A 56,141-nucleotide genomic window follows, 5' to 3' on the forward strand; every position below is an offset into this window, starting at 1 on the left:
CTCGGCCTGACCCGCACACCCGCCATGGCGCGGGCCGGGCTGAAGATGGACACGCCCGGGTTGCTCGTCTCCGAGCCGCGCGACGTCGCCGCACAGGGCCTGGCCAATCTCGCCAACGGGCCGGTCGTGGTGGTGAAGCAGTTCGAGGACGTCGCCGAGAAGAACAGCGGCCACAACCGGGCAGAACTGCTGCTGGCCTCGCGGGCCGCCGCGAAGAAGCTCCTTCCCCCGCCGTCGCGGTGACGGCACGCACGAGCGCCATCATGCAGAGGTGAGCATGACGAACGACTCCGACCTTTTGGCACCCCGGCGCGGCGGTTGCGGCAAGGTGATGACAAGCGTCCGAATCCCGTCTGCCCACCGCCTACTGGGCGCTCGCCGGGCCGCTACCGGCCGGGCGACCGACGGCGCAGACTCCGTGCCGGACGTGGGTCCCGCTCGGGTGAAAGGTGCGGCACTGGGATGAGGATCGGCATCAACACCCCCGTGGTGACCCGGGTGCCCGGCGGATACGGCCAATGGGAGGAGACGGCGGGAATCGCCGAACTCGCCCGGATCGCCGCCGTCGCGGACGATCTCGGCTTCCACCACCTCACCTGCAGTGAGCACGTCGCGGTACCCACCGCGGTTGCCGAGATACGCGGGGGAACGTACTGGGATCCCCTGGCCACGTTGGGTTTCCTCGCCGCCCGCACCCAGCGGATCCGGCTGGCCACCCATGTCCTCGTCCTCGGCTACCACCATCCGCTCGCGATCGCCAAACGCTACGGCACGCTCGACACCGTCAGCGGCGGGCGGGTGATCCTCGGGTTGGGCGTCGGGTCCCTGCGCGAGGAGTTCGACCTGCTCGACGTCCCGTTCGAGGACCGGGGCGCACGAGCCGACGATGCGCTGCGCGCGCTCCGGGCGGCGCTGTCGCGTCGGCTGCCCCGTTACGAGGGGCGCTACCACCGGTTCTCGGACATGGTGGTCGATCCACCTGCCGTGCAGGCCGAGGTGCCGCTGTGGATCGGCGGACGCTCGGCCCGGTCGTTGCGCCGCGCGTGCGAGCTGGGCGACGGTTGGGCCCCGTTCGGCTTGGCCTTCGACGAGATCCGGGCGATGCTCGCCCGCCGGGATCTGCCCGCCCGATTCGACGTCGTGCTGTCCGCCGAGCGGCTCGACCCGCTCGGCGATCCGTCGGGCACCCGCCGCAGCATCGACGCGGCTGTCCACGCCGGCGCGACCGTCGTCGCGGCGTCGGTGGCCGCCACCTCGGCCGAGCACTACTGCGATCAACTCGGCGCGCTCGCCGAACTCACCGATCCGCGCGATCGGAGCTGACGGAAGGCTGTCGGCACCGCCGGGAGAGCGACGTCTGCGCTGCGGTCGCGCGGCGCGCAGGCGGTACGTTCGGAGTACGGGCCCGGTCGTGCGCGACCCGCGGGCGACCTGACCGACGGATCGGACCGGGCACCTCGGTGCCAGATGGGAGTATGCGCATGAGCTCCACCGGTGAGTACGTCCCGAGTCCGAGCGAGTGGATCGGCAACCAGGTGGCGCAGTACGAGGCCAGCGACGGCGCGGAGGCAGGTGAGTTCGACGGCAGGCCGCTGGTCATCCTGACCACGGTCGGCCGGAAGACCGGTGCGCTGCGGAAGACGCCGGTGATGCGGGTGGAGCACGACGGGCGCTATGCGGTCGTGGCGTCGCAGGGCGGTGCGCCGAGGCACCCCGCCTGGTACTTCAACCTCGTGGCCGATCCGCGCGCGCAGCTGCGTGACAAGGATGTGGTGCTGTCCGTAGTGGCCCGCGAACTGGCTGGGCCGGAGCGAGCCGAGTGGTGGGAGCGCGCGGTGCGCGCCTACCCGACCTATCAGGAGTATCAGGACAACACCCGGCGGCTGATTCCGGTGTTGCTCCTCGAACCCGGCCGGTAGCGACGGTCTCCGCGCCCAATCGGGTGCTGCCGGAGAGCATTTGCCGATCCCGCTGACTGGAAAGGCGACGGGCGCGCGGGCCGGCCGGATCTTATTGTCCTCTGCCAGGTGCCGTGACCGAGATCACGACCGCCCGTTACGCCGGCTCCAGGGGTGATCCCTGGAGCGTGCGGCGGCGCACGTCGGATGCGCAGAGCCCCCAGGAGGACGACCGATGCCGGTTCCAGCAGCTCCCTCACCCACCGGAAACCATGACCGGCGAACGAGTTCGGCGTCGACGGCGATGATCGTGACGGCACTGGTTCTCGCCGAATCGGTCAGCGCCTTCGAGGCAGGCATGATCTTCATCGCGCTGCCGCGGCTCGGGGAGATCTTCGACGTCCCGGCCGCCACGACCGGCTGGGCGGTCACGGCCTACATGCTCGTGGCGGCGACGACAGCGCTGGTGGGTGGCCGCCTCGGCGACATGTACGGCCGCAAGAAGGTTCTCATCATCGTGATGCTGGTGTCGACCCTGGGTTCGGTGATCAGCGTCTTCGGCGATTCGATGGCCGCGATCATCCTCGGCCGGGGGGTGCAGGGCGCCGCGGGCGCGATCCTGCCGCTGTGCTACGGGTTGGCGCGCGAGGCGTTGCCCGCCGAGAAGGTCTCGCTGGCAGTGGGATTCATCGGCGGCGCGGCGCTGCTGGCGGGCTCGGGAGGTTCCCTGATCGCCGGAGTGCTGCTCGACGTCGCCGACTGGCACATGATCTTCCTGTTCGCCGCGGTTCTCGCGGTGGTGGCCTCGGTGCTGGCCGCGCTCGCGCTGCCGGGCTCGACGCCCCTCGCGGAGCTGCCCCGCTTCGACTATGTGGGCGCCCTGCTGCTGACGCCGGGACTGACCGCGCTGCTCTACGGTCTCACCCAGGGGCCGGCATGGGGTTGGACCAGCGCGGGTGTGGTGGGACTGATCGTGGCGGGCACGGCCGTGCTCACGGCGTGGACGCTCTGGGAGCTGGGCAGGCGTGACCCGCTGGTCGACCTGCGCGTGTTGGCGAACCGGCGGATGGCGCTCAACATGATCGCGCTGTCGGTGCTCGCCCTCGGCCCGGTCGGCGCCATTCAGCTGGTCACCCCGATGATCATGCAGTCACCGACGTCGTTGCCGGTCGGGCTCGGGATCTCGGCGACGGCGACGGGCCTGGTGGCCGGCGTCGGCGCCATCGTCGGCTTCGCCGCCTCGCCGATCGCGGGAATGGTCGCCGGTCGGTGGGGCGGGCGGACCGCCTTCCTGCTCGGGGCCGTCCTGTTCGTCGTCGCGAACCTGATGATCCTCGTGGGCCACATGTCCCTGCCCGTGATGGTCGGGGTGTTCGCGCTCGGGGCGGTCGCCACGGCCTTCGCCTACACCGGCTACCCCAAGATCGTGATCGAGTCCGTCCCCGAGGACGTCACGAGTGTCACGACGGGTGTACTGAGCACGGCGCGCCAGGCCTTCTCGGCCGTGGGTGTGGCGCTCGTGTCGGTGATGCTCTCGCTGTCGACCGTGCCGGGAACCACGGCGCCCACCCTGGCGTCGTTCAACCTCGCGGTGGCCTGGTTCATCGGCTGCGCCGTGGTGGTGGCCGTCCTGTGCCTGTTCATCGGCCGGCCGCCGCGGCCGCGATCGAACGCGGTCCGCGCCACCGGCGCCGAGGACACCCCGGCCGCGGTCGGCTGACGGCCGGACGACACGACACACCCCGCGCGGCCGACTCGCGGCCGCGTCGACGAAAGGAACGCCGGTGCGCTGCCCTCGCTATGCCTTCACCAAGATTCTGGTCGACGACCTCGCAGCCCAATTCGCCTTCTACTCCTCGGTGTTCGGCCGGGTGGAGCGGACGCGCTACGAGTTCGACGACCGGGCCGACCCGCTCGCCGAGATCATCATGACCTCACCGGACGGCACCGAACAATCGCTGGTGCTGCTGCATTACAAGAACCGTCCCGCGCCGGCCCCGGGCTCGGCCGTGATCGGGTTCGAGGTTTCCGGCCTGGACGAGGTGGTGCGGCGAGCCGAACAGGCCGGCGCCACCGTGTCCGAACCACCCACCACGATGACCGACATCGGCATCAGGGTCGCCTTCGTCCACGACCCCGAAGGCCATCTGCTCGAGTTGTTCGAGCGCATCTGAGACGAAGTTTCACCCCGATCGCGAGGCGGTTCGCCGCCGCGATCGGCCGGCCGCCCCCGCGACGACGCGGCGGGAAGGAAGAAGGGAACATCATGACCGCAACACTCGGAACGCCCCACCGGCACCCACTCGTCCCGGTCGCTCCGCCCCGGATCGTGCCCGATCTGTACACGCCCGAGCAGACGGCGGCACTGTTCGGTGTGGTCGCCGACCACGGGCCGTGGCCGTTGATCCTGGCCCACCACTTCGCCAGCACCGAGGAATACCTTGCGGTCTCGGGTGGCGCGCAGCGCAAGGCCGACGCGAAGCTGTCCGATTTCGTCGCGCCGGTGTTCCGCGGGTACCTCGCCAAGGAGGGAGTCGCCTTCTACGACGAGATCCGCGACATCTACCTGAGCCGGACCTTGCTCGAGCATGCCAAGAGCGTGCACGGCGCGCGCTACGGCATGGCCCACCACATGCTGTTCAACGTGGCCGTGCCCTCGCACAGCTTCGACGCCGGGCATTTCGACAGCGGCAACTGGCGCGGGATGAGTTCGGTGGAGACCCCGATCTGGCTGCTGAGCGTGATGGCGAAATCGGGTCTGTTCGACCACTGGGAAGTCAAGACCGCCCAGGTGATCACCTATTTCTACGACTCCGACCTCGATGGTGGATTCACCTACTGGCCCGACGGTCCCGACCGCGCGCCGCAGCGACTGGCTGCGCCGTTCTGGAACACCGCGATCCTGTCCGACAATTCGAAGATGTACCACCGGCGCGAGGCGAACGGCCCGCGAGATCGCCGGGACATGCCCGAACTCGACATGCAGACGCGGCTGCACGGTGAGAACGGGCAGTGGGTGGTGCGCAACGGGGACAAGGAGATCGCCCGGTACACCGACGGCGAGGTCCGCACCCTGTTCCATTACACCGCGCTGGTCTTCGACGACCGGCGCGACGCGGACCGCTACCTCGACCACACCGACGACCTCACCCCGGCCAAGGTCTTCGACATCTTGGGCGACGATCTGGTCCGCCGTGGTAAGGAATTCGACTTCCCCACCGATCCGATGACCGATCGAGAATTCATCGCGCTGCTCACCGACACCTACGCGATGGCGCCCGCCGAGTATCCCGCCGAAGCACCGCTCGACATCCGTTGAGACCGGCGAATCCGGCACGGAACTCGCGGCACATCCGTTTTCGATCGACATGAGGAGCACACACATGGATAGCGATGAGGTACGCGTGCGGCCGGCCCGGGGCGCGCGGCTGGGAGTCTGGGCCGCGATCGCGGCGGCGATCTCCGCGGCGGCGGCCGGACCCGCCGCCGCGGATGTGTTCGTACCACTTCCCGACGGGCAGGAGACCGCACCGGGGGCGACGCTCACCCGGACCGGGGAACACGCGGTGGTGTCGCCGTCGATGGCGGCCAACGGCGCCGGGCGGGTGGTGTGGGTGTCGGGTACGGTCACCGCCGAGGTCACCGACACGCCCACCGTCGAGCGGCCGGGTCCTTACTCGACGCCGGAGAACTGGCCGGGCACCAACAATTCCTCCACCCACGGCGCGTCGCAGGTGAGTACCGGCTACATCGTCGGCTGCCAGGTGAGTATCGGCGACAGTGCCATCTCGGCGGGTCTGTCGGGCAACGTGAGCACCAACGGCGGCGGCGTCGGTGGCTCCGCCGGGATCCAGATCGGCCCCGGTCAGGTGAAATTCGTGCAGGTCGGGTTCAAAGACATTCTGCGGCCGGGCATCTACAGCCTGGGGTACCGGGATTTCGAGATCGAGATCCAGGGCTGCGGAGGCTACGCGCAAGCTCGGGCGTACACGGTGGTGGAGATCATCGGCGACCACTATTCGAAAACCACCCTGTACGGCGCGCCTTTCAGCATCGGCTGAACCGTGCCCGTACATCTCGCGCCCGACCACCACCACAGACGAAGAGGTTCCGTCATGCTCCATGCCAAGAACGTCTCCCGCGTCGCCGTCGTCGCGGCCGCCGCGTTGGGGTCGATCGCCGTCGCCGTCGCCGCCGCGGACACCGTCGTTCCGCTACCGGGAGGCGCTGTCACCGAAACGCTCGGCGACGGTACGGTCGTGACCGTGCGCCTGGTCGGCGAATCGGCGACGATCAGCCCGTCCATGGGCGCCACGCCGCTGCACCGCAACGCGTGGGTCTCCGCGAGTGCCCAGTTCGACTCCTCGGCACCCGCGCGGGCGAAGATCAGGCCCGGCTACGTCGTGGGATGCCAGGTGAACATCGCCGGGGGCGGTGCCAACGGCGGCGCGAACTACAGCTCGGACTGGGCGGGGAAGAACCCCTCGGCGGGTGGCAGCCTCGGCGGAAACCTGAGCCTGGGCCCGGGCCAGGCCAGGAAGTTCTACCTGCTCGATCTGGAGGCACCCGACGCCTTCGGCTCCGAATCGCATCGGCCGTTCTCCTCGCACACCGGTACCAGCGGCAGCGTCACCTGGCGTAACAGCACGATCGGCCTCGCCGGTTGCGCCGGCTACGCCCAGGCCAGGGCCTTCGCCGAGGTCGAGGTGGAGACCGACACCGCCAAGGAGATCGTCACCGTCTGGGGGCAGCCGTTCAGTCTGGGGTGAACTGGGGCGGGCCGGGACAGCGGGTGCGGTGATACCCACGTCCGTTCCGGCCCTGCCCTTGCGCAGCACACCGCGACGCGGCCATGCCGTACTCTCCTATTCCATGAATATGTGGAATAACGTGGTCGGCTTCTACGCCGGGGAGCGGTCGTGACGAACGACCTGGCCTCCGGCGTCCAGCTCCCGGTGCCCGACGAGCGGGAGCGGGCCAGGGTGCAGCGGCGCACGCTGACCGTCGTCGTGGTCAGCCAGGTGCTCGGCGGGGCGGGGCTGGCGGCCGGCATCACCGTCGGTGCGCTGCTGGCTCAGCAGATGCTCGGCTCGGGCAGTGCCGCCGGTGTGCCGACCGCGTTGTTCACCCTCGGGTCGGCACTGGCGGCGTTCTCGATCGGGCGGTTCACCCAGCGGTGGGGGCGACGGATCGGCTTGGGTCTCGGGTTCGGTGCGGGCGCGCTGGGCGCGGTCGGTGTGGTCGTCGCAGCGGTGATCGACAGCGCCCCACTGCTGTTCGTCGCGCTGTTCGTCTACGGTGCGGGCACCGCGACCAATCTGCAGGCGCGGTATGCGGGGACCGATCTCGCCTCCCCGGACGGACGCGGCAGAGCGGTGAGTGTCGCGCTGGTATCGACCACACTCGGCGCGGTGGCGGGCCCCAATCTGGTGGAACCGCTGGGGCGAACGGCCGAGCACTGGGGAATCCCGCCGCTGGCGGGCCCGTTCCTGCTGGCGGCCGTGGCGTACGCGGCGGCCGGTATCGCGCTGCTGACGTTGTTGCGCCCGGACCCGTATCTGCTGGCACGCGCGATCACCACGGCCGAGCGGATCGCTGCCGGCCCGGCCGAGGCCGGGTCGGCGGCCCCGAAGGCCGGGGTGGGCGCCGCTGTCGGTGCGACGGTGATGGTCGTGACTCAGATTCGCGATGGTCGCGATCATGACGATGACGCCGGTCCACATGCGGCTGCACCATCACGAGCTGGGTGCGGTCGGGTTGGTGATCGGGCTGCACGTCGGCGCGATGTATCTGCCGTCGCTGGTGACCGGCGTGCTGGTGGATCGCCTCGGCCGGACCCCGATGGCGGTCGCCGCCGGCGTGACGCTGCTCGCCGCCGGGGTCGTCGCCGCGCTCGCCCCGGGCGATTCGCTCGGTCTGTTGATCATCGCGCTGATGCTGCTGGGCCTGGGCTGGAATTTCGGGTTGATCGCGGGGACCGCGCTGGTGGTCGATGCGACGGTGCCGGCGAACCGGCCGCGTGTGCAGGGCACGATCGATGTGCTCATCGCGCTCGCGGGGGCGGGCGGAGGCGTGCTGTCGGGAGTCGTCATGACCGCGACGAGCTACGCGGTCCTGTCCCTGGCCGGGGGTGTGCTCGCGCTGATCCTGATCCCGGCACTGTGGTGGGCGCGGCGCCGGAGTGCCCGCCCCGCAGGGGTATTCGGAGGAACCGATGGGTGAGGACAAGGCGGCGGCGAAGGCCGCCCTGTACGAGGCGTTCGCGGTCGGCGGGAAGGCGCTGGCCAGTGCGAAGCGGCTGGAGCTGCTGGATCTGCTCGCCCAGGGTGAGCGCTCGGTGGAGGCGCTGGCCGCCGCGGCCGGGCTCAACCTGACCACCGCCTCCGCGCACCTGCAGACCCTCAAGCACGCCGGATTCGTCGCCACCCGCCGCGAGGGCGTGCGCATCCACTACCGTCTGGCCGGCGAGGACGTCGCGCGCTTGCTCGTCCTGCTGCGCCGGGTCACCGCGGCCCATCAGCCCGCGGTGCCGCCCGCGCGGGAGAGCTACCTGGGCGATGCCGGGGCCGAACTGAGCAGCGCGGAACTACTCGCCCGCGGCACCGAGGGGCAGGTGGTCGTCCTCGACGTGCGCCCCGAAGCCGAGTACTCGGCCGGCCACATCCCGGGCGCGATCAACATCCCCATCGACCAGCTGTCCGACCGCATCGCCGAGCTACCCGCCGACACCGAGATCGTCGTCTACTGCCGCGGCGAATACTGCGTGTTCGCCTACGACGCAGTGCGCCTGCTCACCGAACGCGGCCGGCGCGCGGTCCGCCTCCGCGACGGCATGCTCGAATGGCGGCTGGCGGATCTGCCGGTGTCCGCGGAACCACCCCGCTGACCGACGAGCTGCGAAGATCCGCGTCCGATGCGTGGCGAGACATCGCCGGAGCAACCGCGGGTATCACCCCGCTTCCATCGGGCGTAGGGCGTCCAGGACGAGGGTGAGCAAACGCTGGGTTCGCGCGGCGTCGTCCCGGACGGGCATCAGGGACCCGGCGATCAGGAGGACCACGTCACCGGCCTGAACGTCGCCGCGCAGGGACCCGTCGTCGGCACCCGCTTGCAGGATCGGGGTGATCGCGGCGGCCATGCGCGCGCGAATGCCTGCGACGTCGGGGGTGTGCGCGGCATCGAGCAGGCTGGTGTGCAGGGCATCGAGCATGCCGTGTTTGGCGGTCACGAGCTGGGCGAAGTGGTTCATCCATTCGCGGAGGGCCTGCCGCGGCGGCAGCTTGTCGACAAGTGCCCCGGCCTGGGCGAGCAGGTCCTCGACTTGGGCGTCGTAGGCGGCTGTTACGAGCTGCTCGCGGGTGGGGAAGTGGCGGTAGAGGGTGCCGATCCCCACCCCGGCCTGGCGGGCCACGGCCTCGAGGGAGAAGGAACCGGTGCCGTCGGCCAGGGCTGCGCGGGCCGCGTCGAGCAGTGCTCGGCGGTTGCGTTCGGCGTCGGCGCGACGGCGGCGCTGGGCCGGGGCGGGGCCGGTGGTGGAGACGGGCGTCTCCCGAGGAAGCGATGCGTCACCCATAGCGGAGGTCCCTCCGTTTGTGGCATTCTGGCCTTACCGGAGGTTCCTCCGGTTCGAGCTTTATTGTCGCACGAGAGCGAGCTCCCAAGATGACCGACTCCAGCCACCCTTCCGACACCGCTGCACGCCCCGGCGGCTCCTTCACGTTGGCCGGACGCGAGGTCGCGCGGGTCGGGTACGGCACCATGCAGTTGCCCCGCGCGACTGACCCGGACGCGGCATGCGCGGTGCTGCGCCGCGCCTACGAACTGGGCGTGAACCACTTCGACACCGCCCACTTCTACGGCGACGGCACCGCCAACCGGTACCTCGCCGCCACGCTGGCCGTCGATCCGGACGTGGTGGTCGTGACCAAGGTCGGTGCCCGCCCGGCCCGGCGCGGTCCGATGCCGCTGGTGCCCGCCCAGCGACCCGAGCAATTGCGCGCGCAGGTCCACGCCAACCTGCGCAGTCTCGCGGTCGAGCGTCTGGATGTGGTGAATATGCGCCGCATCCCGCCCGGGTCCTTCCCGTTGACCCCGAGCCAGCGGGTGTCATTCGACGACCAGATGGCCGAGATGATCGCCCTGCGCGAGGAGGGCCTGATCGGACACATCGGGGTGAGCACCGTCGACACGGCCGAACTGCGTGCCGCGCTGCCCGCGGGGATCGTGTGCGTGTCCAATCAATACAGCCTGACCTCCCGCAAGCAGGAACCGGTCCTGGACGTCGCCCGAGCGGAGGGCATCGCCTGGGTTCCGTACTTCCCGCTCGGTGGTGCCATGCCCGGCTTGGCGAAGGTCACCCACGAACCGGTCGTCCAGCGGATCGCGCAGGAGGCAGGCGCCACCCCGGCCCAGATCGGCCTGGCCTGGTTACTGCACCGCGCCCCGAATGTGCTGATCATTCCCGGCACCACGTCGATCGCCCACCTCGAGCAGAACGTCGCAGCGGGCTCGATCACTCTGGACGCGGACCAGATCGCCCGCCTGGACGCGGTCGAGCCTGCCACGGGTGTTCGCGGATTCCTCGGCCGCCTGCGCCGCCCCTGACCTCACGGCCCCGGCGAACACTGGTTGCCGAGCGGGACGGCGTCGTCCTCGGTTTCGTGACGGTGAAGGGCGACGCGCCCGTCGGTGAGCTGGGGATGCTGATCGTCGCGCCCGAGGCGACCGGCGCGGGGATCGGCAGCGTTCTGTTCCGGCGTGCGCTCGCGACCGCGCGCGACCTCGGATTCCGCATGCTGACCATCGAGTCGGACCCGACCGGTCACAACAAAGCGCTGTGGCCGGGCAACACCGACGACTATCTCGCACAGCTCGGGCGCTTCGACCTCGACGCCTACCGCCCCTGTCCGTCCCCGGCGAATGCCGATCTCGGAGAATGATCGAGATCGTGCGCGTCCGGCGGGCGCTGGGTGGCTGCGTCCCCGCCGGTGAGCCGCCGCGCGCCCGGCCCTTCGGCGGCGAGGCGATCTTCCGGATTCAGCACTCGGCAGGTGTTCAGCGACAGGCACCCGCAGCCGATGCAGCCGATGAGTTCCTCCTCGAGCCGTTCCAGCTCGCGGCGCCGGGCTTCGAGGCGGTCGTGCCAGCCGCGGGAGATCTTGCGCCAGTCGGTCTTGCTGGGCATGCGGTCGTGTGGGAGGTCGGCGAAGACTTCGGCGACTTCGGCGAGCGGGATGCCGAATCGCCGTGCGGCGACGATGATTCCGATGCGGCGCAGGACGTGGCGGGGATAGCGGCGTTGGTTGCCTGCGGTGCGGGTGGCGGCGATCAACCCTTGGTCTTCGTAGAACCTGACCGCGCTGGTGGCGATGCCGGCCCGGCGGGCGACCTCGCCCACGGTGAGCAGGTCCGTGGGTGTCTGCTTCATACTGCGCCTTTTCACACTAGGCCTTGACTTCAAGTGAACTTGAAATTTTAGCGTAGAGCGCATGACCTCTTCCACGCCGAAACCATCCCCGGAGACCACCGCATCCGTCGCTGAAATGCCCGTGTCGGAGCAGGATTCCGGGTGGCGGGGGCTGTTCTCCCGCCCGCACCGCACCGCCGTGATCGTGATGGCGGGCGGCGTCGGCCTCTATGCGATGAACCTCTATTTCACCGCCGCGCTCATGCCCACCGTCGTCGGCGAGCTGGGCGGGCAGCAGTATTACGCGTGGGCGGCCACCGCCTACCTGATCACCGCGGTCACCGCGACGATGATCGTGAGCCGGATGCTCGCCGTCCGGGGCAGCGGCGGCTCCTACGTCGTCGCCTACCTGCTCTTCGCCGGGGGCACGGTGGTCGGCGCGGGCAGTCCCACGATGGAGTTCTTCGTGGCCGGGCGCGCGATCCAGGGTCTCGGCGCGGGCCTGCTCACCGGACTCGGGTACGCGACGATCCGCAGGGTGCTTCCGCCGCAGCTGTGGACCCGCGCCACCGGCCTCGTCTCGGCGATGTTCGGGGTCGGCACCCTGCTCGGGCCCGCCCTCGGCGGGGTGTTCGCCGAGGGCGGTGCGTGGCGGGCCGCGTTCGCGACGCTCACCGGCATCGCGATCCTGCTGCTGCTCGTCACCGTGCGGGCGCTGCCGACGCGGCGCCCCGAAGAGGCCACCCGCACCCCGGTGCCGGTCGCATCGATCCTCGCGCTCGCCCTGACCGCCGCGCTGCTGAGCCTGCGATCGGCGCTGTCCGGTGTGTGGGTGCCGGTCACCGTCGCCGCGGGGCTGCTGCTGCTCATCGCGTTCTTCGTGATCGACTCCCGGGATCCCGACGGCGTGCTGCCCCGCCTCGCCTACACCCCCGGCAACCCGCTGAAATGGGTCTACGTCACCGTTGCCGCCCTGTGTGCGGGGGTGATGGTGGAGAACTTCATCCCGCTGTTCGCGCAGCAGCTCGCCGACGCCACCCCGATCGTCGCGGGACTCCTCGGCGCCGTGCTGTCGCTGGGCTGGACGCTGGCCCAGCTGTTCAGCGTCGCCGCCGCCGAGCGCACCGCGCGGATCCTGGTCCGCACCGGACCGGTGCTGCTGACCGCCGGACTGGCCGCCTACGGGCTGCTCCAGGCCGACGGTGCGCGCTGGCTGCACCTCACGGTGTGGGCGGTGCTGCTGTTCGTCGCCGGTGCCGGGATCGGCCTCGCCTTCCCGCACCTGTCCGTCGCGGCGATGCGCGCCGGTGAGGACGAGGCCGAGGGCGCGAAGGCCGCCGCGGCGGTCAGCACCACCCAGCTGATCGCGTTCACCCTCACCAGCGCGCTGGCCGGGAATCTGCTTGCGCTGGGCGGTGATTCCCCGCTCGCGTCGGCGCGGTGGTTGATCCTCGGCATCGCGGTCCTCACCGCGATCGGGGTGGCGACGGCGCTCGTCGCCACCCGGACCGCGACGACACGCCCGAACAGCCGGCACGCGGCCGGATAGGAACCGGGTGCCCGCGCCGATCAGACCGCCGGTGCTCGCCCGTCGATTCTCGGGAAGGGCTGCTCGGCTTCCAGCAGATAGGCCAGCTCGAGCAGAGTGCGTTCGTCACCGTAGGCGGCGGACAGGTGGATCGCGACGGGCAGCCCGTCGGGGGAGAGGCCCGCGGGGATCGCGATGGCGGGCGAACCGGCGACGTTGTTCACCGGAGTGAACGAGACGAAGTTGGCCATTCGTGCGAGCAGTTCGTCGAAAGACGACGTGCCTGCGAAGTATCCGAGTTCGGGGGCGGTGTGGGCGACGACCGGGCTCAGGATGACGTCGTGCCGGGCCAGCCAGGTGTCGTAAACGTGGCGGAATCGGCGCAGTCGGCGCAATGCCGCGGGGGTCTGGTGCAGCGTCCGGCGGTGGTAGGCGCGCAGGCCCCGGGTGGCGTGCTCGGCGTCGGCGGTGTTCCAGGACGCGCCGAACCCGAACCTGCCGGTCGTGGTGAGGACATCGGCCAGAAACGCCCAGTACAGGGTGAAATCGTGGACGAAGCGCGTGGTCACCGGCGGGCTGGTGGGCTCCACGATGTGCCCGGCCTTCTCCAGGATGCGCGCGGTGGCCTCGACCGCGGCCATCGTGGGCTCGTCCACGACCGCGCCGGTGGGGCTCTCGGTCACCAGCCCGATCCGCAGTCGCCGCATGGCCGGGCCCATGACCTCGCCGATGGGCGGGAGCGCGGGGTTGCGATGGTAGCGCTCGGCGGCGGCGAGGAAGGCGGCGCTGTCCCGGACCGTGCGGGTCAGGACCCCCTCCGAGACGAGGTTGAGCGGCATCAGGCGGGTCTGTTCACTGTCGAGCAGTCGGCCGCGGCTCGTCTTGAGCCCGACCAGTCCCGCGCAGGCCGCCGGGATGCGGATCGAGCCGCCGCCGTCGTTGCCGTGCGCGAGCGGGACGACACCCGAGGCGACCAGCGCTGCCGCGCCGCCGGAGGAGCCGCCGGGGGAGTGGTTGAGGTGCCAGGGATTTCGGGCCGGTTCCTGGGTGGCGAACTCGGTGGTGGGGGTGAGCCCGAACTCGGGTAGCCGGGACTTGCCCAGCACGGTGACCCCGGTGGCGAGGAACTGGCGGGTGACCCGGCCGTCGCGCCGGGCCGCGGGTGCGGTGAAGGCGACGCTGCCGTGCTGGGTCGGCAGGCCCGCCACATCGACGTTGTCCTTGATGTAGGTCGGTATGCCGCTGAGCGCGCCACGGCCTTCGGGGGCGAACCGCGGCTCCGGGTAGGTCGCGGCGACGGCGCGCAGCGTGTCGTTCACCCGGCGCGCGCGGTCGAGGGCGGCGGTCGCGAGTTCGGCGGGGCTCACCGTGCGGGCGGCGACCTGCCGGGCGAGTTCGACGGCATCGTGGTCGGCGAGAGCGTCGTCGACGAAGGCGTGGATCGGCGGCATCGGGCACCCCTGAAAGTCTGGAAAAGTTTCCAGAAAACTAGGAGTCCTGCCAGACTTTGTCAAGAGGTTCTTCCAGACCTCCGGTCTAGGATCGGCTCCATGAACGCTCGCCGGCACGGACCCAGCGCCCAAGCCCGCCGAAATGCCTTGCTGCGCGCGACGGTCGAGATCGTCGCCGAACAGGGCATGGCCGGGGTGACGCATCGCGCGGTGACCGAACGGGCCGGGCTGCCGCTGGCGACGGCGAGCTACTTCTTCTCCTCCATCGACGAACTCGCCAAGGAGTCCCTGCTGACCTTCATGGCCGAAGAACAGGCCGCGCAGACGGCCACGGCCGAACAGCTGGCCGCGCACACGATGTCGGCCGACGAGATGGGACGCATGCTGGCCGCCGCCAACCGGCCACGGCTGCCGGACTGGCTGGCCTATTGCGAAGCCCTGCTGCACGCCGCGCGGCATCCCGAATTCCGGGAGGCCGCCCAGGACGCGCTGGAATCGTCGTGGACGGTGGCCCGGGCGGTGGTGCGCGCGGTCGGCGCGCCCGAGGCCGAAGCGGCGGCCCCGGTGCTCACGGCACTGGCACACGGGCTGGCCCTCGATCAGATGGCGGTAGGCGCGGTCGACGACGACACGTCCTATCGGGCCTTTCGCGCGCTCCTGCTCGGGTATCTGCTCGACAACGGCCACGCCGACCTCGCGCTCTCCCTCGCGCGCGCCGGGCAGCCGGCCGGTGAGTGACCCGGTGCGGCAGCCCGCCGGCTCCGCGTGATCCGGCTCATACGGTGTCACGATCCTCGCGCACCCGGTGTCTTGTGCCCGGACCCCGCGGATGAAGGAGGAACCATGAGTGGGCACATCGATGTGGTCGTGATCGGCGGCGGATACGCCGGTGTCATGGCGGCCAACCGGTTGACGCGGCGTGCGGACGTGGCGGTGACACTGGTCAACCCGCGCGCGAGCTTCGTCGACCGGGTCCGCCTGCACCAAGTGGCGGGTGGGTCGCACTCGGCCGTCGTCGACTACCGGGAGATCCTGGCCGAACGCGTCCGGCTGGTGGTCGACACGGCGGAGCTGATCGACGCGGCCGGGCAGAGCGTGCGGTTGGCCTCCGGCGCGACGCTCGACTACGACTATCTGATCTATGCGGTGGGCAGCGGCAGCGCGGCCCCGTCCGTGCCGGGAGTGGCCGAATTCGCCTATCCGGTGGCGGTTTTGGAGGAGGCGCGCCGGCTGCGGTCGGCCCTCGACACCGCAGGGGCCGCGGCGGCGGTGACGGTGGTCGGCGGCGGTTCGACGGGCATCGAGGTCGCCGCCGAGTTGGCCGAGCAGGGCCGCGCCGTCACGCTGATCTGTGGCGGGGTGCTCGGCCCGTACCTGCACCCGCGGGTGCGGCGTTCGGTGGCCGATCGGCTGGCCGGGCTGGGGGTGAGCGTGCTCGAGGGTGGCGAGGCCACGGTGGTCGAGGTGACCCGCGACAGTGTGCGGCTCGGCGGCGGCCGGATCGTGCCGAGTGCGGTCACCATCTGGACGGCGGGATTCGGCGTACCGGACCTGGCCTCCCGCAGTGGATTACGCACCGACGCGGTGGGTCGGCTGCTCACCGACGAGACCTTGACCAGCGTGGACGACGAGCGCATCGTGGCAGCCGGTGACGCGGCGGCGCCCTCGGACCGGCCGCTGCGCATGAGCTGCCAGACCGCGCGGCCGCTGGGCGCGCACGCCGCCGACACGGTGCTGGCCCGGATCGCCGGTGAGCGGCCCACCGAGATCGGCGTGGGCTACTTCGGTCAGTGCATCGCGCTGGGCCGCCGCGCCGCCACCCTGCAACTGGCCGCCAAGGACGACACCGCGACCAGGTTCGCCATCGGCGGTCGCCTCGCCGCCTTCATCAAGGAACGCGCCTGCCGGGGCGTGATCGAGGAACTCGTCGAGGAGGCCGCCGAGCCGGGCACGTTCCGGTGGAAGTTCACCGACGACAAGCGCCGGGAACTGGTGCGGGCCGAGGGCGGCGCGTCGATCCATCACTGAATCGACGGTCGGTGCCGGGTCCTTCGCGGGCGGGGCCCGGCACCGGACCCACCGGCACGACCACCCGGCCGGTACGCGGAAGGAGATCGCGCACGTCGAGTGGGCAGGGCGGGACAGTGCAGAGCGTCGAGGTCATCGCCGCGCCGCCGCGTCCGCGATGGCGCGGAAGGCGTAGATCGCCTCACCCAGCGTCGCTTCGGAAGACAGGTCTTCGCTCGTCTTGACGATGACGATGTCGTCGGCGGGGGAGACATAGACGAATTGCCCGAGGATGCCGATGGCCGCGTAGTCGCCGCGGTCGCCGTCGCCGAGCCACCACTGATAGCCGTAGCCGTAGCTGTTCTCCCCGCTGTCCGGGGCGTCGGGTCGCAGGTTGTGCGGTTGCAGATGGGGTGCCTGGGCGCGGGTGGAGTCCTCGACCCATTGCCGGGGCACGATCTGTTTGCCGTCGGCTCGACCGTTGCGGAGGTAGAGCAGCCCGAACCGGGCGAAGTCGCGGACGGTGGCGTGATAGCAGCAGTAGCCGATGGTGTTGCCCGCGTAGTCCTGTCCGATCAACGCGGAGGTCTCCATGCCCGCCGGCTTCCAGAGGCGATCCTCGACGAAGTCCGCCAGCGACATGCCCGTCGCCTTCGACACCACCCACCCCAGGACGAAGGTGTCCATGGAGTTGTAGTTCCACGCCGTTCCGGCGGGCCGCTCCCGCGTGATCTCGGCGGCCTGGTCGGGCAGTGACGTGCCGGTGACCATGCGGATCGTCGTGGCGGTCGATCCCTTCGTGGGATCGGAGTAGTCGTGTTCGTCGTAGCCGGTGCCCGACGACATCTGCAGTACGTGGCGGATGGAGACGCCGTCGTAGCCGCTCGTCGCCAGCTCGGGCAGGTAGTCGGTCACCGGGTCGTCCACCGAGGCGATGCGCCCTTCGGCTATCGCGATGCCGACCGCGGCCGAGGTGATCGACTTCCCGACCGACCACGAGTTGAACCGGCTGGCCGCCGAATACCCGGCGAAGTACCGCTCGTCCAGGATCTGATCGCCCCGCATGACCAGGAAGCCCCTGGTCGACGACTGTTCGAGAAACTCGCCGACCGACCGGGTCCTGCCGTTGTAGACGTAGGTCGCATCCAGCGTCGTCAGGCCGTGCGCGGTCAGCGGCACCGGCCGGCCGGACACCGTCGCCGTATCGGTGAGGTAGAAGGGCACGTGCGGCAGCAGTGGCAACGGCATGGCGCTGTCGGCGGAGGCGGGCGCGGCCCACGGGGCGGACGCCACGGCCGCCGCCGACATCGCGACGACCCAGCTTCGCTTGAACATTCGTTCTCCGTTCATCCGAGGTGCCGAAATGCAACCATTCGACAACACTGGTGTCAACAGTGGTGATTAAATGGCGGGTATGCTGACGCGATGCCATCCAGCCCTGTCGCCGCTGCCCGGAAGCGCCGTCCGCGAGGCATGCTCTCTCCGGACCGGATCCTCGACGCGGCGATGGGCATCATCGAAAGCGACGGCTCGGACGCCCTCACGTTTCGGCGCCTCGGCACCGAACTCGGCGTCGACCACACCGCGGTTCTGCGCCATTTCCGCGGTAAGGACGAGCTCATGTTGGCGCTGGCCGACCGGCTCCTCGCCGAAGCGCTCGAGGGTGTCGAGGTGAGCGACGACTGGCGCGCCACTCTCACCGACCTCGCCCAGCGCGTGCGGCTCGCCTGTCGTGCCCACCCGCAGCTGGCCGTGGTCGTCTCCGGCCGCACCACGCGCAGGACCTCGGAATTCCAGGGCGCCGAGATCGTCATCGGCGCTCTCCTCCGAGCCGGGTTGGAGGGCCGTGAGGCCGCGTCCTGCTACCGCGCACTGGTGGCGGTCGCCCTGTCGTACGCCTCGGTGGAGGCCACGGTCATGGCCCTGCCCTCGGAGGCTCGAGCCGGTGACCGCGAGGCCTGGAGCAACGAGTATCTGGCGTTGTCGCCGACCCGCTATCCCAGCATCGCCGCGGTCGCGGCCCACCTCGCCGACGTGGACGACGACGACCAGTTCGACCTCATTCTCGAGTTGTTCCTGGACGCGATCGAGGTGCGCGCGAAGCGCCGGTGACCGGTCGCCTGCGGTGACCGCTCGCGGTGATCGGCTGCGGACGCGGAACGGCCGGTGGCGCTGAATCGCCTGCGTCGCACGGAGTTCGCTGCGTCCTTCGTATGCCGTCGGGTGTCGTCCGGCCGTTCGGAGCGGGGAGTGGGGATCCGCTGAGGGGCTTCCTCGGGGAACTCCCCTTGTCAGTTGTGGACCGGTGGTATACAACTGGTACACGTCCTGATCGTGATCCGGTTCACAGTCGGATCGCATGGTGAGAGGGATCAGGACGGCGGCTCGGTGGTTGCGCCAACGACCACCGAGCCGCGGCAATATCGTCCATCACCCGGTAACGGCAGCTACGTGCAGGTAGGCGCGGGGTCGATGGACCGTCAGGTAGCGACGAAGCGACGAGGAGTCGACATGGCAAGCGCCACAGTCAGTTCGAACAGGCGGCGACCGCGGAGAAGTCCGTCGGTTCCCACGGGACCCCACTCGAGGGTGCGGGCCACGCGTGCGCGGCCGGGTGCTCGGGATCGAGGGGACGAGCCCACAACCTCGTCATGACCGGATGACCTGGCGGACCGTCCTACTGAAAACGCACGTGCCCTCCGCGCCCGGTCGGCGCCGAGCCGATCGACACGACCGAGTGCGAGCCCCGGCATGCCTGGGCCCCGACGCGCCCGGGTTGTGCCCGCCGCCGACGTCTGCGCGACGTCACCCGACGGCGCCGAGCGGAACGGCACGACGAAAGGAATCGAACTGATGAGGAAATACCCCATACTTCTCGGTGCGGCCGCTCTCACGGCGGCCCTGATCACCGGCTGTTCGAGCGGCGATCAGACCCCCGCCGCCGACCTGATCCTGAAGAACGGTCGCATCTACACCGTCGACGACACCCGGGAATGGGCCCAGGCGATCGTGGTCAGCGGCGACAAGATCGTCTACGTCGGTGACGACGCCGGCGCGCAGGCCTATGAAAACGATGGGGCGCAGGTGGTCGATCTCCAGGGCAAGATGGTCACCCCCGGGTTCATCGACGGACACAATCACGCCTATCTCATGGCCGAGAGCCTGTTCTGGCCCAATCTCGACCGTCACCGAACCGTCGAGGACAAGCAGGCCGCGCTGCGCGCCTACCGGGCCGAGAACCCGGCCATGCCGCAGTTGCGTGGCGTCGGCTGGGACGACATCGCCGAAGATGCCCGCGCCCGCGGGGTCCTGCCCCGGCAACTCATCGACGCGGCCGTGCCCGACATTCCCGTGGCGATCATCGAGAACAGCCACCACACCCTGCTCGCCAATTCGAAAGCACTCGAACTGGCCGGAATCACCAAGGACACACCGGATCCGGAGGGTGCGACCATCGTGCGCGACCCGGCCACCGGGGAGCCCACCGGCGAACTCGAGGAGTTCGGCGCGGAGAATTTGGTGATCTCCGCACTGCCACAATCGGATTTCACCGTGGAGCAGTACCGGCACACCATTCTGGAGTGGCAGCGCGTCGCCGCCGAGGACGGAATCACCTCCACCTTCGTGCCCATCCATTACCCGACCGAGTCACTGCTGCAAGCGTTCCAGCAACTCGACGACGAGGGGAAGCTGACGGTTCGATTCGACCTCGCCCAGTGGGCGGACGAGACGAAGGGCGTCTCCCAGGTCGCTCATTTCGTGGACATGCGCGACAAATACCGGGGGACACACTTCACCCTGGACACCATCAAGATCTTCGCCGACGGCGTGGGCGAGGCGAAGCTCGTCTGGAAGCAGGACGTGCTCGAGGAGACCGTCGCGGCCTTGGACGCCGAGGGCTTCCGGATCTACGTCCACGCCATCGGCAGCCCCGGGTTCTATCCCGAGGACAATGTGCTCGACGCCTTCGAAGTCGCCGCGCAGCGCAACGGCCGCCGCGACGCCAGGCATGCGATCACCCATCTGGATTGGACCCGGGGCGAGGATCTGGCGCGCTTCCGCGAACTCGGCATCATCGCGGTCCCGCAACCGGCCTGGTTCGGCAAGGGATGGTACGACGACGCGCCCGCGTCGGAGGTGAACAACGCCATGCGATTCCAGAGCTTCCTCGATGCGGGCGTCACGGTGTCGTCGTCGAGCGACTTCCCCTCGACCGACACCTTCACCCGTGACATGTACCCGCTCACCGGCCTCGAGGCGGGCATGACGCGGGTCGATGTCGACACCGCCACCGAGGCCGATCTCGGTGCGGCGCAGAACCCGCAGGAGCGCGCGACACTGGCCGACATGATCGCCAGCTACACGATGGGCGGCGCCCACCTCATTTTCGCCGAGGACGAACGGGGCTCGCTCGCGGCCGGGAAGAAGGCCGACTTCGTGGTGCTCGACAAGAACCTGTTCGAGCTGCCGAAAACCTCGGTGGGAGAAGCGAAAGTGCTCGCCACCTCCTTCGAGGGCAACGAGGTCTTCCGTGACGAATCGATGAACTGACCGCTCGACCGAATCCGCGGCCGCCGCCGGGTCAGGAATCGCTCCGAGACCCGGCGGCGATGCCGGTGAAAGACCGTACTGCTGGCGCCGACGCAGCCGCCGTGGTGAAGCGCATGGCGGCCTTCCTGAACGCCGGTGTCCGCTCGGGAGCGTTGCGTCCCGCCCTCGACAGGGTGTTCGCCCTCGACGATGTCGCCGAGGCCCACCGGCACCTGGACGCCGGCCTCCACGCGGGGAAGATCGTCGTCGCGACCCGGTGACCGGGCACCGATGCGACCGAAACGGCCACGGTCACCAGGGCACCACACCGTCTCGGCCGAGGAACGAACCGGACGGTGCGTCGAGATCGAGCATCGCGGCCTCGACCACCGGCTCGGCGCCTTGCGCGGCGGTCAGTGGCGCCTGCGCGCGGTTGATGGGGGAGAAGTCGGTTTGCACGAAGCCCGGATCGATGGAGAACACCTTGATGCCGGTGTCGGCGAGAACCTTCGACAAGGTGATCGTCAGGCTGTTGAGGGCCGCCTTGGAGGCCTGATACGCGGGGATCACCAGGTCGTTCGGGTCGGCTCGCGACTGGAGGGCCAGCGACCCCACGAACGAGGACACGTTGACGATCCGGCCGGCCTCGCTGCGGCGCACCAACGGCAGCATGGCCTCCACCGTGTGGAACACGCCGAACACGTTGGTTTCCATCGTCGTGCGCACCGCGTGTGGATGGGCGTACAGGCTGGGGCCGGGGGCCTCCCATTCGGCAGCGATACCGGCGTTGTTCACCAGCGCATCGACTCGCCCGTGGGTCTCGGCGAGAATGCCGGCCAGACGCTGCACGGAGTCGAACGACGTGACGTCGAGCGCGTACCCCTGTGCGTCGATCCCACGGTCGCCCAGCCGGCCGGCCGCGGCCGTGGCCGACTCCCGTGAGCGCCCCGTCACGATCACCGTGTATCCCGCCGATCCCAATGCCAGGGCCGTTTCGAACCCGATGCCACGCGTCGAGCCCGTCACCACCGCGATGTCTGCCATAGCCGTTCCTTCCCGGATGTGTCACGAAGACTTCGCTTCGAGAGTGCGGTGTCGGAGCCGTACGCACCGGCGGGAATGCGACCTGACGTTCCGCGGCCGACCGGGGTGGGACTCGGGAGATCGAGTGCGGTGGCGCGCCGGCTCGGAGACGGCCGGTTCCGAAGCAGAGTTCCTGGTCTACCACTCCGCGAAGGTGTATAAGTGTTCATATACTTGAGCGAGCGAGCCGTCGGTGACCGGTGACGCGGCCGGAAGGTCGTTGGCGAGCACACCGGGAGTCCCCACCGGCGGGAGCGGGAGAGGATCGGTACGTAGATGGACTATTGGAGTGCGCAGGTGCCCCCGGCCGAGGAGTGCGTCCTCGGTCCGCTGTTGCGTCGTCAGGCCGAGCGCAGGCCCGACGAGGTGTACGCGGTGTTCGCCGACGGGACTGTGTGGTCCTACCGCGATGTCTGGGCGGTCGCCAACGAGATGGGGCACCGGCTGCGGCGCCTGGGTGTTCGTCCCGGTGACCGGGTCCTGTCCTGGTTGCCGAACGGTCCGGACGCCGTGCGCGTGTGGTTCGGCGCGAACCTGTTGGGGGCCGTTCATGTACCGCTCAACACGGCCTATCGGGGCGGTCTGCTCGAGCATGCCGTGCGCCTGTCCGGGGCGCAGGTCATGCTGGTCGCGCCGGCGCTGGCGGAGCGCGCGCGTGAGGTGGACATTCCCGAATCGGTGCGGGTGGTGCCACTGGAATGGGACGGCGCCATCGATCATGCGACACCCGTGGTGGAACCCGAGCAGGCGGTGCAGCCGTGGGACCCGTACGCGATCATCCTGACCTCCGGGACGACGGGTCCGTCGAAGGGGGTCACCTGTTCGTATCTGCACCTGGCGAGTTCCTCGCTGGCGGCGTTCAGCGAGTGTTTCGGGCCGGGCGACCGCTACATGGTCAATCTGCCGCTGTTCCACGCGGGCGGCACCATCGGCTGCTACGCGGCGCTGCTGCTGGGTGGCAGTGTGGCCGTCGTCGACCGGTTCGACACCCGGTCGTTCTGGGAGACGGTGCGCGACCGGGAGGTCACGCACGTGACGCTCCTGGGCGTCATGGCGACATTCCTGGTCAAGCAGCCGGTCGGCGAGCGAGATCGGGATCATCCGCTACGCCACGTGTTCATGGTGCCGCTCATCGACGACGTGGCCGGGTTCGCCGCGCGTTTCGGTGTGTCGGTGCAGGCGATGTTCAACATGACGGAGACGTCGATTCCGCTCATCAGCACGATCAACCCGCGGACGCCCGGCACCTGCGGCCGGCTGCGCAAGGGCGTGCAGGGCCGGCTGGTCGACGAATTCGACCGGGAGGTTCCCGTCGGTGAGATCGGGGAGTTGATCGTCCGGACCGATCGGCCGTGGGCGATGAACTCCGGGTACTGGGGAATGCCCGAGGCGACCGCCCGTGCGTGGCGGAACGGGTGGTTTCACACCGGCGACGCGTTCCGTCGCGACGACAACGGCGAGTTCTTCTTCGTCGACCGCGTCAAGGACGCGATTCGCCGGCGCGGGGAGAACATCTCCTCGTTCGAGGTCGAAGCCGAACTGGTCGCGCACCACGCGGTGCGCGAAGCGGCGGTGGTGGGCGTGCCGAGCCCGCACGGCGAGGACGATGTCCTCGCCGTCGTCGCGCCGGTGGAGGGCGGCGACGTCGATCCGGCCGAACTCCTCGAGTTCGCCCGAACGCGCATGGCGCACTTCATGGTTCCGCGCTACATCCGTGTCCTGCCGGAGTTGCCGAAGACGCCGACCGCGAAGATCGAGAAGCACCGTCTCCGGTCCGAGGGGATCACCCCCGACACCTGGGATCGTGAAGCGGCGGGAATCCGCGTCAAACAGGACTAGCTGTCCCTGCTGTGGCGACCCGCGCCGGAGCGTGCGTTCGCGCGCCTGTGCCGTCTCGGTCGCCCGCATCTCGGGCCCGGGTCCACCCGAGTGTTCCCGCGGTCCGAGCGGCCGCATTCCACGCTCGCCCCGACCGGGTGCGTCGGCGCGATCGAGGGGTCACCCGTGCCCTCGGTAGGCGCCGCTCGCGCGTCAGGAAAGTATATGAACGACCATTGACATTGTGGTCTCGCGGAAGGTAAACAAGTGTTCATGCAAAAGGTGGAGACAGTGGCCCCGTCCGAGGACGGTGCGGCGGGACCGGCCGGTGGCCGGCCGGTGATCGATGTGTGCGAAGTGGTCTACGACCTACCGTCCTGGCGGGCCTACCTGCGGGCGTTCGCGGCGGACGCCCCGGGCTATCTGCGGGTGTTCGCGCGCCGGTTGTGTGAGCTGGCCGGTGCCGACCTCGCGCGCTATCGACGGACGCTGGACCGGGACCCCTTCGCGGCCGTGGAGGTGCTGCTCGAGCCGGAGCTGCTGGCCGTCGATGTCGGCGAGCACGCACGGAAGCTGCGCGACCAAGGAGTGATCGCGCAGGTCGCGCACGGCGGGATGTGGCAGGCGGGCGACGGCACCGTCAACGACCATGTCGCCCGGCTGGCCACCCGGGTGCCCGAACTGCATTTCTGGGCCGGGCTCAGCCTCGCCGACACCTCCGCGGCGATGACGGAGTTGCGGCGCTCCCATGACGAGCTGGGTGCCCGCGGGCTGTCGATCATCCCGTTCCTGGACGGCGTCGACGTGCTGGATCCGCGCGTCGCCCCGATCTTCGAGTACGCCCAGCACGAGGGGCTGCCGCTGTGGATCCACTGCGGACAGAACTTCGCGGCCACCCGGCCGATGGACTCGTGCACGTGGCGGCACATCGACGGGCTCGCCGGCCGGTACCCGGGCCTGGTCCTGGTCGTCGGCCACGGCGGCTGGCCGTGGATGGGCGAGATGGCGGCGGTGGCGCAGCGTCACGGCAACGTGTACCTGGACAGCTCCACCCACCGCGGCACCGCCATGGCCACACCCGGCTACGGGTGGGAGCCGGTGCTGAGCCGCGCCGACGGCGCGCTGCGCCGCAAGCTGGTGTTCGGCAGCACGACCTGGGTCAACGGCCTGTCCACCCGCGCGCTGGCCGAGGAGATCACCACGCTCGGCCTCGCCGAGCCGACGGTGAGGGCGTGGCTGGCCGGCAACGCGGCCCGGCTGCTCGGACTTTCCCTCCCGGACGAGCCGTCGGTGCCCGGCGGTGCGGCGTCGCGGACCGCGGCGGCGGGAGCACCGGCATGAGCACGCCCGCGGCGATTGTCACCGGCGCCGCACGGGGCATCGGCCGAGCAATCGTGCGGCGGTTGCACGGCGACGGCTACCGGGTCGCCGCCTGGGACATCGACACCGCTCGGCTGGCGACGCTGACCGCCGAACTGCCGGAGGTGGCCGCGATACCCGTCGATGTCTCCGACGAGGCATCGGTGTCCGCTGCTGTCGACGCCACCGTCGACACGATCGGCGGTGTCGATGCGGTGGTCAACAACGCCGGCGTCGAAGTACGTGCCTCGCTGCAGGACCATCGGGTCGAGGACTGGAACCGCGTCCTCGGGGTCAATGCCACCGGCCCGTATCTGGTGACTCGCGCGACGGCGCCGCATCTGCGGGGGTCGGCCCGGGCCGCGGTCGTCAATCTCGCCTCCACCGCGGTGATCGGATTCAGCGGACAGATCGCCTACGACGCCTCCAAAGGCGCTGTGCTGACCCTGACACGCTCTCTTGCCGTCGAGTTGGGGCCGCAGGTGCGGGTCAACGCCGTCTGCCCCGGATTCATCGACACCGACATGGTCCGCGAGGCCGGACTGACCGCCGTCGGCGAGAAGGTGGCGCGCGGTCTTCCGCTGCGGCGGGTCGGACAGCCGGACGAGGTGGCCGCGGCGGTGGCTTTCCTGCTCTCGCCGCACGCGGCGTATGTGACCGGGCAGGCGTTGTTCGTCGACGGAGGGTGGGTGCGAGGGTGAACCCGACATCGACCGGCCGCGTCGCGGTCGTCACCGGCGCCGCAGGCAGCATCGGATCCGCGATCGCCGCGCACCTCGCGGCCGACGGTGCCCGTGTCGTGCTCACCGATCGCGACGGCGCGGGCGCCGAACGCCGCGCTGCCGCGATCCGGGACGCGGGCGGCGACGCCGTGGCCGCGGTGTGCGATCAGACCGACCCCGGGGAGGTCGACCGGCTGTTCGGCGAGGTCGTCGGTGACCAGCTCGACATCTGTGTGGCCAATGCCGGATACGGCCGCGCGGGCTCGGTGCTGAACCAGGACCTGCGGGAGTGGCAGCGGCATGTCGACGTGAACCTCACCGGCACCTTCCTGGTCTGCCGAGCCGCGGCACGCACCATGGCCGCCCACGGACGCGGCGGATCGATCGTGATCAACGCCTCCACCGCGGCCGTGCGTCCCTGCACGCTGTTCGCCGCCTACGCGGCGTCGAAGGCGGGCGCGGACATGTTCGCGCGCTGCCTGGCCGACGAGCTCGGCCCGCTCGGGATCCGCGTGAACACGATCTGCCCCGGCGTCATCCAGACCGGCATGACCGGACCCATCCTCGGGGCCGACGGCGGTCGGGCGCAGGCGGTGCTGGAAGCGGAGACACCGTTGGGCCGGGTCGGCGACCCCGAGGACGTCGCCGAGGCGGTGGCCTTCCTGGTCGGCGACGGCGCCCGATTCATCACCGGCGCAAGCATTCTCATCGACGGCGGGCAAACCCTGCGTGGCTATCCCCGCTGGTTCGTCAACGACGACCCCGCCACCCCGGACCCCCAGTGGCGGATCATCAGCGACCCACCGGCACCCGGTCGGGCGTTCACCGCCCTCGGCCGCACCACATCAGCGAGCACCTCCCGGACACCCGAATCGAGCACACCATGACCGAGGCACAACCGCGACGACGCGGCCCGGTGGACACCATCGCGCCGACCTCTCCCGACGACATCGCAGGCACCTGCGACCCGCGGTTCGCCCGGGTCCGGGAGGAATTCGCCCGCAACTTCGCCGAACGCGGTGAAGTCGGGGCCTCGGTGTGCGTCTACCTCGACGGCGAACCCGTCGTCGATCTGTGGGGCGGCACCGCCGACCCGGCGACCGGAACCGCGTGGCAGCGCGACACCGTCAACGTCGTCATGTCCGCCACCAAGGGCGCCGCCGCCCTGTGCGCCCACATCCTGCGGGCCCGCGGGCAGCTGGATTTCGACGCACCGGTCGCCCTGTACTGGCCCGAGTTCGCACGCCACGGCAAGGGCGGCATCCGGGTGCGGCAGGTGCTCAGCCACCAGTCCGGTGTGTGTCACGTGTCCTCGGCCGTCCCCGAGGGCGGCTTCTTCGACTGGGCGCTGATGACCGCCTTGATCGAGGACACCGAACCGTTCTGGGAACCGGGCACCCGGCACGGCTACCACCCGTTCACCCTCGGCTACATCCTCGGCGAACTCGTCCTGCGCATCACCGGGCAGAGCATCGGGACGTTCTTCCGCACCGAGGTCGCCGAGCCGCTGGGCCTGGACTTCTGGATCGGCCTGCCCGCCGAGCACGAGGCCCGCGTCGCGCCCAGCATCGCCTGGGAGCTGGATTGCGGTGACCCGCTGCCGCCGCCGATCCAGGCCGCCATCGCCGATCCGGAATCGATGCAGGCCCGGATCGGCGCCAACGACGGCGGCTGGTTCGGCAACCTCTGGGACACCCGCGCCGCCCACGCCGCCGAACTTCCCGCGGCGGGCGGCATCACCAACGCTCGCGGCCTGGCGCGGATGTATGCGCCGCTGTCGCTGGACGGCGCGCTCGGAGACGTGCGATTGGTCGACCCGGCCGATCTGGCCGGCATGCGCGGCGTCTGCACCGCCGGTGATGTCGACGCCTATCTGCTGTTCCGCACCGCGTTCTCGCTCGGCTTCGCGAAGTCGTGGGACAACCGCCGCGTCCCCGGCCACAACAGCATGATCATCGGTGAAGACGCCTTCGGCGCACCCGGTGCGGGCGGGCAGATCGGCTTCGCCGATCCCTCCCACCGACTCGCCTTCGGCTACACGATGACCAGGCACGGCCTCGGCATGGCGCTCGATCCGCGCGGCCAGAGCCTCATCGATGCCGTCTATCAGACCCTCGGTTCACCGACCTGTCTGCCCGGCTTCTGGGTCCGGGCATAGCCGAACGATCGCACCGAGAACCGACCGCCGGTGGGTCTTCCGGCCGCCGGGGGAAAGGGAGAATGAGTATGTCTGTGTACGTACTGGGCGGAGCGCAAACGGATTTCGCCCGCCGGTGGAGCAAGGACAGCGACCGGCCGCTACCGGCGATGCTCGGGGAAGCGGTCACCGCCGCGTTGGACGACGCCGCGGTGACACCGGAGGAGGTGCGGTGCGCGCACGTCGCGAACTTCAATTCCGAACGCTTCGCCGGGCAATCGCATCTCGGCCCGATGCTGTGCACGCTGTCTCCGCACTGGGCCCAGCTGCCCACCAGCCGACACGAGGCCGCCTGCGCCTCCGGCAGTGTCGCGATGCTGGCCGCCATGGCCCAACTCGAAGCCGGTCACTACGACGTCGCGGTGGTGGTCGGTGTCGAATTGATGCGCAACGTGCCCGGGGAACAGGCCGCGCACTACCTCGGTTCGGCCGCCTGGGTGCCCGACGAACTGTCCGACGAGGTGCTGCCGTGGCCGGGGTTGTTCGACCGGATCGCCGAGGAGACCGCGCACCGCTACGGCCTCGACCACCGGCATCTCGATGCGATCACCGAGATCAACCGGACCAACGCCCGGCGCAACCCGTTGGCGCAAACCCGGCACTGGGATTTCGGCCCCGGTGATCTCGGCACGGACGACACGACCAACCCTGTGGTGGCAGGCCGGCTGCGGAAGAGCGACTGCGGCCGGATCACCGACGGCGCCGCGGCGGTCGTCCTGGCCAACGGCGCGTTCACCGAACAGTGGGCGCGGCGGCGCGCGCCCGGCGCCCGACGGGCCAGCGTCATCCGAGGCTGGGGCCACCACAGCGCGCCGTTGCCGCTGGCCGACAAGTTGGAACTCAGCCGCGGCCAGGACTATCTGTTTCCCAACGTCCGGGCGGCGATCACCGATGCCTACGCCCGGGCAGGTCTCGCCGGACCCGAGGACGTGGACGTCATCGAGCTCCACGACTGCTTCACCATCACCGAATACATGGCGATCGAACATTTCGGTCTCACCGCCCCCGGCCGGGCCTGGGAGGCCATCGAGGACGGCCGCATCCGCCCCGACGGCAGCCTGCCGGTCAATCCCTCCGGCGGGCTCATCGGAGCCGGGCATCCGGTGGGCGCGACGGGTGTGCGCATGGTGCTGGACGGCCACCGGCAGGTCACCGGCGCGGCCGGTGAGTGTCAGGTCCCCGGCGCGCGCACCGCGGCCACGCTCAACATCGGCGGCAGTGCCAGCACCGCCGTCAGCTTCATCGTCGGCACCACCGAGTAGAACCCCACCACACCGCGCGAGCCGCCGGGGAGACGCCCCGGCGGCCGGTCGGGCCCACTGATGGTCGAACCCCGCTGATATCGGAGAAGAATCGCCATGCCAACCGCTGTGATCGTCGATGTCGTCCGCACTCCGTCCGGCAGAGGGAAGCCCGGCGGCGGACTGTCCGGAATCCACCCCGCGACCCTGCTCGCCGGCGTGCTGGCCGAGCTGACGAGGCGAAACGGTCTGGACCCGGAACTGGTCGACGATGTGGTGACCGGTTGTGTCACCCAGAGTGGGGAGCAGGCTTTCAACATCGGCCGCACCGCCGTGCTGGCCGCCGGATTCCCGGAGTCGGTCCCGGCGACGACCGTCGACCGGCAGTGCGGATCCAGCCAACAGGCCGTGCATTTCGCCGCCCAGGGGGTCATGGCGGGTGTCTACGACGTCGTGATCGCCTGCGGTGTCGAATCGATGAGCCGCGTGCCGATGTTCTCCAACGGACGCGGCGCCGACCCGAATCAGGGCCCGATCACGCACCGGTATCCCGATGGCACAGTGCCACAGGGTATTTCCGCGGAGATCCTCGCGGCCCGCTGGAAGCTGGACCGGAACACCCTCGACGAGTTCGCCGCCCGTTCACACCGGCTGGCGGCTCGGGCGGCGGCGTCCGGTGGCTTCGCCGACGAACTGGTCGCCGCGGGCGGACTCACCGAGGACGAGACGATCCGGCCGTCGACGACGGTCGAGACGCTGGCCGAGCTGGAACCGGCGTTCGTCGACGAGACCGTGCGCGCGCGGTTCCCCGAGATCGAATGGTCCATCACGCCCGGAAACGCCTCACCGCTGACCGATGGTGCCTCGGCGGCACTGATCATGAGTGAGGGGGCGGCCCAGCGGCTCGGCCTGCGCCCGCGGGCCCGATGTCACTCGTTCGCGGTGACCGGCGATGATCCGCTGCTCATGCTCACCGCCGTGGTGCCCGCGACCCGCAAACTGCTTGCCCGCGCCGGGCTGGCGCTGGACGACATCGACGCCTACGAAGTGAACGAGGCCTTCGCGCCGGTGCCGCTGATGTGGGCACACGAACTCGGCGCCGACCCGGACCGGCTGAATCCGCGCGGGGGCGCCATCGCCTTGGGGCACCCGCTCGGCGCGTCCGGCACCCGCATCCTCGCGACCCTGGTCAACCATCTGGAGCAGACCGGTGGTCGCTACGGCTTGATGACGATGTGCGAGGCAGGCGGGCTGGCCAACGCCACCCTCATCGAGCGGGCGTGACCGCCGCGCGGCCACGCCCGCTCACTAGCGGCCGCTCCGGAGCGCGAATCGATCGCCGGTGAGCGTGGCCGGGTCGATTCCCACCATCTGCATGATCAGCGTGGCGTACTGGTAGGACAACTCGTCGACACCGAGGCGGCCGTCGGGCCGGAACCAGGAGCCGGCGCTGATGATCAGATCGAGGATCATCTTCGCGGCCACCCCCACATCGGCAGGGTCGCCGTTCGGCAGCGCCAGCCGGAACCGCCCCGATTCCAGGCCCCGGACGAGAATCCGCTCGACCGCGCGCCGGATCTGCCGCTCCCGCTCGAGCATCTGGGCCGGTTCGCTGCCGGGAAGGCGGTGCCGCTCGCGCTGGCTGATGACCGCCTCCTTGCGCCGGGCGGTGTAGATGCCGGTCAAGGCGCGCGCGACTTCCCACAGCTGTCCCACCGCATCCTCACCGGCGGCGAGCAGAGCGCGCTCGATGCTCTCCTCGATGACGGCGTGGGTGCGGGTGATCACCGCCGAGAGCAGCGCCTCTTTCGACTCGAAGTGGTTGTAGAACGCCCCGGGGGTGAGCCCGAGCGCCGCCGTGATCTCCCGGACGCTCGTTTTCGGGTACCCCTCCCGGAAGAACAGATCGACCGCCGCGTCCTCGATCCGTTCCGCCGTGTCACCGCGCGGGTTCACCACCCGGCCGGCCGCTGCCCTCAATGCCATGCCACCCACCTTAATACAGATGAACGATCATTGACGATTCCCATGACCGGTGCGCGGGTGTCGTTGCGCCGACGCCGCTACTCGTTTCCGCGACAGATTTTCGGCGGGCAAACGCCAAGAGGAGCAAGGGATCAGCCGTGCGAGCCCGCGGCGCGGCCGCGCGGAAGCGTCGGTGAGCATCATGCCGGTGTTCTACGTATATGAACGACCATTGACATTCGTCGGTGCGCTTTCTACGCTCGTATCGAGCCGCCGGATCGCGGCGTCGACTCGGACAACACCCACGTGGAGGTGCTCAATGGTGAGCAAAGGTGCAGGCGTGCTGCGGGCCACCTATCAATCCCTGGCCGACCGCTCGGCGGCCGCGCCGGACATGGATCTCGCGACGATGCGCGATCTGTACGAAGTGCTGCACACGGTGACCCCGGAGCCCGAGGGCGTCACCTACGCCGAGACCGAAGCCGGCGGTACCCCGGCGATCTGGTGCCTGCCCGTCGACCGCGCCGACGACCGCGTCCTGCTGCACCACCACGGCGGCGGGTTCATGGTGTGCTCGATGTACACCGATCGGAAGATGGCCGGCCACATCGCCAAGGCCACCGGCACCCGCGCCCTGGTCCTGGACTACCCGCGGGCGCCGGAACACCCGTTCCCCGCGCAACTCGAGTCCTCGGTCGCGGCCTACCGCTGGCTGCTCGACCAGGGCTACGCCGCCGCCCACATCGCCAGCGTCGGCCACTCTGCCGGCGGCAACCTCTGCACCTCGATGGTCCTGGCGTCGCGGGACGCGGGCCTGCCGCTGCCCGCGGCGGTGATGCCGATGTCGCCGTGGTACGACATGGCGCTGACCGGAGCAACGCTGGACACACTCGCGCACCTCGACGCCGTGGTCCAGCGACCGCTGCTGGCCCGGATGCGGGCCGCCTACCTCGGTGATCACTCGCCGACAACCCCGCTCGCCAACCCCCTGCACGCCGACCTCGACGGTTTCCCGCCCACCCTCATCTACACCGGTGCCGAGGAGACCCTGGTCAGCGACACCGAACGATTCGCCGAACGCGCTCGTGCCGCCGGCGTCGACATCCACTACGAGATCGCGTCCGGTATGCAGCACTCGTTCGCCTTCCTCGCCGGCCGCGCACCCGAGGCCGACGACGCCGTCGCGCACATGGCGGCGTGGCTGCGCCGCCACCTGGGTCTGGCACCTGCCGGCGCCTAGGCCGGCAATCGTCCGCCGATCGGCCGGGCGCACGGGCTCCGCTCCGTGCCGAGTGGGCGGAGTGATACCCGATCGTGACGGCGCACCACCCCGGTCGGCTCCCGGACGATGCCGGGGCCGACGCGTATGTCCGCATCCGGCTCGGCGGCAGTCGCCGAAGTGCGGCGACCGCGACAACGGGGCCGGGGGCGGGAGGGCTGGTCAGCGCCGAATCCGTGGGACCGGGCGGGGCCGGGCGTCGCGCGCCGTGATCTCGGCGTTGCGCCCGCAACGACCCGGTCGCAGTCGATCACGCGGGGTTGCTGATGCATCACTGTTGGATCTTTCCGCAGGCGTCGCGGGCGCGGGCGACGCAGCATGGACATTCGTCGGCCGATCGATGATGCTCGGACCGAACCAGCCCGTCGGGGACGAATGTCGGGCTCCTGGAAGGGTTTTCAGTGATGTCGCCGTGGCATACGGCCAGCGGCACCGATTCGCGCGGTGATCCCAAACGCCACCTGTGGGTTCTGGGGTTGATCGCCCCGGCCAGTGCGTTGCTGCCGTCGCAGCTGGTGTTGCGGACGGGGTGGGAGGTGTTCTGGTGGGTCGGGCCGATCATCGTGTTGGTGATCATTCCGGTCCTGGATTGGCTGGTGGGGGAGGATGGCACGAATCCGCGGGATGAGGACTACGAGCTGTTGTCCAACGATCGCTACTACCGGTGGTGTACGTATCTGTTCTTGCCGGTGCAGTTGATCGGGTTGGTGATCGCGGCGGCGATGTGGGCCGGTGACGAGCTGAGTTTTGTCGACAAGCTGGGGTTGGCGACGACGTTGGGGCTGGTCAGCGGTATCGGTATCAACGCTGCGCACGAGCTGGGGCATCGGGTCGAGCATCTGGAGCGGTGGTTGGCCAAGATCGCGTTGGCGCAGTCGGCGTATGGTCATTTCTTCGTCGAGCACAACCGTGGTCATCATGTGCGGGTGGCCACTCCTGATGATCCGGCCAGTGCGCGGTTGGGTGAGTCGTTGTATGAGTTCCTGCCGCGTAGTGTGGCCGGTGGTTTGCGGTCGGCGGTGGCGTTGGAGTCCGAGCGGTTGGCGCGTAAGGGTAAGCGGTGGGGGAGCCCGCACAATCACATCCTGCAGGCCTGGTCGATGACGGTGGTGCTGTTCGGTGGGTTGATGCTGGTCTTCGGCTGGCAGATCCTGGGTTGGTTGGTGTTGCAGGCGGTGATCGGTGCGGCGTTGTTGGAGACGGTCAACTATGTCGAGCACTACGGGCTGCTGCGGGAGCGTCGCCCCGATGGGCGGTGGGCGCGGTGTTCGCCGCGGGACAGTTGGAACAGTGACCGGCTGGTGACCAACATCTTCCTGTTCCATCTGCAACGCCACAGCGATCATCACGCAAACCCGGGTCGTCGCTATCAGACGCTGCGCAGCTGTGATGTAGCTCCGCAGTTGCCGGCGGGGTATGCGAGCATGATCGTCTTCGCCGCGATCCCGCCGCTGTGGCGGGCGGTCATGGATCATCGGGTGCTGGCCCACTACGGCGGTGACATCACCCGCGCCAACATCGTGCCCCGCAAGCGCGCCAGAATCCTCGCCGCCGACGACAGGCTGACCAGGCGCTGATCCGCCTGGTCCTGGGCTACTCCGCGCCGTCGTGGCACTGTCGTTTGCCGTGCCGTCACCGACCGGCCCGGCTGCTGTCCTGCGCCGGGCCGGGCGAGCGGTGAGGTCAGCCGCCGCTGCGGGGTGCGGCCGTGGACACCGCGTCCGCGGCGGTCAATGGGATCTTCTCGAACATCGGCGGCTCGTCGGCGGGGAACAGCGCGGTGGGGCCGTAGAGCCAGTCCACGAACGAGTAGTCGTGGATGTCGCGGGCGCGCAGCAGGATGTTGCGGCGTTCGCGGTCGATTCCGTCCAGATGCCAGAGTTCGCCCCAGGCGCGGGAGGTGGTGACCACGCGTCGGCAGTGTTCGGGACGTACCGAGTTGTAGGCGTCCAGGACGGCCGCCCAGTCCAGCGACCCCTGGTCGCGGAGCCGGCGGACGTGTTCGGCCAGTACCCAGCCGTCTTCGATCGCCATGATCGCGCCCTGCGCCAGGTATTGCAGCGGGGGGTGCGCGGCGTCGCCGAGCAACGCGATCTTCCCGGACACCCAGTTCGGGATCGGGTCGCGGTCGTACATCCGCCACCATTTGTCGCGCCACAGGAACGGCAGCCCGGCCCGCACAGTCTCGGAGGTGTGCGCGAAGGCCGCGTCCAGTTCGTCGGGAGTACCCCAGTCAGGCTCTCCCGCAAGCGCTTTCGGTGATTCGAAGACGGCGACCTGGTTGAGTAGTTCGCCGCCGCGCAGGCCGTAGTGCACGAAGTGGCACCGCGGCCCGACGTTGACGACGACCTCGCTCAAATCCACCTCGGCCACGCGCGGCTCGGTCATCGGGACGGTGCCTCGGTAGGCGACATAGGCCGACGAGACCGGTTCGTCGTCGACGACCAGGGCGCGCGCCGTCGAGTGCAGGCCGTCGGCGGCGATCACCACGTCGGCTTGTTCGCTGTGGCCGTCGGCGAAGTCGACGCGGGCCCCGGTCGGGGTGTTCCGGTAACGCACCGCCTGCTGCCCGGTGACCAGATCGACGCCCGCGCTCAAGCAGGCCTGCACGAACATACGGTGCAGGTCGCTGCGGTGGATGACGAGATAGGGGTAGCCGTAGCGGTTCGCCAGGTCCCGCAGGTCCAGCCGGGTGAGTTCGGCGCCGTCGACGGCGTCGCGCATGACCATCGCGTCGGGGACGACGCCGAGCGCGGCGGCCTGGTCGAGCAGGCCGTAGTCGTCGAGGATGCGGGTGCAATTGGGCGCCAGCTGCAGACCCGCCCCGACCTCGCCGAACTCGGGCGCCTGCTCGAGGACCCGCACGGAGAGGTCTTGGCGGGCCAGTGCGAACGCCGCGGCGAGACCGCCGATCCCGCCGCCGATGATCAGTACGTCGGGACGAGTGTCCGCGTCGCTCATGACGATCAGTCCTTTCAGAGCCAGGGGCCGAGCGGGGGAGCGTCGGCCAGGGTGTGCGGTCGACCGGCCAGCCAGGCGGCGACCTGGGGTAGCGGTCCGTCGACCCCCGCGACCGCGCCGCGTTTGGCCGAGATGTCCGCCACGAGCGCGCGCAGGAAATCCGCGGGCAGGTCACCGAATCCGATGTCCAGGGCGAGGTCGACGGAGTGGACCCACACCTCGCGGGCGCGCATCCATGCCGTTTCGGTGGCGGGTACGGTCCGGCCCTGTGCGGTGACCACCTGCGCGGCCCACTGATCGTCGGTCAGCGCCCGCATGGCGGCGTCCAGGTCGTCGGCGGACCGGCCCAGCCAGGTGCGGAGTTCGTCGGCGGAGAGTGTCGTGCCGCGTGCGATGCCCGCGGCACGCTCCTCGGGCGAGGCGTACATGGGTGTCGGCGTGCCGGTGGCGGCCCAGTGCACCAGGTTTCGCAGGGCGTCGGCGTTGGCGGCGACGTGGGCGACCAGATGGCGGCGGTTCCAGCCGGGCAGGTGGGTCGGGGTGTCGAAGTCGGGGTCGGTGAGCCCGGCGACCGCGTCGGCGAACAGGGTCGTCCCGGCGGTCATCCAGCGGCGGGCGTCGGTGAACGTGCGTGTCATGGGGTCGCCACGATGCGGTTGGTGCAGGCGCCGATGCCGTCGATTTCGGTGACGACCGTTTCGCCGCCGCGCAGGTAGATCTTCGGTTCGCGGGCGTGCCCGACGCCGGCCGGTGTGCCGGTGGCGATCAGGTCGCCGGGGCGCAGGGTGATGACGGTGGAGATGTAGCGGACCAGGAACACCGGGTCGAACAGCAGGGTGCCGGTGTCGTCGCACTGCATCGTCTGCCCGTCCACGGTGGTGCGGACCCGCAGGCTGGGGCGGACGCCGCCCACCTCGTCGGGGGTGACCAGGTAGGGCCCGACCGGTGTGGAGGAGTCCCAGATCTTGCCCTGGGTCCATTCGATCGTGCGGAACTGCCAGTCCCGCACGGAGATGTCGTTCATGACCGTGAAACCGGCGATCGCGGCGGCGGCCTGCTGTTCGTCGGCGCGGCGCACCTGCGCGCCGACCACCACCACGAGTTCGACTTCCCAGTCCAGGGCGTCGGTCTCGGCCGGCTTGGCGATGTCGTCGGCCGCCCCGGTGAGGGTGTCGGCGTATTTCGGGAACAGGGTGGGATACGCCGGGAGTTCGCGGCCCATCTCGGTGATGTGGTTGGTGTAGTTGTGGCCGACACAGAGGATCTTCGACGGATTCGGCACGACCGGAGCGAAGTCCGCGCCGTCGAGGGGGTGGGCCGGGCCGGTGGCGCGCTGCGCGACCGATGGCCAGTCCGGGTCGGCCAGCAGGGCGCCGACGTCGGGTGCCCCGAGCTCGATGAGCCGGTCGCCGTCGAGCCGGACGGCGCGGGTGGCGGGGGTGTCGTCGGTGTCGAGGCGGATGGTGGCGAGCTTCATGTCAGGCGTCCTTGCGGAATCGGTTGAGGCGCAGTGCTTCGAAGATGGGCGCGTCGGTGAATCGGAAGAGGTCGAGTGCGCCGGAGTCGGAGTCGGTGGTTCCGGCCTCCGACCGCGCGGAGAACGGCTGCCAGGACGGCACCACGAACAGGTCACCCCGGGTGACCGACCAGCTGCGATCGCCGACGGTGACGGTGCCGGAGCCGTCGAAGACCTGGTAGACGCTCGATCCGGTTTCCCGCACCGGCGCGGTCTCGGCCCCGCGGATCACCCGGTGGAACTCCGCGCGCACCGTCGGCAGCACGTCGGACCCGTCGACGGGGTTGCTGAAACGCACCGCCGCGTGGCCGGGTTCCACCGTGCCGGTGTGTCCTTCCTTTTCCAGCGCGAGCTGTTCGGCGAGGGCACGGTCGGTGAATTCCCACTTGTAGGCCAGCAGGGGCGAGCCCGGGCCGGCATGGTCGACACCGATCGGGCGCAGTCCCGGGTGCGCCCAGAGGCGCTCGGAGCGCGACCGCTCGGGGGCGGCTCGCTCGATATCGGAGATCCGGTCGCGGCCGAACTCGAAGAACTGAGCGTCGGTCACATATTGGAACGGGATGTCGAGGCCGTCGATCCACGCCATCGGCTCGTCGGCGCGGTTGTGGTGGGCGTGCCAGTGCCAGCCCGCCTGCGGGAGGAAATCACCGCGGTTCATCGGCACCGGGTCGCCGCCGACCACGGTCCAGACACCCGACCCTTCGACGACGAACCGGAAGGCGTGCTGGCTGTGCCGGTGTTCGGGAGCGTCCTCCCCGGGCATCAGGTACTGGATGGCCGCCCACAGGGTCGGGGTCGCGAACGGACGCCCGCCCAGGCCGGGGTTGGCCAGTGCGATCGCCCGGCGCTCGCCGCCGCGACCGACCGGCACGAGCCGACCGGCCTGTTCGGCGAGGGCCAGCAGTCGCTCCCACTTCCACAGGTGGGCGACCGCGGACGAGTGCGGGTGCGGCGGCATCAGATCGCCGATCTCCGTCCACAGGGGGATCAGCAGTTCCCGTTCGAATCCGGCGTACAGGTCGCGCAGCTCGGGCGTGATCTCCGGTTGGTCGGGAGCGGCGACGGGGCGCAGCGCGACGGGCGTGGCGGCGTCGGCGGGGGCTGGAGTAGCGCTCATGCGGCTATCGTGAGGATGTTCCGGTGGGGAGAACACACTTTTCTGCTCTACAGAAGCGAGGTGCACGATGGGCCACCCGTTCAAGGCCCCGCCGGCCTATGCGATCACCAGCGTGGACAACGCGCTCCGGATCGCCGCGATGTTGCAGTTGGAGGGATCGCTGACGGTGTCGGAGGTGGCCGAGCGGATCGGCGTGGCCGCCTCGACCGCCCACCGGCTGCTGCGCATGCTGGTCTACCGGGACTTCGCGGTGCAGGACTCCGACCGTGCGTATCGGGTGGGTCCGTTGCTCGAGCTGGCCGCGCATTCCAGGTCGGCCGCCTCCCGGTTGCGCGCGGCCGCGCTGCCGGAGTTGCATCGGCTCGTCGACCAGCTGGGGGAGTCGGCGAATCTGGTGGTCCGCACCGCTGACACGGTGCGGTTCGTCGCCAGCGTGGAGTGCGCGCAGGCGCTGCGGGTGGGCAGTCGGGAGGGGATGGTCTTTCCGGCGCAGCGCACCTCGGGGGGTCTCGTCCTGCTCGCCGAGGTCGCCCCGTCCGAACTCGCGGCGCTCTACGCGCCCGAGCGCTTCGACGAGCGGCCGGAGCCGCCGCCCGATCTCGGGCAGTTGGCCGACGAGCTGGCGAAGATCCGCCGCAACGGCTTCGCCGTCAACGACGGCCGGTCGGAGCGCGGCGTCGTCGCGGTCGGCGTGGCGGTGCGGGACGGCAGTGGCACCGCGGTCGCGGCGCTGTCGGTGTCGATGCCCGCCGTCCGTTACGACAACCGATCGTTGCCGCGCTATGTGGCCGCGCTCCGGGCCGCGGCCGCGGGATTACGGCGCGAGCTGGGCTGATCGCGGTCACGACCGGCCGCGACGCTCGGCGACGATGCGCTGACCCATGACGGTGAGCGCGTCGGCGAGCTGTTCGAGGCGGTTCGTGAGCCCGTGCGATCGGTCGGCTTGCCAGGCGATGAAGGCGCCGTCGAAGCCCGCCATGCCGAAATGGTCGAGTTCGTCGGCGACCATTTGCGCGATGTCGGCGCCTTCGATCAGGAAGGCCTGGGCGATCATGCGGTGGAAGTGCCTGCGGCCGTCGTGGCGGACCTGGTCGATCATCGCGCCCACCTCGGCGTCGGCGGCTTCGGTGCTCATCAGCAGCATCAGGTGCAGTCGCAGGAAATCCGCCTTCGTCACGAAGACCTCTTCGGTGCGCCGGAGGAACCAGCCGAGACGTTCGCGGACGGTGCCGCCCTCCGGCGGTGCGGCCTGCGCCTGTTCCATGGCGCGGAAGAACTCGTAGGCCCCGTGCGCCATCACGGCCGAGAGCAGGCCGCTCTTGGAGTGGAAGTGGTGGTAGATCGCGCTTTTGGGTAGACCGGTCGCCGCGCTCAGCACCGAGATGCTGGTCGCGGCGTACCCGCGTTCGGCCATCAACCGTGAGGCCGCGTCGAGGATCTCCGCCCGCGAACGACGCCCACGCCGGTTACCGGCGGGTCGTTCGAGCACGGCGCGTTCGTGAGCGGTGTCCATGTGCGTCAGCCTAGGAGGGCGGTGCGGGCGGGTGCGGAGGGCCGCGGCCGATTCTGGTGTGCAGAAACTCGTGGCCGTGTCGGCGGTCACATGTGAGTCTGGCTCCGAAGAATGGAACGATCGGTACGAAAGTGGCCGATCGTCGACATCGGGAGACCCCATGAGTCAGGATTTCGACGCCGACGTCGCGATCATCGGATACGGACCCTCCGGCGTGATCGCCGCTCTCACGCTCGCCCGGCAAGACGTGTCGGTCATGGCCTTCGAGCGCGACCGCGACATCTACCCGCGGGCTCGTGCCGTCACGGTCAACGACTGGACGATGCGCATCTTCCAGCACCTCGGCATCGATGAACGCATCGACAAGGTGATCGATCCGCAGCGGATGCTGCGCTGGGTCACCTACGACGGCGAGGAGGTCATGCGGATCGAGCACCCGCCGAGCACCCTCGGCGCGGGGCGGCGCTTCTACAACATCTACCAGCCGACCATGGAGGCCGAACTACGCTCGGCCGCAGCCGAATACAGCGATCAGTTGACCGTGTGCTACGGCGCCGAGGTCACCGGTGTCGAGCAGGACGAGGACGGTGTGACGGTCACGGCCACCGATCCCGCCACCGGCCGCGCCCGCAGCTACCGCACCCGGTATGCGATCGGTGCCGACGGCGGTTCCTCGCGGACCCGAGGCTGGATCGGCGCGCGGCTCGACGGCGACACCGCCGACACCCTGTGGATCGTCGTCGACTGCGCGGTGCGGCGCCGGTGGCCCGACCGTGACGTGCTCACCTTCTGGACCGACCGCAAGCGCCCGGTGGTCGACATCGCGCTCTCCGGCGGCAACCATCGCTGGGAACTGCCGCTCATGCACGGCGAGACCGAGGCGGATTTCCCCACCGACGCCGAGGTCTGGCCGCTGCTCGAGGCGATCGGGGTGACCGAGGACGATGTCGCCATCCACCGGTACGCGTTCTACCGCCATCACGTGCGGATGGCCGACACCTGGCGCAACGGCCGCGTCTTCCTGGTGGGCGACGCCGCGCATCTGATGCCGCCGTGGGCGGGTGCGGGCATGCAGACCGGGATGCGCGACGCGCACAATCTGGGTTGGAAGCTCGGCCGGGTGCTGCGCGGTGTGCTGCCCGAGCAGTGGCTCGACACCTACGAAGCCGAGCGCCGACCCAATGCGGCGTTCTACACCGACCTCGCCGTGCAACTCGGCCGCGTCATCAAACAGGAAGCCACCCCCGCCGAGATCGAGGCGATGAACACGGTCCCAGAGGGTTTGGTGACACCCTACGAACCACCCCTGACCGCACCACCGACGCTGGCCGCCGGATGGCTCCGCGGCGAGATCGGCGACGCGAGCATCATCGGCCGCATGGTGCCCCAGCCGATCGTGGGGGACACCGCGGGCCGGATGACCCGCCTCGACGATCTGCTCGGCGACGGCTTCGTCCTGCTCGGCGACGACACCGATCCCGCCACCGTCCTGACCACCGAGGACAAGGCGGGCTGGGACGCACTCGGCGCCCGCTACGTCGCCATCCGCCCGCGCACCGTGCACACCCGTGGGCCGGACGACCTCGTCGATCTCGACGACGTGCTGCGTCCCTGGCTCCAGCGGTACGGCGCCCGCGTCGTCGCCGTCCGGCCCGACCGCTTCGTCGCGGCCGACGACGTGCACGGCCTCACCGTCCCGTCGTGCTGAACCCCCGTGCCGACACCCCGCGCTGACACCTACCGACAGGAGCTTCCGATGTCCGGAGTGAAAGAACTCGCCTACGTCGTCTACGAGGCGAGCGACCTCGCCGCCTGGCGGCACTTCGCCTGCGATCTGCTCGGCATGCAGCTCGCCGAGGAGACGACCGACGCCCTCGTCCTGCGCACCGACGAACGGGCCTTCCGCTGGCGCATCGAGCGCGGCGCGGCGGACGATCTGCTGGTATCCGGCTACGAAGTCGATTCGGACGCCGCGCTCGATCGCCTCGTCGAGCGGCTGCGGGCGGCCGGTGCGCCGGTCGCCGAGGGCGATGCCGAACTGGCCGCCGCCCGCCGCGTCGACCGCATCGTGCTCACCGCCGACCCGATGGGCAACCACATCGAACTGGTGACCGGCTTCGCCGACGCGGCCACCCCGTTCCACTCCGCGGTGCTGCTCGGCTCGTTCGTCACCGGAACCGGCGGCGCCGGTCATCACGTGCTGCTCGCGCGCGGGGTGCCGCGCCCGGAGTACATGGCGTTCTACGAGGGCGTGCTGGGGTTCCGGGTCAGCGACACCATCGTCGAGGAACTCGCGCCCGGCGTGTACGCGGATCTGATCTTCCTGCACTGCAATCCGCGCCACCACTCGGTCGCGTTCGGGGAGATGCCGCACCCGAAGCGAATTCACCACTTCATGCTCGAGGTCGACGACATCCGCGATGTGGGCATGGCCTACGACCGCTGTCTCGACGCCGCGCAGCCGTTCGAGATGACCTTGGGCATGCACCCCAACGACAACATGTTCAGCTTCTACGTCCGCACGCCGTCGGGGTTCAGCATCGAATACGGCTGGGGCGGGCTGCTGATCGACGACGCCACCTGGCAGGTGCGCACGCTCGACCGGCTGCACAGCTGGGGACACCGCGCCCCCGAAGTCGTCCACGAACTGCTCGGCCGCGCGCCGTCGACGAACATCCGCCACGAGGAGAGGGCCCACTGATGACGATCACCCAGGAGTCGGCGGCCCGCACGGTCACCACCCGTGACTGGACGCTGCGGTATTACGAAGCCGGACCGGCCGATGCCCGGCCGATCGTGCTGCTGCACGGCAGCGGTCCGGGGGCGACCGGCTGGTCCAACTTCGCCGGCAACATTCCCGCCCTGGCCGAACGCTTCCACGTCTACGCGGTCGACATGCCCGGCTGGGGCGAGTCCGACGCGGTCACCGTCGACCAGCTCGACCACCCCGCCGCGGCCGTGCAGTTCCTGGACGCGGTCGGCATCGAGCAGGCCGCCTTCGTCGGTAATTCGATGGGCGGACACACCGCGCTGCGGCTGGCGATCGACCATCCCGAGCGGGTGAGCCATCTCGTCACGATGGGTCCGCCGATCGGGACGATGCCGACGCTGTTCGGCGCGGGCGATGGCCCGTCGGAGGGGTTGAAGGTGCTGATCGCGGCCTATCGGGATCCCTCCCCGGAGAACATGCGCCGCCTGGTGGAGGTGATGACCTTCGACAAGGCGCGCTTCGCCACCCCCGAGCTGGTCCGGGCCCGTTCCGACGCCGCGCTGGCGCGTCCCGAGCACCTGCGCAACTACGTGGCGGGTTTGCCCGCCGGTGCCCCGATTCCGCACTGGGTCGACCGGTCGAAGCTGGCCGACATCGCCGCGCCCACCCTGCTCATCCATGGCAAGGACGACCGCGTGGTGTCCTACGAGAACACCCTGTTCCTGCTGGCGCACATCCCCGACAGCCGGGCGGTGCTGCTCAATCGCTGCGGCCACTGGGCCATGATCGAACACGCCGCGGAGTTCAACCGGCTCGTCGCCGACTTCGTCTCCGGCAACTGAACATTCGCCATCCGCGGCTCGCGGGGCGCCTCGATGCGCCTCGCGAGCCGACGGGTGTGCCGCTTGTTCGCCCGCACCGGTATCGGCGCCCGACACGCCGGGGCCCACCGCGAATTCGCGGTGGGCCCCGGCGTTTTCGGTCTCAGGCGGTGGTGCCGGCCAGCAGGTCGAGGGCGATGTCGACGATGAGGTCTTCCTGGCCGCCGACCAACCCGCGGCGGCCGACTTCGAGCAGGATGGTGCGGGTGTCCAGTCCGTAGCGTCGGGCCGCGGCTTCGGCGTGCCGCAGGAACGACGAGTACACCCCGGCGTAGCCGAGGGTCAGGGTTTCGCGGTCCACCCGCACCGGCCGGTCCTGCAGCGGGCGCACCAGGTCGTCGGCGGCGTCCTGCAGGGCGAACAGATCGCAGGAGTGTTTCCAGCCGTACAGGTCGGCGACGGCGACGAACGGTTCGATCGGGCAGTTGCCCGCTCCCGCACCGTGCCCGGCCAGCGAGGCGTCGACGCGGGTGACGCCCTCCTCGACGGCGACCACCGAATTCGCGACGGCCAGCGACAGGTTCTCGTGGGCGTGGATGCCGATCTCGGTGGCGGGATCGAGGACGCGTCGGTAGGCGCGCACCCGGTCGCGGACGCCGTCCATGGTCAGCCGTCCGCCGGAATCGGTGACGTAGACGCAGTGCGCGCCATAGCTTTCCATCAGCTCGGCCTGTTCGGCGAGCTGCTCGGCCTCGGCCATGTGCGACATCATCAAGAATCCGGAGACGTCCATGCCGAGCTCGCGGGCGGTGGCGATGTGCTGGGCGGAGACGTCGGCTTCGGTGCAGTGCGTGGCGATACGCACCGACCGCACGCCGAGCCGGTAGGCCTGTTCGAGGTGGGCGATGGTGCCGATGCCGGGCAGGAGCAGGGTGGTCAACCGGGCGTGGGTCAGGTTGTCGGCCGCGGCCTCGATCCATTCCCAGTCGGTGTTGCTGCCGGGGCCGTAGTTGAGGCTGCCGCCGGCGAGCCCGTCACCGTGGGCGACCTCGATGGCGTCCACGCCGGCCGCGTCGAGCGCGGCCACGATGCGGCCCACGTCCTCGGGGGTGATGCGGTGGCGGACGGCGTGCATGCCGTCGCGGAGGGTGACGTCCTGGATGAACAGTCGGGTGGTCATCGGGTGGCTCCCTGGTCGGCCGGTGCGGCGGTGACGGTCGCGGCGATCGATTCGGCGTATCGCAGCGCCGCGGAGGTCATGATGTCGAGGTTTCCGGCGTAGGCGGGCAGGTAGTGGGCCGCGCCTTCCACTTCGAGGAACACACTGACCTGGTGGGTGGGCGCGGGTCCGCCGTCGGCGGCGAGGGTGTGCACGGGCTGGTCGGGCGGGATCTCGGTGATCTGGATCTGTTGCTTGAGCCGGTAGCCGGGGACGTAGCCGGCGACGCGGGCGACCATCTCCTCGATGGACTCGCGGATCGCGCTCCTGGTGGCGGGATCGGGGGCGGTGGCCAAGCACAGCACGGTGTCGCGCATGATCAGCGGCGGTTCGGCCGGGTTGAGGATGATGATCGCCTTGCCGCGGCGGGCGCCGCCCACGGTTTCGACGGCGTGCGCGGTGGTTTCGGTGAACTCGTCGATGTTGGCCCGCGTGCCCGGTCCGGCCGATTTCGAGGCGATGGAGGCGACGATCTCGGCGTAGGCCACCGGCGCCACGCGCGAGACCGCGGCGACGATCGGGATGGTGGCCTGCCCGCCGCAGGTGACCATGTTGACGTTGGGGGCATCCCGGTGTTCGTCCACATTGATCGCGGGCACGACGAACGGGCCGAGCGCCGCGGGGGTGAGGTCGATGAGACGTTTACCCAGCGGTTGCAGGAGGGCCGCGTTCACGGCGTGAGCCCTGGCCGAGGTGGCGTCGAAGATCACCTCGATGTCGGCGAAGCCCGGCAGTGCCAGCAGGCCCTCGACGCCGTCGGAGGTGGTGGGCACGCCAAGCCGCCGGGCGCGGGCGAGGCCGTCGGAGTCGGGGTCGATGCCGACCATCGCGCCCATCTCCAGAACGCGCGAGTGCCGGATGACCTTGATCATCAGATCGGTGCCGATGTTGCCCGAGCCGATGACCGCGACTTTCACGGTGGTGGGGTCGCTCACGTGGTTCACTCCTGTGCGAAGCGGGCGGTCACCGAGCCGAGGCCGGTGATGTGGGCGGTGACGGTGGCCGGGGCGGTGATCGCCGCCATCGGACCCAGGGCACCGGACAGGATCACCTGACCGGCGCGCAGCGGCTGGCCGAACTCGCGGGCGGTGCGGGCCAGCCAGGTCAGGGCGTGCAACGGGTCGCCGAGACAGGCGGCGCCGGTGCCGGTGGACACCTCGACGCCGTCGATCGACATGGTCATCTGCGCCGCCACCGGCTCGAACTCGGCGAGGCTCAGCTGCCGGGAGCCGAGGACGAACAGTCCGCTGGAGCCGTTGTCGGCGACCGTGTCGCCGAAGGTGATGTCCCAGTCGGCGATTCGGCTGTCGACGATCTCGAGCGCGGCCACGGCGTGGTCGACGGCGGCGCGCACCTGCGCGTGATCGAGGGCACCGTCGGTCAGGTCATGGGCCAGGACGAACGCGATCTCGGCTTCGGCCTTGGGTTGCAGCAGGCGGTCGGCGGGGATCGGGGTGTCCTGCTCGAACCGCATGTCGTCGAACAGGACACCGAAATCGGGCTGGTCGACACCGAGCTGCTGCTGGACCGCCGGGGAGGTCAGGCCGATCTTGCGGCCGACGATCCTGGCGCCGGCCGCGAGCCGTTCGGCCGTCGCTCGTTCCTGCACCGCGTAGGCGGCCCGCACGTCGTCGGTGCCGATCAGGTCGCGCACCGGCGCGCAGGGGACGCGGGTGCGGGCGGCGGTGGCGAGCCGTTCGGCGGCGGCGGTCGTCGCCGCGACGGTTCGTTCATCGAGTTGCGAGGGTGGCATTCGTTGTCCCCGGGTCGTCACGAAATGGTCGTTTGCCACTGTTCCGCCGCGCCGGAGTGGCAGGCCAGCATTTCGTTCCGCTGACCGGAACGCGGCGGGGTAGGCTCGGTCGGGTGAGCGAGGCCGGAGAACGAGTGGACGGGCCGGACGCGCCCGGGCGCACCGGGGTCGCGCCGACCGTGTTGGGCAAGGTGATGGCCGTGCTCGAGGCGTTCTCGATCGATGACGGCGTGCTGAGCCTGGCCGAGATCGCCCGGCGCACCGGGCTCGCCAAGGGCACCCTGCACCGCATTCTCGCGGACCTGGTTGCCGTGCGGCTGCTGGAGCGCACCGGCCGCGGCTACCGGCTGGGCGGGTACCTGTTCGAGCTCGGCATGCGCGCGTCGGTGGAACGCAGCCTGCTCGAGGTCGCGATTCCGTTTCTCGAGGACCTGAACGCCCGCGTCAACGAGACCGTGCATCTGGGCGTCCTCGACGGGACCGACGTGGTCTACCTGACCAAGATCGGTGGTCGTCGCCAGGCCAGCGCGCCGTCCCGGATCGGCGGCCGCATGCCCGCGCACTGCACCGCGATCGGAAAAACGCTGCTGGCCAACGCCGACCGGGCGCTGCGCGACCGGGTGGTGACCGGTCCGTTGGTCGCCCAGACCCCGCGGACGATCGTGCAGCCGGGCACCCTGCGCAGGCACCTCGACCGGATCGCGGCCGAGGGGGTGGCCTACGAATACGAGGAATCGGCGCCGGGGCTGGTGTGCGTGGCGGCCCCGGTGCGGGAGGCCGACCGGGTGGTGGCGGCGATCAGTATCGCGGGCGCCTCGCACCGATTCCACCCGGAGAGCCATGTCGCCGCGGTCCGGGCGGCCGCCGACGGAATCGGTGCCACCCTGACCCGGCGTGCGCGGATGGCGTTGCGGGACACGCGGTGACGGGCGGTCCCCGGCGCTGGTGGGTGCCGCTCGATCAGTCCGCGGGCCAGGGAACGGTCGCCTGGAGCACCGCTTCCTCGAGCGCCTCGGTGCGCCAGGCGGTGACCTGCGGGTATTCGGGGTCGGCGACCATGCGGGAGAACGCCTCGCGGGAGGGGTAGCGCACGATCAGCACCGCGTCCCAGCTCTGCCCCTCCTCGGCGACCAGCACGCTCGACCCGTCGCCGGCATACAGCACCTCGGCGCCGTAGCGGGGCAGGAACGTCTCGCGCAGCGCGTCGGCGTAGCGGGCGTAGCTCTCCCGCCCGCCCTCGGCGAAGCGCAGCAGGTTCAGCATGACCACCGGACCACCGGGGTCCTCGGCGAGGTAGCGCTTGATGTCTCTGCCGCGGGGATCGACTGCCATGGGCCCGAGTCTGGCACACCCGTAGCCCGGCAGCGGGCCAGACGCCGTGCACGGCGATGCGGAATCGTTGTCGACGGTGGCCGCTCGAAGTCGCGCTCGGTGCGTCCACCGGGACGTGTGGCCTGTGCCGTGCGGCGTGCGAAAGCCGGAGTCCGCGAAGGGGTCTAGCGTTCGGTGGTGGAATCGAGGTTCGCGACGAGGCCGTCGACGATGGCGCGGATGGCCTTGTCGGTGTCGTAGGCCGCGACGGCGGTTGTCCACTGCGGCAGCAGGGCGACCACCGAGGGGAAGTCGTCGAGCAGGTCCGGGGCGGCCGATTCGGTCCAGTGCGGCGGTGCCTCGCCGCGGGCGACGGCGGCGTTCCGGTCGTGCGCGGCGCGGCGGGCGGTGAGTTCACCGAGGGTGAAGCGCCACAGCACCGAGTAGAAGTACACCGCGTCGGTCTCGGTGGCGCCGAGCGCTCGCGCGGCGCCGACGAATTCGTCGAGGATCCACATCGCGGCCCGGCCGTAGGTCTCGCCGCGGACGAGGATGTCGACCACCCAGGGCAATTCGTGCAGGGTGTCGATGAGGTAGCCGACGATCGCGACCAGCCGGTCGGTGGGGTCGGCGGGAAGGTCCGGCTTCCGGAGATCGTCCGCGCGGGCGTCGAGAACGGCGAAGAACAGCGCGCCCTTGGTGGGGAAGTGGTGGTAGATCGCGGCCGTGCTGACCTCGAGCTGGGCGGCGAGACGCCGCATGCTGAAGTTCGCCGCACCGTCGGTGCTGAGCATGCGGTCGGTGGCGGCCAGGATCGTCTCGCGGTCGAGGCGGACCGGTCGGCCGCGGCGGCGGGGCGCTGGGTTCGGCACGGTCGTCCATTCTGCGTGCCGGAGTCTCGACAGTGGGGGTCGGGGTGTGTCGGCGGTAATCACAGCACGCGTCCGGAGAAGGCAGCGCGCATCCGGTGTGCCGCGGTGGCTGCGACGCCCGAGGGTGTCTCGACTCGGGTGGTCTCCGTGAGATCTGCTGCCGCACCGTGTTTCGGGAGGTGGCGGCTGTCGATTCTTCGGCCGCCCGCCGAGGGTCGGAGTGTGTTACAGTGCCCGCGTTCGCTAATGACAATCGTTTTCATGAAATGGTTGTCGGAAGGGTTGGAGCTTCTCGTGGATGATGGGCAGGAGCGGTGACGATGGGTGGTACCGCAGCAGCGCTCCGAACGGACGAGGCCACACCGCCACCATCGGCATCCGCGGAGGCGACCGCGGTGTCCCCCGGTAGCGCGCTGTTCCGGCTGACCGAGCCGGTCCGCGGACGGCTGACCGCGTCGCTGGCCATCGCCGCACTGGGTGGCGCGGCCGGGGTGACCGGGTTCGTGGGAACGGCACTGGCGCTGGGGGAGTTGTTCGACGCCGACACGCGGACCGGCACCGTGGTGGCCTTCCTGGTGTTGGCCGCGGCCGGCTTCCTCGCCCGATTCGCCCTGCGTGCCTGGTCGTTCCTGCTCTCGCATCTGGCATCGTTCGACCTCGAGCAGCGTCTGCGCAGCGATCTGGCCGCACACCTGGGCCGGATGCCGTTGGGGGAGGCGCAGCGCTTGGGCTCCGGCGCGGTGAAGAAGATCGTGCAGGACGACGTGCGCGGCCTGCACATGGCGGTCGCCGACGCCGTGCCGCTGGCCGGGTTCACCCTGGCCCAGCCCGTCGCGGCGCTGGTGGCGCTGGGCCTGGTGGACTGGCGGCTGCTGCTGGCGGTCGCGCTGTTCCTGCCGGTGGTGTTCGTCGGGATGCAGCTCAGCCTGCGCGACTACGTCGAGACCCGCCGCCGCTACGACGAGGCCAACGAGGCCATCAACGCGGCCACGGTGGAGTTCGTGCAGGGCATGCCGGTGGTGCGGACCTTCGACGACGGCACGGTCTCGTTCCGGCGCTTCGTCGACCGGGTGCGGCAGTTCAACGTCGCGACCACCAACTGGCAGAACAACAACCGCAGCGCGATGATCTTCGCCAACCTGACGGTCGCGCCGCTGCCGACCATCGTGATCGTGACCGCGGTCGGCATCTGGCTCACCTCGACCGGGTCGATGTCGCCCGCGCAACTGATCGCCGCGATCCTCATCGGCACCCTCCCGGTGGAATCGGTGGTCCCGTTGATGAACCTGTCCAACCTGCTCAACGACTCCAAGGCAGGCGCCGCCCGCATCGTCGAACTGCTCGACATCGAGCCGCTGCGGGAGCCTGCGGACCCGCAGACTCCGGCCGACGGATCCATCGAATTCCGTTCCGTCCGTTTCTCGTACCCGGGAGCGGACCGGCCCGCGCTGGACGGGGTGGACCTGACGATCCCGAGCGGCAGCGTGTGCGCGCTGGTCGGATCGTCCGGCTCGGGCAAATCGACGGTCGCCCGGCTCATCCCGCGGTTCTGGGACGTCGATTCCGGGCAGGTCCTCGTCGGCGGGGTGGACGTTCGGCAGATCGCGTCGCAGGACCTGCTCGCCACCCTGGCGATGGTGTTCCAGGAGCCGTTCCTGCTCTCCGACACCGTGGCCGAGAACATCCGGCTGGCCCGGCCGTCGGCCACCGACGCCGAGGTCGAGGCCGCCGCACGGGCCGCCCACGCCCACGACTTCATCGTCTCGGAACTGCCGCGCGGCTACGACACCCCGGTCGGTGAGCGGGGCGCCCGGCTCTCCGGCGGGCAGCGCCAGCGCATCACCATCGCGCGTGCCCTGCTCGCGGACGCGCCGATCGTCGTCCTCGACGAGGCGACCTCCTTCGCCGACCCGGAGAACGAAGCGGCGATCCAGGACGCGATCGCCGAACTCACCCGCGGTCGCACCGTGCTGGTGGTGGCGCACCGGCTGTCCACGATCGTCGACGCCGACCGCATCGTGGTGCTGGAATCCGGCCGGGTCGCCGAATCCGGCACGCACACCGAACTGCTCGCCGCCGGCGGGCGCTATGCCCGGCTCTGGGAACACCACGAGCGCGCCCGCGGATGGGGTCTCGGCAGCTCGACCAAGGAGGCCATGCGCCGATGAGGAGAATTCTGCGGCTGATGCTGCTCGCCGCCGGGGACTACCGCGACGAGTTCCGCCGTACCCTGTGGTGCGCGCTGCTCGGGTCGATCGTGCAGGCGCTCGCCTACGCCACGTTGATCCCGATCCTGTACGAGCTGAGCAGGCCGGAGGTCGACATCACCGCCGCTTGGACCTGGTTCGGCGTGCTGGTGGCCTGCTGGGTGGTCCAGGCGGGTCTGCACTACGGGCAGCTGCGGTTCGAGTTCGGGCGGTGGGCCGACGTGCTCGCCGCCACCCGGTTGCGGCTCGGCGACAAGCTGCGGACCATGCCGCAGGCCGACCTGGAGCGCCGCGCCGCCGGTGACCTCACCACCGTCATGGGCAGCAACGTCGCCAACGCGACGATGAGCTCGTCCGGGATGGCGTTGCTGTTCATCCAGATGGTGACCGTCCCGGCGGTGATCGGCGTGCTCATCCTCGCCGTCGACTGGCGGCTGGGTCTGGTGCTCGCGGCCTCGCTGCCGTTCGCGGTGTTGTTCGTCCGGCGCATCCAGCAGATCACCGGCGCGGGCGCGCGCCGGACCGACGCGGCCGACGCCGCGGCCGCGAGCCGGGTGGTCGAGTACGTGCAGGGCCTGCCGGTGCTGCGCGCCACCGGGCAGGTCGGCAGCGCGTCCCGGCGCCTGGTCGAGACGTTGGAGGAGCAGAACGCGGCGATGTCGGCGATGCAGAAGCGGCTGACCTGGCCGGGCCTGCTGGCCGCCGGGGTGGTGCAATTGTGTCTGGTCGCGATGGTCGCGCTCGGCGCGGCGCTGGTGCTCGAGCTGCGGATGTCGGCGGCGCTGCTGATCGCCGTGGTCGCCGCCGCCGTGCGATTCGCCGAGCCCATGTCGACGATGGCCAACTTGTCGGCCATCTTCGAGATCACCGACTCGGCGCTGGAACGCGTCGGTGCCGTGCTCGACGCCCCGGCGTTGCCGGTCGGTGACTCGCGGGCGCGCATCACCGGCCACGACCTCGCCGTCGAGGATGTGCACTTCGCCTATCCGGACGGCGCCCCGGTGCTGCGCGGGGTGTCGTTCACCGCTCCCGCCCGCTCGCTGACGGCCCTGGTCGGCCCGTCGGGATCCGGCAAGACGACGGTGACCAGGATGCTGACCCGGTACGCGGACCCCGACGCGGGCAGCATCCGGATCGGAGGCGTCGATCTGCGCGAACTCGACCCGGTCGAGATCTACCGCAACATCGCGGTGGTCTTCCAGGACGTGTACCTCTTCGACGACACCATCCGGGCGAACATCGCGATGGCCGCCCCGGGCGCCACGCAGGAGCAGATCGAGGCCGCGGCCCGCGCGGCCAACGTGCACACCTTCGTGACCCGGCTGCCGCACGGCTACGACACCCGGGTCGGCGAGATCGGCGGCGCACTGTCCGGCGGTGAGCGCCAGCGTATTTCGATCGCCCGCGCGATCCTCAAGGACGCGCCGATCGTCCTGCTGGACGAGCCGACCGCCGCGCTGGACACCGAGAGCGAGGTGGCCGTGCAGGAGGCCATCGACGCACTGGTCGCGGAGAAGACCGTCGTCGTGATCGCGCACCGGCTCTCCACCGTGGTGGCCGCGGACCAGATCCTGGTGCTCGAGGACGGGGTGGTGGCCGAGCGCGGCACCCACGAGGAGCTGCTGGCGCGGCAGGGGCGCTACCACGCCATGTGGGCGGCGCAGACCCGCGCCCGGCACTGGCGGGTCACCGCGTCCGTCTAGGTTGTGCCGCCTCGGCGCGCGTCGCATCCGGCATCACCGCGGTCGAATCGACCGCACCGACGCCGCCACCGATATCGGCGCGGACGGCACCCGCACCGACGCGCTCGCCCGCCGGGACGCGCTGCGGCTCGAGCATTCGGTGATCACCGACGCGGCCGATGCCGCCGCGGGCAAGAACCGGGGTGGTTACGGCCGACAGCTGAGGTCGGAGTTGAAGATCCTGTCCGCACCGGGCACAGGTGAGAGCGCACAACGCACACCACACAACCGGGTGCGGATCCGTTACGGCGAGGGCGGGAACGGGGTACTCCCCTGAATTCGCTGCGCTCCGGGGAGGTCTCACGAACTCATCGAGCTGTCGTATCGGCCATATTCGAAACGACCGGCTCCTTGGGGCGAGGCAGCAACGGCGCCGGTCGCGTCCGCTGTCCAGCACCGGTCACCGCATCGGGCGGGGCCGGAATCGACAGTGCTCCCGGCGGATCGGTTCGGGGCACTGTTGCGCAGTGCGGCGCCGGTCAGCCGGGCGCCGGGGCATCGCCGGGCCGGGCCGGTACGAGGTACGGGGCGATGCAGGCGAGTTTCTCGCACGTCTCCTCGTGTTCGCGGGCGGGGGTGGAGCCGGTGACCACCCCGGCTCCGGCACGCAGCCAGGCCCGGCCCGCCCGTTGGTAGACCGCGCGCAACACCAGTGCGGCGTCGAGCGTTCCGATGCTGTCGGCGCGCAGGACCGTGCCGCTGTAGAGACCGCGGGTGCCCGGCTCGAGCTCGTCGAGGGCGGTGCAGGCGGCCGCCTTGGGGATGCCGGAGGCGGTGATGGCGGGGTGGACCGCCGCCAGGGCGTCCCAGCCGGTACGCCCGACCGGCAGCAGGGTCTCCACCCGGGAGGCGAGATGCTGGACGCTGCCCCGCTCCTTGACGGTGAGGAATTCGCTGACCCGCGTGCCGGTGCCGACGGCGGCCAGCTCGCGGTAGGCCAGTCGCACCGAGGTCGCGTGCTCGTAGACCTCTTTCGGATCGGTGAGCAGTTCGTCGCGGAGGGCTCGGTCGCGCTCGGCGTCGCCGGTTCTGGCCCGGGTGCCCGCCAGCGGCTGGGTCGCCGCCAGCCCCGTTCCGTCGGCCTCGAGGACGGTTTCGGGGCTGACGCCCGCGGCCTGCCAGCCGCCGAGGTCGAGCAGGAACGAGCGGGCCGGGGTGTTGGCTCGGCGCAACGCCGCGTAGGTGGCGGGCAGGTCCACCGTGAACGGCACCTCCACCCGGCGCGACACGATCACCTTCTGGAACTCGCCGTCGGCGATCCGGTCCAGGGCGTCGCGCACCCGCCGCAGGTAGGCGTGGTCGAGCCCGTCCACCGGCACCGGTGTCGGCGGGGGCGCGGCCGGGGGATCGGGCAGGTCGAGTTCGAACGGAGCGCCCCAGCTGCGGACGTGCACCGTGGTCGCGGTGATCTCGAGTTCCACCCCGGGCACCATGAGGTGGGCCAGGACGTCGTCCGGTGCGGCGGCCCGCGGGCGGTGGAGCTCGAAGCCGGCCCAGCCGTAGGCGCGCCACCGGGGCATCGGCGCCCGATCCAGCGCGGCGCGGATCTGTGCCCACGGGCTGCCCGACCAGGTCTCGGTGTGCGCACCGCCGAGCGTGCAGTGCAGCCGGCCCGGCCGGACGGTCACCGAGCCGACCGGGTTGCCCGCGACGTACCAGCGTCCCGGTTGTTCGTAGACGACGTAGTCGGTGAGCTGTCCGGAGGCTGCGATCGCGGCCGCCAGCGCGATCGGGTCACCGGTGTGCCCGCGCACCGTGTGGGTGTAGTCGGCGCCGAGGACGGCGGGCTGGTTCATCGAAGCTCCCATCGGCGTCATCGTGGTCTTCATCGGCGTGGTCTTCATCGGCGCGCGGTCAGGCGAAGGCTTCGGTGATCCACCGCGGGGCGTCGGTGCGTGACCATCGCAGGAACTCCATCGCGGTGTCCTGGCCGACGTCGACGTACTTCATCTCGGGATTGCCGTGCGGCAGGTAGCCGGGGAAGAACCGTTCCCGGTTGATGGTCTCGATGATCGCCGCCGCGGCGTCGGCGGGGGTCAGCTCGCCGCGCTCGACCGCCCGGCAGGTTTCGCGGGCGTCGCTCAGCAGGCCGCGCACGGTGGTGGCCAGGGCGAAATCGCCCCGCTCCAGGGTGCGGAACACCTGATCGTCGCGGCTGGTGACGTAGCGGGACAGTGCGTGTTCCAGGGCGGCGTCGGAATAGAAGCTGTAGGTGTGCCAGACCCGGAAGATCGCGTCCCACAACGGGTAGTCGCGGAAGCCGACGTAGGAGCAGTACGCGAGATCGTCGTGGACGTCGAACATGCGCTGTTGCACCGCGTCGAGCCCGTCGAAGCGCGCGGTCGACCAGTCCTTGTCGCGCGCGGCCTCGATGATCCGCCAGGCCAGGGCGTTCACGGTCTGGAAAGAGTTCGCCAGCCCGCGGGAGAACAGGGCGTCGATCGCGCCCGCGGATTGGGCGGTGAGGCAGAAGCGCTCGCCGACGGTGCCGGTCGCGGAGTACTGCAGCCGCCCGGTGCTCACCCACGGCCGGACGGCCGCGGCGTCGCGGAACTGGCGCGCGACGGCCGGGAAGCGGTCGAGGAAGGCACGGAACTCCTGCTCCGGGGCGGGACGGTCGTCGTCGACGGCGTCCCCGGTGAGGGTGAGCCCCACGCTGCACAGCGGGTTCAGTGAGCGGTCGTTGTTGTCGAACGGGATCACCCACAGCCAGCCCCCGTCGAAGACGTGGTGCAGGGTGCCGTTGTGCCACCGGGTGGGCGGGTCGTAGGCGACCGGTGCGACGTCGTCGAACGGCTGCACGCCGATCATGTGGGTGAACAGTGAGCGCGAGCGCGTCCGGGCGCGGGTGGGCTGCTCGCGCAGCCCGAAGCGCTCGGCCAGGACCGAGCGGAAGCCGGTGGCGTCGACCAGGTACTCGGCGGTGAAGGTCTCGCCCGCGGCGGTGCCGAGCTCGACACCGCGGCCGGTGTCGATCGCGATGTCGGTGACCCGGGTGTTGGACCGGGCGGTGGCGCCGTAGCGGACGGCGAGATGGAAGACGTAGGCGTCGATGTCCTGGCGGAACCAATGGGCTTCGGCGCCGCGGTAACCGGAGGACAACACGACCTGGTTGGCCTTGCCGGGGTCGCTGGGCTCGCCCTGCTCGTGGTAGACGAAGCCGAAGTTCTGTTTCCGGCCGCAGGTGCGGGCCACCTGTTCGGCGGTGCCCTCGAAGGTGGCCAGCGCACGCAGTTCGGGGACGTCGTAGCGCTCGGCCAGGATCCGCATGGTCGTGGTCGCGTGCGGGATGGTGGATTCGCCGACCACGAAGCGTGGATGCACGCCCGCGTCGAGGAGCAGGACCCGCAGGTCGTGACGGGCCAGAATGGTGGCCAGGGTGCTGCCCGCGATGCCGGCACCGAGGATGGCGACGTCGTAGCGGGTGTCGATCGGGGATGTCATGGTCGAACTCCTTGTGCGGGTGGTGCTTTCGGTGCCCCGGGTGCGGCACGCGGGGTCAGGGGGTGTCCGGGTCGGGCCGGACCGGCAGTCGGCGCAGGCTGCGCAGTCCCATGCCGGGACGCCAGCGCGGCGCGGCCGGGTCGACGGCGAGCCGCAGCCGGGGCCAGCGCGCGACGAGGACGGTGAGCGCGACGGCGACCTCGGTGCGCGCCAGCGCGGCGCCCATGCAGGTGTGGATGCCGCCGCTGAAGCCCAGATGCGGCCGGGGCGGGCGGTGGATGTCGAAACGGTGTGGATCGGGAACGTGCGCGGGGTCGCGGTTGGCGGCGGCGGGAAACACCAGGACGCGGTCGCCGCGCGCGATGCGCCGGTCGCCCAGCCGCAGCGGTTCGCGCGCCAGGCGCATCGTCGCCGACTCCACCGGGCCCCAGTAGCGCATGGTCTCCTCCACCGCCGCCGCGGCCAGCCCTG

Annotated in this window: 53 protein-coding genes and 1 pseudogene (2 of these 54 running past the window's edge); 35 read left to right on the forward strand and 19 right to left on the reverse strand. The window is 70.3% G+C overall.

Annotated features, from left to right (window positions below; all coding sequences use genetic code 11):
• The 10 genes and pseudogenes from AMO33_RS03410 to AMO33_RS03455 all read left to right on the forward strand — a co-directional run.
• Positions 1–243 carry the final stretch of an SDR family NAD(P)-dependent oxidoreductase gene (locus tag AMO33_RS03410; RefSeq protein ID WP_011209878.1) on the forward strand. Its footprint begins 570 nt before the window's first position, so the window shows 243 of its 813 coding nt (coding positions 571–813); its start codon lies off the left edge, out of view; its stop codon occupies positions 241–243.
• Positions 244–462: 219 nt separating this feature from the next.
• Positions 463–1,323, forward strand: coding sequence for an LLM class F420-dependent oxidoreductase (locus AMO33_RS03415; protein WP_060590458.1), 861 nt, complete (start codon positions 463–465; stop codon positions 1,321–1,323).
• Positions 1,324–1,481: 158 nt separating this feature from the next.
• Complete coding sequence (locus tag AMO33_RS03420) at positions 1,482–1,919, forward strand: nitroreductase family deazaflavin-dependent oxidoreductase (RefSeq protein ID WP_060590460.1); 438 nt, start codon at positions 1,482–1,484, stop codon at positions 1,917–1,919.
• Between the two features lie 283 nt (positions 1,920–2,202).
• Positions 2,203–3,618, forward strand: coding sequence for an MFS transporter (locus AMO33_RS03425; protein WP_060590461.1), 1,416 nt, complete (start codon positions 2,203–2,205; stop codon positions 3,616–3,618).
• Between the two features lie 64 nt (positions 3,619–3,682).
• Entirely contained in the window at positions 3,683–4,072 is a 390-nt protein-coding gene (locus AMO33_RS03430) for a VOC family protein (protein WP_011209874.1), read from the forward strand.
• A gap of 92 nt (positions 4,073–4,164) precedes the next feature.
• The gene (locus AMO33_RS03435) at positions 4,165–5,217 is read left to right on the forward strand and encodes a hypothetical protein (RefSeq protein ID WP_011209873.1); all 1,053 of its coding nucleotides are present in this window, start codon (positions 4,165–4,167) and stop codon (positions 5,215–5,217) included.
• 64 nt (positions 5,218–5,281) lie between these two features.
• Entirely contained in the window at positions 5,282–5,959 is a 678-nt protein-coding gene (locus tag AMO33_RS03440) for an MspA family porin (RefSeq protein WP_060590463.1), read from the forward strand.
• A gap of 54 nt (positions 5,960–6,013) precedes the next feature.
• Positions 6,014–6,667 carry an MspA family porin gene (locus AMO33_RS03445; RefSeq protein WP_060590464.1) on the forward strand — a complete coding sequence of 218 codons (654 nt, stop codon included), beginning with the start codon at positions 6,014–6,016 and terminating at the stop codon, positions 6,665–6,667.
• Positions 6,668–6,817: 150 nt separating this feature from the next.
• A pseudogene (locus AMO33_RS03450) lies at positions 6,818–8,120 on the forward strand (MFS transporter).
• Positions 8,113–8,784: a metalloregulator ArsR/SmtB family transcription factor gene (locus tag AMO33_RS03455; protein ID WP_060590466.1), complete on the forward strand. Its 672-nt coding sequence runs from the start codon at positions 8,113–8,115 to the stop codon at positions 8,782–8,784. Before AMO33_RS03450 ends, AMO33_RS03455 begins: the two are co-directional and overlap by 8 nt.
• Positions 8,785–8,847: 63 nt before the next feature.
• On the opposite strand, the gene AMO33_RS03460 is transcribed toward AMO33_RS03455, so the two are convergent.
• On the reverse strand, positions 8,848–9,471 hold the full coding sequence (locus AMO33_RS03460; protein WP_076574049.1) for a TetR/AcrR family transcriptional regulator: 624 nt from the start codon (positions 9,469–9,471) through the stop codon (positions 8,848–8,850).
• An 89-nt stretch (positions 9,472–9,560) separates the two neighbouring features.
• Between AMO33_RS03460 and AMO33_RS03465 the strand changes: the two genes are divergently transcribed.
• Positions 9,561–10,502 carry an aldo/keto reductase gene (locus AMO33_RS03465; protein WP_060590468.1) on the forward strand — a complete coding sequence of 314 codons (942 nt, stop codon included), beginning with the start codon at positions 9,561–9,563 and terminating at the stop codon, positions 10,500–10,502.
• A 56-nt stretch (positions 10,503–10,558) separates the two neighbouring features.
• A complete protein-coding gene (locus AMO33_RS32475) occupies positions 10,559–10,837 on the forward strand; it encodes a GNAT family N-acetyltransferase (protein ID WP_240327398.1) in 279 nt (92 codons plus the stop codon).
• Here AMO33_RS32475 and soxR read toward each other — a convergent pair.
• Entirely contained in the window at positions 10,792–11,325 is a 534-nt protein-coding gene (gene soxR, locus AMO33_RS03475; protein WP_060590470.1) for a redox-sensitive transcriptional activator SoxR, read from the reverse strand. The genes AMO33_RS32475 and soxR overlap by 46 nt on opposite strands.
• A 115-nt stretch (positions 11,326–11,440) precedes the next feature.
• Here soxR and AMO33_RS03480 point away from each other — a divergent pair, with 115 nt between their 5' ends.
• Complete coding sequence (locus tag AMO33_RS03480; protein ID WP_060590471.1) at positions 11,441–12,853, forward strand: MFS transporter; 1,413 nt, start codon at positions 11,441–11,443, stop codon at positions 12,851–12,853.
• Between the two features lie 20 nt (positions 12,854–12,873).
• On the opposite strand, the gene AMO33_RS03485 is transcribed toward AMO33_RS03480, so the two are convergent.
• Positions 12,874–14,283: an amidase gene (locus AMO33_RS03485; RefSeq protein ID WP_011209858.1), complete on the reverse strand. Its 1,410-nt coding sequence runs from the start codon at positions 14,281–14,283 to the stop codon at positions 12,874–12,876.
• A gap of 99 nt (positions 14,284–14,382) precedes the next feature.
• Here AMO33_RS03485 and AMO33_RS03490 point away from each other — a divergent pair, with 99 nt between their 5' ends.
• Both AMO33_RS03490 and AMO33_RS03495 read left to right on the forward strand, forming a co-directional pair.
• A complete protein-coding gene (locus AMO33_RS03490; RefSeq protein WP_011209857.1) occupies positions 14,383–15,021 on the forward strand; it encodes a TetR/AcrR family transcriptional regulator in 639 nt (212 codons plus the stop codon).
• Positions 15,022–15,126: 105 nt separating this feature from the next.
• Positions 15,127–16,311 carry an NAD(P)/FAD-dependent oxidoreductase gene (locus AMO33_RS03495; protein ID WP_060590473.1) on the forward strand — a complete coding sequence of 395 codons (1,185 nt, stop codon included), beginning with the start codon at positions 15,127–15,129 and terminating at the stop codon, positions 16,309–16,311.
• A 132-nt stretch (positions 16,312–16,443) separates the two neighbouring features.
• Here AMO33_RS03495 and AMO33_RS03500 read toward each other — a convergent pair whose 3' ends face one another.
• Positions 16,444–17,625: a serine hydrolase domain-containing protein gene (locus tag AMO33_RS03500; protein WP_060593265.1), complete on the reverse strand. Its 1,182-nt coding sequence runs from the start codon at positions 17,623–17,625 to the stop codon at positions 16,444–16,446.
• A gap of 90 nt (positions 17,626–17,715) precedes the next feature.
• Between AMO33_RS03500 and AMO33_RS03505 the strand changes: the two genes are divergently transcribed.
• The 3 genes from AMO33_RS03505 (at position 17,716) to AMO33_RS30115 (ending at position 21,101) form a co-directional block, all read left to right on the forward strand.
• Positions 17,716–18,402, forward strand: coding sequence for a TetR/AcrR family transcriptional regulator (locus AMO33_RS03505; protein WP_060590475.1), 687 nt, complete (start codon positions 17,716–17,718; stop codon positions 18,400–18,402).
• 741 nt (positions 18,403–19,143) lie between these two features.
• Positions 19,144–20,841 carry an amidohydrolase gene (locus tag AMO33_RS03510; RefSeq protein WP_076574055.1) on the forward strand — a complete coding sequence of 566 codons (1,698 nt, stop codon included), beginning with the start codon at positions 19,144–19,146 and terminating at the stop codon, positions 20,839–20,841.
• Between the two features lie 113 nt (positions 20,842–20,954).
• Positions 20,955–21,101, forward strand: coding sequence for a zinc-binding dehydrogenase (locus AMO33_RS30115; protein ID WP_228822132.1), 147 nt, complete (start codon positions 20,955–20,957; stop codon positions 21,099–21,101).
• Between the two features lie 31 nt (positions 21,102–21,132).
• Here the strand turns inward: AMO33_RS30115 and AMO33_RS03515 are convergent, their stop codons facing one another.
• The gene (locus tag AMO33_RS03515; protein WP_060590479.1) at positions 21,133–21,864 is read right to left on the reverse strand and encodes an SDR family NAD(P)-dependent oxidoreductase; all 732 of its coding nucleotides are present in this window, start codon (positions 21,862–21,864) and stop codon (positions 21,133–21,135) included.
• Positions 21,865–22,179: 315 nt separating this feature from the next.
• Between AMO33_RS03515 and AMO33_RS03520 the strand changes: the two genes are divergently transcribed.
• From AMO33_RS03520 to AMO33_RS03550, 7 genes are all read left to right on the forward strand, one after another.
• On the forward strand, positions 22,180–23,742 hold the full coding sequence (locus AMO33_RS03520) for an AMP-binding protein (protein WP_060590481.1): 1,563 nt from the start codon (positions 22,180–22,182) through the stop codon (positions 23,740–23,742).
• A 270-nt stretch (positions 23,743–24,012) separates the two neighbouring features.
• Positions 24,013–25,062: an amidohydrolase family protein gene (locus tag AMO33_RS03525; RefSeq protein ID WP_159005464.1), complete on the forward strand. Its 1,050-nt coding sequence runs from the start codon at positions 24,013–24,015 to the stop codon at positions 25,060–25,062.
• A complete protein-coding gene (locus AMO33_RS03530) occupies positions 25,059–25,781 on the forward strand; it encodes an SDR family NAD(P)-dependent oxidoreductase (RefSeq protein WP_060590485.1) in 723 nt (240 codons plus the stop codon). The genes AMO33_RS03525 and AMO33_RS03530 overlap by 4 nt, the downstream gene beginning before the upstream one ends.
• The gene (locus tag AMO33_RS03535; protein ID WP_060590487.1) at positions 25,778–26,689 is read left to right on the forward strand and encodes an SDR family NAD(P)-dependent oxidoreductase; all 912 of its coding nucleotides are present in this window, start codon (positions 25,778–25,780) and stop codon (positions 26,687–26,689) included. The genes AMO33_RS03530 and AMO33_RS03535 overlap by 4 nt, the downstream gene beginning before the upstream one ends.
• Complete coding sequence (locus tag AMO33_RS03540; RefSeq protein WP_082668572.1) at positions 26,686–27,960, forward strand: serine hydrolase domain-containing protein; 1,275 nt, start codon at positions 26,686–26,688, stop codon at positions 27,958–27,960. Before AMO33_RS03535 ends, AMO33_RS03540 begins: the two co-directional genes overlap by 4 nt.
• A 68-nt stretch (positions 27,961–28,028) precedes the next feature.
• Positions 28,029–29,261 carry an acetyl-CoA acetyltransferase gene (locus tag AMO33_RS03545; protein ID WP_307583387.1) on the forward strand — a complete coding sequence of 411 codons (1,233 nt, stop codon included), beginning with the start codon at positions 28,029–28,031 and terminating at the stop codon, positions 29,259–29,261.
• A 96-nt stretch (positions 29,262–29,357) separates the two neighbouring features.
• Complete coding sequence (locus AMO33_RS03550; protein ID WP_060590491.1) at positions 29,358–30,524, forward strand: thiolase family protein; 1,167 nt, start codon at positions 29,358–29,360, stop codon at positions 30,522–30,524.
• Positions 30,525–30,548: 24 nt separating this feature from the next.
• On the opposite strand, the gene AMO33_RS03555 is transcribed toward AMO33_RS03550, so the two are convergent.
• On the reverse strand, positions 30,549–31,226 hold the full coding sequence (locus AMO33_RS03555) for a TetR/AcrR family transcriptional regulator (RefSeq protein WP_062954133.1): 678 nt from the start codon (positions 31,224–31,226) through the stop codon (positions 30,549–30,551).
• A 301-nt stretch (positions 31,227–31,527) separates the two neighbouring features.
• On the opposite strand from AMO33_RS03555, the gene AMO33_RS03560 reads away from it, so the two are divergent.
• Both AMO33_RS03560 and AMO33_RS03565 read left to right on the forward strand, forming a co-directional pair.
• Positions 31,528–32,445: an alpha/beta hydrolase gene (locus AMO33_RS03560; RefSeq protein WP_197657727.1), complete on the forward strand. Its 918-nt coding sequence runs from the start codon at positions 31,528–31,530 to the stop codon at positions 32,443–32,445.
• Positions 32,446–32,888: 443 nt separating this feature from the next.
• The gene (locus AMO33_RS03565) at positions 32,889–34,061 is read left to right on the forward strand and encodes an alkane 1-monooxygenase (protein ID WP_060590497.1); all 1,173 of its coding nucleotides are present in this window, start codon (positions 32,889–32,891) and stop codon (positions 34,059–34,061) included.
• 106 nt (positions 34,062–34,167) lie between these two features.
• Here AMO33_RS03565 and AMO33_RS03570 read toward each other — a convergent pair whose 3' ends face one another.
• The 4 genes from AMO33_RS03570 to AMO33_RS03585 are packed head-to-tail and all read right to left on the reverse strand — an operon-like array spanning position 34,168 to position 38,078.
• Positions 34,168–35,445 (reverse strand): FAD-dependent oxidoreductase, encoded by a 1,278-nt coding sequence (locus tag AMO33_RS03570; RefSeq protein ID WP_060590499.1) that lies wholly within the window; start codon positions 35,443–35,445, stop codon positions 34,168–34,170.
• Between the two features lie 14 nt (positions 35,446–35,459).
• Positions 35,460–36,083: a maleylpyruvate isomerase family mycothiol-dependent enzyme gene (locus AMO33_RS03575; RefSeq protein ID WP_060590501.1), complete on the reverse strand. Its 624-nt coding sequence runs from the start codon at positions 36,081–36,083 to the stop codon at positions 35,460–35,462.
• The gene (locus AMO33_RS03580) at positions 36,080–36,922 is read right to left on the reverse strand and encodes a fumarylacetoacetate hydrolase family protein (RefSeq protein ID WP_060590503.1); all 843 of its coding nucleotides are present in this window, start codon (positions 36,920–36,922) and stop codon (positions 36,080–36,082) included. The genes AMO33_RS03575 and AMO33_RS03580 overlap by 4 nt, the downstream gene beginning before the upstream one ends.
• A 1-nt stretch (position 36,923) precedes the next feature.
• Positions 36,924–38,078 carry a cupin domain-containing protein gene (locus AMO33_RS03585; protein WP_060590505.1) on the reverse strand — a complete coding sequence of 385 codons (1,155 nt, stop codon included), beginning with the start codon at positions 38,076–38,078 and terminating at the stop codon, positions 36,924–36,926.
• 67 nt (positions 38,079–38,145) lie between these two features.
• Between AMO33_RS03585 and AMO33_RS03590 the strand changes: the two genes are divergently transcribed.
• Positions 38,146–38,913, forward strand: coding sequence for an IclR family transcriptional regulator (locus tag AMO33_RS03590; protein ID WP_060590506.1), 768 nt, complete (start codon positions 38,146–38,148; stop codon positions 38,911–38,913).
• Positions 38,914–38,919: 6 nt separating this feature from the next.
• Here AMO33_RS03590 and AMO33_RS03595 read toward each other — a convergent pair whose 3' ends face one another.
• Positions 38,920–39,591, reverse strand: coding sequence for a TetR/AcrR family transcriptional regulator (locus AMO33_RS03595; protein WP_107103080.1), 672 nt, complete (start codon positions 39,589–39,591; stop codon positions 38,920–38,922).
• A gap of 160 nt (positions 39,592–39,751) precedes the next feature.
• On the opposite strand from AMO33_RS03595, the gene AMO33_RS03600 reads away from it, so the two are divergent.
• From AMO33_RS03600 to AMO33_RS03610, 3 genes are read left to right on the forward strand one after another with little or no spacing between them, the layout of a single operon-like run.
• Positions 39,752–41,299 (forward strand): bifunctional 3-(3-hydroxy-phenyl)propionate/3-hydroxycinnamic acid hydroxylase, encoded by a 1,548-nt coding sequence (locus AMO33_RS03600; RefSeq protein ID WP_060590510.1) that lies wholly within the window; start codon positions 39,752–39,754, stop codon positions 41,297–41,299.
• Positions 41,300–41,347: 48 nt separating this feature from the next.
• Positions 41,348–42,292: a VOC family protein gene (locus AMO33_RS03605; RefSeq protein ID WP_060590512.1), complete on the forward strand. Its 945-nt coding sequence runs from the start codon at positions 41,348–41,350 to the stop codon at positions 42,290–42,292.
• On the forward strand, positions 42,292–43,143 hold the full coding sequence (locus AMO33_RS03610) for an alpha/beta fold hydrolase (RefSeq protein ID WP_060590514.1): 852 nt from the start codon (positions 42,292–42,294) through the stop codon (positions 43,141–43,143). The genes AMO33_RS03605 and AMO33_RS03610 overlap by 1 nt, the downstream gene beginning before the upstream one ends.
• A gap of 142 nt (positions 43,144–43,285) precedes the next feature.
• Here AMO33_RS03610 and dmpG read toward each other — a convergent pair whose 3' ends face one another.
• The 3 genes from dmpG to AMO33_RS03625 form a co-directional block, all read right to left on the reverse strand.
• A complete protein-coding gene (gene dmpG, locus AMO33_RS03615) occupies positions 43,286–44,302 on the reverse strand; it encodes a 4-hydroxy-2-oxovalerate aldolase (RefSeq protein WP_060590516.1) in 1,017 nt (338 codons plus the stop codon).
• Positions 44,299–45,213: an acetaldehyde dehydrogenase (acetylating) gene (locus AMO33_RS03620; RefSeq protein WP_228789481.1), complete on the reverse strand. Its 915-nt coding sequence runs from the start codon at positions 45,211–45,213 to the stop codon at positions 44,299–44,301. Before AMO33_RS03620 ends, dmpG begins: the two co-directional genes overlap by 4 nt.
• 68 nt (positions 45,214–45,281) lie before the next feature.
• A complete protein-coding gene (locus tag AMO33_RS03625) occupies positions 45,282–46,094 on the reverse strand; it encodes a 2-keto-4-pentenoate hydratase (protein ID WP_060590518.1) in 813 nt (270 codons plus the stop codon).
• 194 nt (positions 46,095–46,288) lie between these two features.
• Here AMO33_RS03625 and AMO33_RS03630 point away from each other — a divergent pair, with 194 nt between their 5' ends.
• The gene (locus AMO33_RS03630) at positions 46,289–47,020 is read left to right on the forward strand and encodes an IclR family transcriptional regulator (protein ID WP_060593268.1); all 732 of its coding nucleotides are present in this window, start codon (positions 46,289–46,291) and stop codon (positions 47,018–47,020) included.
• 34 nt (positions 47,021–47,054) lie between these two features.
• Here the strand turns inward: AMO33_RS03630 and AMO33_RS03635 are convergent, their stop codons facing one another.
• On the reverse strand, positions 47,055–47,426 hold the full coding sequence (locus AMO33_RS03635) for a DUF1330 domain-containing protein (RefSeq protein ID WP_060590519.1): 372 nt from the start codon (positions 47,424–47,426) through the stop codon (positions 47,055–47,057).
• A 164-nt stretch (positions 47,427–47,590) separates the two neighbouring features.
• Positions 47,591–48,277: a TetR/AcrR family transcriptional regulator gene (locus AMO33_RS03640; RefSeq protein WP_060590521.1), complete on the reverse strand. Its 687-nt coding sequence runs from the start codon at positions 48,275–48,277 to the stop codon at positions 47,591–47,593.
• Positions 48,278–48,672: 395 nt separating this feature from the next.
• On the opposite strand from AMO33_RS03640, the gene AMO33_RS03645 reads away from it, so the two are divergent.
• From AMO33_RS03645 to AMO33_RS32480, 3 genes are read left to right on the forward strand one after another with little or no spacing between them, the layout of a single operon-like run.
• Positions 48,673–50,445 carry an ABC transporter ATP-binding protein gene (locus AMO33_RS03645; RefSeq protein ID WP_076573411.1) on the forward strand — a complete coding sequence of 591 codons (1,773 nt, stop codon included), beginning with the start codon at positions 48,673–48,675 and terminating at the stop codon, positions 50,443–50,445.
• Entirely contained in the window at positions 50,442–52,187 is a 1,746-nt protein-coding gene (locus AMO33_RS03650; RefSeq protein WP_060590525.1) for an ABC transporter ATP-binding protein, read from the forward strand. Before AMO33_RS03645 ends, AMO33_RS03650 begins: the two co-directional genes overlap by 4 nt.
• 1 nt (position 52,188) lies before the next feature.
• Positions 52,189–52,503 (forward strand): DIP1984 family protein, encoded by a 315-nt coding sequence (locus tag AMO33_RS32480; RefSeq protein WP_240327403.1) that lies wholly within the window; start codon positions 52,189–52,191, stop codon positions 52,501–52,503.
• A gap of 202 nt (positions 52,504–52,705) precedes the next feature.
• Here AMO33_RS32480 and AMO33_RS03660 read toward each other — a convergent pair whose 3' ends face one another.
• The 3 genes in view from AMO33_RS03660 to AMO33_RS03670 are tightly spaced (at most 55 nt apart) and all read right to left on the reverse strand, a layout consistent with a single transcriptional unit that may run on beyond the window.
• Positions 52,706–54,070: a salicylate synthase gene (locus AMO33_RS03660; protein ID WP_197657729.1), complete on the reverse strand. Its 1,365-nt coding sequence runs from the start codon at positions 54,068–54,070 to the stop codon at positions 52,706–52,708.
• A gap of 10 nt (positions 54,071–54,080) precedes the next feature.
• A complete protein-coding gene (locus AMO33_RS03665; protein ID WP_060590527.1) occupies positions 54,081–55,670 on the reverse strand; it encodes an NAD(P)/FAD-dependent oxidoreductase in 1,590 nt (529 codons plus the stop codon).
• A gap of 55 nt (positions 55,671–55,725) precedes the next feature.
• A protein-coding gene (locus tag AMO33_RS03670; protein ID WP_060590529.1) for a cytochrome P450 crosses the window boundary here: on the reverse strand, positions 55,726–56,141 show its final stretch. The gene runs 832 nt beyond the window's last position; 416 of the gene's 1,248 nt are visible here — the last part of the coding sequence; its start codon lies beyond the right edge, outside the window — the gene reads right to left on this strand; the stop codon is at positions 55,726–55,728.

The organism is Nocardia farcinica, assembly GCF_001182745.1.
In the GTDB taxonomy this organism is placed as follows: domain Bacteria; phylum Actinomycetota; class Actinomycetes; order Mycobacteriales; family Mycobacteriaceae; genus Nocardia; species Nocardia farcinica.

Bases quoted from the DNA above. Each gene is read 5' to 3' on its own strand.
- AMO33_RS03580 (WP_060590503.1), bottom strand. From the start codon at position 36,922: ATGAAGCTCGCCACCATCCGCCTCGACACCGACGACACCCCCGCCACC.
- AMO33_RS03425 (WP_060590461.1), top strand. From the start codon at position 2,203: ATGATCGTGACGGCACTGGTTCTCGCCGAATCGGTCAGCGCCTTCGAG.
- AMO33_RS03610 (WP_060590514.1), top strand. From the start codon at position 42,292: ATGACGATCACCCAGGAGTCGGCGGCCCGCACGGTCACCACCCGTGAC.
- AMO33_RS03590 (WP_060590506.1), top strand. From the start codon at position 38,146: ATGGGCCACCCGTTCAAGGCCCCGCCGGCCTATGCGATCACCAGCGTG.
- AMO33_RS03490 (WP_011209857.1), top strand. From the start codon at position 14,383: ATGAACGCTCGCCGGCACGGACCCAGCGCCCAAGCCCGCCGAAATGCC.
- AMO33_RS03625 (WP_060590518.1), bottom strand. From the start codon at position 46,094: ATGCCACCCTCGCAACTCGATGAACGAACCGTCGCGGCGACGACCGCC.
- AMO33_RS03415 (WP_060590458.1), top strand. From the start codon at position 463: ATGAGGATCGGCATCAACACCCCCGTGGTGACCCGGGTGCCCGGCGGA.
- AMO33_RS03530 (WP_060590485.1), top strand. From the start codon at position 25,059: ATGAGCACGCCCGCGGCGATTGTCACCGGCGCCGCACGGGGCATCGGC.
- AMO33_RS03460 (WP_076574049.1), bottom strand. From the start codon at position 9,471: ATGGGTGACGCATCGCTTCCTCGGGAGACGCCCGTCTCCACCACCGGC.
- AMO33_RS03540 (WP_082668572.1), top strand. From the start codon at position 26,686: ATGACCGAGGCACAACCGCGACGACGCGGCCCGGTGGACACCATCGCG.
- AMO33_RS03565 (WP_060590497.1), top strand. From the start codon at position 32,889: ATGTCGCCGTGGCATACGGCCAGCGGCACCGATTCGCGCGGTGATCCC.
- AMO33_RS03500 (WP_060593265.1), bottom strand. From the start codon at position 17,625: ATGTTCAAGCGAAGCTGGGTCGTCGCGATGTCGGCGGCGGCCGTGGCG.
- AMO33_RS03445 (WP_060590464.1), top strand. From the start codon at position 6,014: ATGCTCCATGCCAAGAACGTCTCCCGCGTCGCCGTCGTCGCGGCCGCC.
- AMO33_RS03515 (WP_060590479.1), bottom strand. From the start codon at position 21,864: ATGGCAGACATCGCGGTGGTGACGGGCTCGACGCGTGGCATCGGGTTC.
- AMO33_RS03505 (WP_060590475.1), top strand. From the start codon at position 17,716: ATGCCATCCAGCCCTGTCGCCGCTGCCCGGAAGCGCCGTCCGCGAGGC.
- AMO33_RS03550 (WP_060590491.1), top strand. From the start codon at position 29,358: ATGCCAACCGCTGTGATCGTCGATGTCGTCCGCACTCCGTCCGGCAGA.
- AMO33_RS30115 (WP_228822132.1), top strand. From the start codon at position 20,955: ATGGCGGCCTTCCTGAACGCCGGTGTCCGCTCGGGAGCGTTGCGTCCC.
- AMO33_RS03435 (WP_011209873.1), top strand. From the start codon at position 4,165: ATGACCGCAACACTCGGAACGCCCCACCGGCACCCACTCGTCCCGGTC.
- AMO33_RS03485 (WP_011209858.1), bottom strand. From the start codon at position 14,283: ATGCCGCCGATCCACGCCTTCGTCGACGACGCTCTCGCCGACCACGAT.
- AMO33_RS03420 (WP_060590460.1), top strand. From the start codon at position 1,482: ATGAGCTCCACCGGTGAGTACGTCCCGAGTCCGAGCGAGTGGATCGGC.
- AMO33_RS03620 (WP_228789481.1), bottom strand. From the start codon at position 45,213: ATGATCAAGGTCATCCGGCACTCGCGCGTTCTGGAGATGGGCGCGATG.
- soxR (WP_060590470.1), bottom strand. From the start codon at position 11,325: ATGAAGCAGACACCCACGGACCTGCTCACCGTGGGCGAGGTCGCCCGC.
- AMO33_RS03555 (WP_062954133.1), bottom strand. From the start codon at position 31,226: ATGGCATTGAGGGCAGCGGCCGGCCGGGTGGTGAACCCGCGCGGTGAC.
- AMO33_RS03595 (WP_107103080.1), bottom strand. From the start codon at position 39,591: ATGGACACCGCTCACGAACGCGCCGTGCTCGAACGACCCGCCGGTAAC.
- AMO33_RS03495 (WP_060590473.1), top strand. From the start codon at position 15,127: ATGAGTGGGCACATCGATGTGGTCGTGATCGGCGGCGGATACGCCGGT.
- AMO33_RS03545 (WP_307583387.1), top strand. From the start codon at position 28,029: ATGTCTGTGTACGTACTGGGCGGAGCGCAAACGGATTTCGCCCGCCGG.
- AMO33_RS03600 (WP_060590510.1), top strand. From the start codon at position 39,752: ATGAGTCAGGATTTCGACGCCGACGTCGCGATCATCGGATACGGACCC.
- AMO33_RS03635 (WP_060590519.1), bottom strand. From the start codon at position 47,426: ATGGCAGTCGATCCCCGCGGCAGAGACATCAAGCGCTACCTCGCCGAG.
- AMO33_RS03465 (WP_060590468.1), top strand. From the start codon at position 9,561: ATGACCGACTCCAGCCACCCTTCCGACACCGCTGCACGCCCCGGCGGC.
- AMO33_RS03605 (WP_060590512.1), top strand. From the start codon at position 41,348: ATGTCCGGAGTGAAAGAACTCGCCTACGTCGTCTACGAGGCGAGCGAC.
- dmpG (WP_060590516.1), bottom strand. From the start codon at position 44,302: ATGACCACCCGACTGTTCATCCAGGACGTCACCCTCCGCGACGGCATG.
- AMO33_RS03480 (WP_060590471.1), top strand. From the start codon at position 11,441: ATGCCCGTGTCGGAGCAGGATTCCGGGTGGCGGGGGCTGTTCTCCCGC.
- AMO33_RS03585 (WP_060590505.1), bottom strand. From the start codon at position 38,078: ATGAGCGCTACTCCAGCCCCCGCCGACGCCGCCACGCCCGTCGCGCTG.
- AMO33_RS03650 (WP_060590525.1), top strand. From the start codon at position 50,442: ATGAGGAGAATTCTGCGGCTGATGCTGCTCGCCGCCGGGGACTACCGC.
- AMO33_RS03520 (WP_060590481.1), top strand. From the start codon at position 22,180: ATGGACTATTGGAGTGCGCAGGTGCCCCCGGCCGAGGAGTGCGTCCTC.
- AMO33_RS03665 (WP_060590527.1), bottom strand. From the start codon at position 55,670: ATGACATCCCCGATCGACACCCGCTACGACGTCGCCATCCTCGGTGCC.
- AMO33_RS03455 (WP_060590466.1), top strand. From the start codon at position 8,113: ATGGGTGAGGACAAGGCGGCGGCGAAGGCCGCCCTGTACGAGGCGTTC.
- AMO33_RS03440 (WP_060590463.1), top strand. From the start codon at position 5,282: ATGGATAGCGATGAGGTACGCGTGCGGCCGGCCCGGGGCGCGCGGCTG.
- AMO33_RS03630 (WP_060593268.1), top strand. From the start codon at position 46,289: ATGGCCGTGCTCGAGGCGTTCTCGATCGATGACGGCGTGCTGAGCCTG.
- AMO33_RS03510 (WP_076574055.1), top strand. From the start codon at position 19,144: ATGAGGAAATACCCCATACTTCTCGGTGCGGCCGCTCTCACGGCGGCC.
- AMO33_RS03570 (WP_060590499.1), bottom strand. From the start codon at position 35,445: ATGAGCGACGCGGACACTCGTCCCGACGTACTGATCATCGGCGGCGGG.
- AMO33_RS03660 (WP_197657729.1), bottom strand. From the start codon at position 54,070: ATGAAGACCACGCCGATGAAGACCACGATGACGCCGATGGGAGCTTCG.
- AMO33_RS03575 (WP_060590501.1), bottom strand. From the start codon at position 36,083: ATGACACGCACGTTCACCGACGCCCGCCGCTGGATGACCGCCGGGACG.